Source organism: Phyllobacterium brassicacearum, from assembly GCF_003010955.1.
Lineage (GTDB): Bacteria > Pseudomonadota > Alphaproteobacteria > Rhizobiales > Rhizobiaceae > Phyllobacterium > Phyllobacterium brassicacearum.
The window spans coordinates 1-45,398 of record NZ_PGGO01000031.1 but is presented as its reverse complement, the minus strand read 5'-3'; the positions used below and the strand labels follow the sequence as shown (position 1 = coordinate 45,398).

The window sequence follows — 45,398 nt, the reverse complement described above, 5'->3', positions numbered from 1 at the left end:
CTTTGACGTATCCATACCAATTCGGATAATCTGGTCCACGGACGGTCTCCTTCGATTGAGCTTTCAACGAACTCATTCTGGCACATTTGATGCCGTTGGGAGCCGTCCACCCCAACACGGGAAGGACAGGGATAGGATACGTCAGGTTTTGGGGACGTGGATAAGTGCGCAGCGATTTTTTATTGATCCTGCGTCCAATCGCGAGGCAGCCAATGAGCTTAGAGAAATCCGATCCAACGACCGGCGACTACAGCACTGCCCCAGAGGATTGCTGAAAGGAAGGCGGACAACCGCACAGTTACGTGCACCTCACCGCCCGACAGGGCTCGCCGCCAATGGCGATTGCATTGGAGGATCAGAGCGTTGGCAACGGCTAATCCAACCAAAGTGATCTTAACGAGAAACGCCGTGTTCTGGACGTAGGCCAGCGGCCGCACGGTGAAAAGCACGAAACCGGTCAGGATCGCGCAGACAACACCCACAGCAGCGACACGCGATAGAGGCGGCCCAAGTGCGCCGATGGGATATTGCCGGAGCAGACCGAGAACTCTGAGGTCCAGTGTCACGATCGCGCCAAGGATGAGGCCGATGGAAAGGATATGCGCCGCGTTGACGAGGAGATAAGCAACCTCAAACCGCCTGAGCGCAACCGCGCCCGGCCATTCAGAAAGCGCCTGCAAGAGCTCCGCCAACGGGCCGATCAATTCGTCTTTATGCGCTCAGGATAAATGTCGTAGGTCTTTCCGCTGACTGTAATCCGCACGGCCTTCATTCGCTTTTCCTTCGGATCAGTGGAACGGTTCCCCAAAGCGACAACCTCATCGCCAATCTTTGCCGAACCTTCGACGAAGCCAGCGCGTCTGGTCTGATTGAGATTGGCAAGTTCTATATGCCACATACCGTCATTGGCCGTCTCGACATCCAGAGTGGGGTGTGGCGGACCGATAAAGATATCGCGGATCACACCCTTCAACTCTATCTGATCGGCCTCGGCCCAGGACCAGCCGTGATGCGCCGCAGCTCCCGAAGCAATCAGCAGGATCAAAAGGGTAGAGCTCAGGAATCGCTTGAACAAAATTATCGTCATGCTCGCCTCCCTGTGGCTATACATCCCAAGCAGCGTAGAAACGTCACGCTTCCCCGTCAATTGCCGGCCAGTCAAACAATCTTGATCTGCGGCGGCCAGTCGCGAGGTTCATTTCGTGCAAAATCGCGCGATCGTGTCACGCATTGCCGCGTTGGCCAAACAAATGGCAGGTTTACCGGCTCCGATGCTTTGCTTATAGGATCACGCCAGCAGAACAATATTGGGTGTCCAATGTCTATTTTTAACAGTTTCGGTCTATAACGGCCAAAAAGTGAGGCTGCTGCATGTCTGAAACCAGACCGTCATTCACAACCCGAAAATTCCTGTTGAGGACGGCTCTGCCTGTTCTGGCGACAGTCATTGCAATTTGCATCGCAGTATCGGCCCTGGTCGTCTGGTCCAGCCGCGAAACTGACAAGATCGCCGTCGCGCGCCAGGAAAGCCTGCTCGCACTGGTGGTATCCCAGGCGCAATTGCTGATCGCCCACGACCAGGAAAGTTCGACGGTTTGGGACGATGCAGTCCTGCACGTCAAGTTGACCGACAATGAAGAGTGGCTGAATAGCAATCTCGGCAGCTGGATGAGCACCTATTTCGGTCACGACGCTGCCTACGTGCTCAATACGAATGATGATCCCATTTTTGCTTTTGCCGATGGCAAAATTGCAGATAAGTCTGCTTACGATGCGGTGCGGCCGACCGTAGAACCCCTCGCCGCCAAGCTTCGGGAAATGCTGCGCAATCCCGACCCGAACGGGTATGGCGAGCGTGTTTTGAGTCCAGGAGCATCAGAGGTGCTGACGCTCGGCGGGCGTCCAGCCATCGTCAGTGTCAAGCCGATCGTCTCAGACACGGGCAATATAGAACAGACGGCAGACGAAACTTATCTGCATGTCGCTATTCGCTATCTGGACAAGAGTTTCATAACAGATCTCCAGCGGGATTATCTGTTCACTGGCCTGCGATACTCCCTCGAGAACGAATTGGGCATAGACGAGCACAGCTATCCCCTGCAGTCCTCGTTGGGTCAGACAATCGGATACTATATCTGGCAACCCTATCACCCCGGCTCTACGGTGATATCGCAGATTGCCCCGGCTTTTGCCGCCATAGTGCTACTGATGACGGCAATAGTGGCTGCACTCCTCGTGGTGCTGCGCCTCAGATCGCAGAAGCTACAGGCCAGTGAAGAACACATGAACTTTCTTGCCTTGCACGATTCCCTGACCGGACTTCCAAATCGCGCTCACTTCAATGACCGGTTGGACAAGGCGCTATCGAACGTCAAAGTGGCCTCCCTGGCAGTCCTTTATCTGGACCTCGACCGGTTCAAGCAGGTCAACGACACGCTGGGTCATCCGGTCGGCGACGAGCTTATTCGGCAATTCACCGCGCGGCTCAAAGGCGTTGTTGAGAATACGGGCGTCATTGCACGGCTCGGCGGGGACGAATTCACTGTCATTGTGCCGAACGCCGCTCGACTCTCGGCAATTGAAACTCTCTGCGAGAATATCATCACCGCCATTCGTCATCCCTTCGATATTGATGGCAATCACATCTTCATCGGCGTGAGCATTGGCGTTGCGGTGGCACCCGCAGATGGCACTGAGCGTACAGAGCTGGTGAGAAAGGCCGATATCGCGCTTTACCATGCAAAAACCGCCGGGCGGGGTCAATTTGCGGTCTTCGGCAAAGAAATGGACACCATGCTGCAGCAGCGTCGCACCCTCGAGCGCGAACTGCGTGAGGCGCTCTCATCGGATACGCAGATTCAGGTCTATTACCAGCCGCTCTATTCCGCACGCAATGCCAAGATCACCGGGGTCGAAGCCTTGCTGCGCTGGCGGCACCCGCAACATGGCTGGATTGCACCCGACGTGTTCATCCCGATTGCGGAAGATGCCGGAATGATCGAGGCCCTTGGCGAACGGGTCCTGCGTCAGGCTTGCTTGGACTCAATGTCATGGCCGATCGAGACCGTGGCCGTGAATGTGTCCGTCGTGGAATTGCGCAATCCGGCCTACGCTATGAAGGTCGCGAAAATTCTGCTTTCCATCGGCATGGATCCAACACGTCTAGAACTTGAAGTGACAGAAAGCGCCCTGACGGATAGTGCGGGGCATTGCGAGCACAATATCAAGGCGCTCCGCGCGCTTGGCATCACCATCGCACTTGACGACTTTGGCACCGGTTTCTCTTCGCTGGGCCGGCTTCAGCAACTTGCAGTCGATCGAATAAAGATTGATCGATGCTTTGTTCAGGGCTTCGGCCGTTCGACAAATGATGAAGCGATTGTCAGGGCGATCATTGACCTTGCGCATGCAAAGGGCCTGCGCACGACTGCCGAGGGTGTGGAGACAACCGAGCAGAGCGACTATTTGCGCGGTATCGGATGCGATGATCTGCAGGGCTTTCTTCTGTCCCGTCCGGCACCGGTCAAGGACATCGAGCGGCTTTTGCGAGGATCTGCTTCGCACAGTGCAATTTCTACGACTGGTTGATGACGCTCCTGTGCTTTTAAAAAGCGCGCAATGTTGTGTAATCTTGGCTCACTCGACATTCTCAACGCGAGCACGCCCATGGATCATCGGACCATCATCGCGTCACTGACGTCGGAAGAACGCGATCGCCTGACCGCCAAGTCGGATGTTGCAGGCCTTGCTCAGCTTGTCATGCATTGGGGCGCGATCGGTTTGCTCGGCTGGCTGATCGCTGCACGAGTACCGTTTTGGCCACTGCTCATGCTACCGCAAGGCATCTTGATCGTCTTCCTGTTCACACTGCTACATGAATCCGCTCATCGCACACCGTTCAGGACGCAGTGGCTGAATGATACTGTGGCACGCGTATGCAGCTTCGCAATCATGCTGCCGACGGACTGGTTTCGCTATTTCCATTTTGCCCATCACCGGTTCACACAAGATCCGGAAAATGACCCGGAATTGACCTTCCCCAAACCGGAAACGCTTCGTGAGTATATCGTACACCTGTCGGGAATCCCCGTTTGGTGGGGGCACATCAAGACCTTGGCCATAAACGCGTCGGGTCGTTGCAATGATGCTTTTGTACCGGCGAAAGGGCGCAGCAAAGTCCGCACCGAGGCTCGGGCAATGATCGCCGGCTACGCCGTCATGATCGCACTTTCCATCTATTTCCAGACTGCGGTTCTTGTGTATGCCTGGATTCTACCCGCGATACTGGGTCAGCCGTTCCTGCGCCTCTATCTCCTTGCCGAACATGGCCGCTGTCCATTTGTCGCCAACATGCTTGAGAACTCGAGGACGACCACCACGACCTGGCTCGTCCGCAAACTGGCGTGGAATATGCCGTACCATGCCGAACACCACGCCTATCCGGGCGTGCCCTTCTACCGCCTGCCCGAGTTCCATGCGCTGATCGAAGCACATCTCAAGGAAACCGAGACGGGGTACATACGCTTCCACGCCAAATACATTGAGCACATACGTTAGCCAGGCTAACTCCATTGGGTGATCGCCGGAACCGTCTACACAGAACCATTTCGAAGCTGACGCCGAACCAACGCTGCCTCGCGCAGCTGCGCGAAAATGATCCCGTGGATGATCAGGTAAAATGGTACGAGAATCGTCGGTATCATCGACCAGGGCAACCGTTGAACAGCGTACGACCCTACTCCGCCCTCGATAAGCTGCAGGACGAACCCGTTGAAGGAAACCGTTCCGAGGCCAACGGCCAGTACCAGATCGAGGAAACCAAAAGCATTCCATGCATGGATGGTGCTAGCACCCGCAGTTTGACGGGCGACCGCAACAGCCAAGGGCAGCGCGGCGAGACCCGTAATGACGTCTCCCCACCCCGCCGATATCGGAAATGGACCGTCAAGCCGTCCCGCCACTGCCAGGAACAGAAAGAACGCGCCAAAGACCCGGCCTATGTTGAGGCCGATCAGCAATTCCATAGGCACAGCGATCAACGCAGACCGCACTGCCGGTGACAGTCCCCACGCCACTGCCGTCGCAAGAACAGGCAGAACGACCATGATCCCGATAAGCGGTACTTGCAGACCGAGTGCGCCGCCAAATGCGCCGGCAGCAGCGAGAGATACCTGCGTCCCGATCCATAGACCCGCAACACCCGCGATCCGCAATTTGGCGGTCGGGGAAACGCGCAGGACATTAACGAAAGCGCTCAGATTGAAAACCGTGACTGCCGTAAGCAGCACGCCACCAACAAAATCCAGAACCATGTCGGCCTCCTATATATGTATCTACACTCATATGGGCGACTCGAGCTGGCCCGACAGGTGAATTCAGCTTGCCGATGCTTCCGCCTGAGCCGCCTTCCATGCGGGCAGCGCCGCTTCTGCGACGGCCCAGCCCTTTGGGGTCAGCGTGATCACTCTCTCGCGAGCGTCCTCACCCGGGTTGACGGCAACGAGTTGACGCGCACTGACCAGCGCGAGATTTCGAGTTAGCGTGGTACGTTCAACGCCCAAACGATCCGCCATTTCGCTCACCGTAGTTGGACCACCGAGGATCAACGCCGTCAGAAGTGAGTACTGATTTATCGTCAGTTCAAACGGGCGAAGTTTCTCGTCGAACAATCTCGTCAGACGCTGCGCGTGATTTCGGGCAGCAAGACAAAGACAATCGCGGCAATCCGCAAAATCAAGGGCGCTCGTCATTTGTTAAGTGTATCTACACATAACGTAAGAGTCAACAGGTATTCCGCAGCAATTTTTTATTGGGTGATCATCACCACCGCGACATCCGGTGTACAACACCACCCAGCTTGCTATAGATGTTTGCGACACTCCAACGACGCTTGGTCAAGACTATGGGTCCATCTCCAAAGAACGATCTGAAAACGGTTCTCCGCATTGATTTTCCGAACAGGGAAAGAATTGGTCGGGGGAAAATGCAGTTGCTGGAACATATCAAGTCGACGGGATCCATTTCTGCCGCAGGCCGTGCCATGGACATGTCGTATCGAAGAGCATGGCTGCTGGTCAGCGCGATGAACAGCATGTTTTTACATCCTGTCGTCGACTCCCAGCGCGGCGGCAAACAGGGCGGCGGCGCCGTCGTGACAGAATTCGGCGAAGAATTGCTCAGCCGCTTCCGGTCGATGGAGGCGAAACTCGAAAAAGCCGTAGCTTCGGACCTTGTCTGGCTGGAGTCAAACTGCAGCCAGACAAGCTCACCCAACTATCAGTGAGGCTCCAGCGCAACCGTCTTGATGATGGCAAAGACCGGCGTTCCTTGCGTGAGGCCAAGCCGCTCGCACGATAACTCAGTAATGCGTGCCAACACTGGCGTTCCTTGGCAATCAACACGAACATCGACTGTTCCGGCCTGATCGTGGCTGATCTCACTGACCGTGCCTTCCAGAATATTGAGTGCGCTCAGTTGTTCGGGCTGCACGGTCGAAAGCATCACGTCCTTGGCAAGAATATGGACGCGAACCGCTTTCCCTTCCGCGATTTCAGTCCCCGAAACATAAATTCGCAAGGTCTTGAAGCCGATAGTCAGAAGTCGATGTCTTGCGTCGTAATGCTCCACCCTGCCCTCCACCAGCGAACCCGCCTCCGTGCGATCGGCTGTGATTGAAACAGAAGGCTGGCTCAACACGGCCGATGCCGTACCCGCCATCGCCACCCTGCCCTCGCTTACGACGATAACGCGGTCGGCCAGTCGCGCGACTTCAGGCACCGAATGGCTGACATAGACGATCGGTATATTAACTTCGTCACGCAATGCTTCGAGATAGGGAAGGATTTCCATCTTCCGGGCGTCGTCAAGCGCCGCAAGCGGCTCATCCATGAGCAAGAGGCGTGGTGACGACAGCAAGGCCCGGCCGATGGCAACGCGCTGCTTTTCGCCACCCGACAGTTTCTCCGGACGCCGGTCCAATATCGATCCGATACCAAGCAGATCGACAATCCTTGAAAAATTGTCGGCGCGCTCGTCCCTGGGGGCAAACCAGCGGCCATAGTTCAGATTTTGTTGGACAGTCAGGTGCGGAAACAGCCGCCCCTCCTGAAATACTGTGGCAAACCGGCGCTTGTGCTTCGGAACGAAAATACCCTTCTGCGTGTCCACGAGCACATCGCCGTCAACCACAAGCTTTCCTTGGTCCGGGCGAGTGAGGCCCGAGATAATACGGATGATCGAGGTCTTGCCGGAGCCAGAACGCCCAAACAGTGCCGTGACGCCCCGGTCTGAAGTGAACGCAGCATCGAGAGCAAACTTGCCAAGCCTATGCTTTGCTTCAAAATGCAGGGTCATTCGATATCCACCCGGCGACCGACGACATAGGCCATGAATTCCGACGCCATCAACGCGATCATTGAGATGATGACAGAGATGATCGTCAGGCGAAACGCGCCCGCATCTCCACCCGGCACCTGCGTGAATGTGTAGATCGCGGCCGACAATGTCTGCGTCTCACCCGGAATATTGGAGACGAACGTGATCGTCGCACCAAACTCGCCCATGGCTTTGGCGAAGGAGAGGATCATGCCGGCGATGATCCCGGGCAGGATCAGCGGCAGCGTAACGGTCGTGAAAACCCAAAGGGGGCTTGCGCCCAAAGTCCCTGCCGCATCTTCAAGTTTGCGGTCGACCGCCTCAATTGAAAGCCGGATGCTGCGGACCATCAAGGGAAAGCCCATCACGCCGCAGGCAAGCGCTGCGCCAGTCCAGCGGAACGACAGGACAATGCCAAGATGTTCAGCGAGAAACGCACCGATTGGGCCGCGCCTGCCGAACAGGAGAAGCAGGATGAACCCCGTTACGACGGGCGGCAGGATCAGCGGCAGATGCACAAGGCCGTTGAGAATGGACTTGCCCCAGAACCTGCCCCGCGCCAGCAACCAGCCGACAGCGATGCCAAAAGGCAGGCTGACAAGCATCGCCACCGATGCAATGCGCAGAGTGAGATGGACCGCTGTCCATTCTTCATTGGTGAGTGAGAACCAGTTCAAGATGTCAGGCCCCCACCCTGATCAATGTGTAGTCACTTGGGCATAGTAAACCCTTGCTTTTCGAAGAATGGCACAGCCTTGTCTGATTTGATGTAATCAAACAGCGACACCGCATCGGCATTCTTGCTCTCGCTGAGGACTGCAATCGGGTAGATGATCGGCTTGTGGCTGTCTTCCGGAAACGTGCCGACGACCTTCACTTCTTTGTCAGCCGCGGCATCGGTCTGGTAGACGATGCCATAGGGCGCCTCGCCACGCGATACGAGCAGCAGCGCCGCGCGCACACTTTCGGCTCCGGCAACCTTGCTCTCAACCGATGACCACACGCCAAGCGACTCAAGAGCGGCCTTGCCGTATTTACCGGCTGGGACAGAGTCAACCGCCCCCATGGCAAGACGGCCGTCACCCAGGAGCTTGGCGAGGTCGAAACCCTTTATGATCTCGACCGGCTCGGCATTGTCTTTCGGAGCAACGAGAACGATGCGGTTGCCGAGGAGATTCGTGCGCGTATCCTTCTTGATCAGGTTCTTCTTTTCAACGTAGTCCATCCAGTCGAGGTCGGCCGAAATGAATATATCTGCAGGTGCACCGGACTCGATCTGCTTTGCCAGGGCCGAACTTGCGGCATAGGAGATCGTCGCGTCCTTACTGGTTTCTTGCCGCCAGGCAGCGGTGATGTCATCGAGCGCGTTCTTGAGGCTGGCCGCCGCGAAGACGGTTACCTTTTCCGCTGCCTGAGCTGGTGCTGCTACAGACGATATGCCGAGCCATGTTGCCGCAACCGCAGCAACAGCCATTTTGACCCACTGTCGACGTTGAATACCCATACTTATCCTCCAGTTCAGGCATCGAGATATCTGTCTGAATATATCGGCAGACGTCAGATAGCCAGTGATATATTTTTGAAAATATATTGCCAAACAAAGGATAATTGGCACGCCGCCTCAAGGTCGGGAACGAGCGTGGCCTGCGAGCGGCGGTGAAACATATCCGCTGGGATTCCTTGGGTGTTCAGGCAACAAGCGATGCCTTCACGACGGGCGGCGCACGACCACCGTTTACTGCGCCGCGGCAACTGGATGGAAAACAGGCCGGTTGAAAGAGCCCCAGTTATTTCGCCGAAGAATCAACGAACACACCGGCACGTTGCGCAGCCTTGACAAAGGCCTGTCTTGCCTTGGCAGCCGACATCCAACCCTCGAGCGCATCCTTACAAATGCGCACGGCGCGCTTGTATTCCAAACTGTCCTGCTGCGGCCATTGGTTTCGCAAACACTCCAATGCTTCCCACACGGAAGCAACGAACCGAAGCCCCATAGCACCAAGGCTAACCATCACCGGCGTTGCAAAAGTCTTGTCTTCCATCACATCCACCCCCTATGCCCAAGGTCCTGAATGCAATTTTTGGAGGCTTGCCAAAACTGTGCCGACTTCAGCAGTTGCCTGTCTTCCAGGCACAAGAATAGTCTCCCGCTCTGTGCAGGATGATGCTTTGGAACCTTATACGACGGAATGTTCTCGGTATGACTAGAATCTGAAACCATAGTTGAACTCCACATAAGTGAATTGCAAACTATGTTTCCACCCTACACCCCATTCGTTTTTATTTGCTTTTCAGGGCTGTTCAACGATCTCAGATTTGCGTTGTAACTGCAATACCCAATTCGACGGATATGGACAGCATCTTTGGACTCATGCCGACGCGAAGGTGCCGGCTTCGATGGAAACCGGCACCTTTCAAATGTCACAGGACGACCACCGTCGCCCCGACGCCAACGCGCTCGTAGAGCTCGATGACGTGATCGTTGGTCAGACGAATACACCCGTTGGAAACGGCACGCCCAATGGTCCATGGCTGGATCGTGCCATGGATCCGGTAGTACGTGTCGCGACCGCCCCGATAAAGATACAAGGCGCGTGCCCCGAGCGGATTGGCCGGGCCGCCATCGACGCCCACCGCATATTTCTCATACTTGGCAGGCTCGCGCTTGATCATGTCCTTGGTCGGAATCCACCGTGGCCAGGTCGCCTTCCGGCCAATGATTGCTTTGCCCGACCATTCGAGACCGGCACGGCCAACGCCGATGCCATAGCGGCAAGCGCTGGAACTGCTCTCGACGAGGTAAAGGAACTTGTTCTTCGGATCGACAACAACCGATCCGGCAGGCAAGTCCGTCTGATAAGGAACGCTTTGCGGCTGGTACATTGCATCCAACTGGAAAGATTTCTTCTTCGCCTGAGCCGAAGCTGTCCCGGGCACAAGCACTGTTGCCGCCAATCCAGCGGCAAACCAACGTCTGGTAATCATTTCATCCTCGTTTTCTGATGTCTGTTGAACTTGTGTCGCGAACGGACAGTCAGATGCGAGGCGGCTTCTGCAGGACACCAGGAAGCCAGGAACTGGCCTGCGGAGCTGATATGACCAATAACGGAGAGGCTGCCTGAACAATGCGGATTGGCCCGCCCACCGCCAGGCCGAACCAGTCACCATGGCAAATTTGCTTGCGTGAGGAACAGTCGAATCCACTACCGGTCGATAAAATGGGACCGCTGTCGTCGGCGGGCGCGTCTAAGCGTTGCTGCCACGCGGCAGCCGCGATGCCAACAGGCACACCGGACGCGGCGGCATGGACTATGCCGTGCAGGCCAAGGCTGGCCACCATGATCACGCTGAGCAGGAATTGTATCAACCGTTCGAACATGCCGCTGTCTTAGCGTCTCCGTGCCCTGAATGTGTAAACAAAGTTTTCAAAATTTCGTTATCGATCAAACGCTTGATGGGGTGTTATCAAGTGAGGAATATGATCCAATCCCGTGGGACGGCGAGCCGTCCCAGTTCCTGCTTTGAAATCCGGCAACGCTCCGTTCAGAGGATCGGCAAATGAAATCCCTGGCGCTTGGTATCGTAATAATAGCCGTTCTTGCAGTGCTCGTCATTGGCGGCGTCCGTTTCTATTCGCGCGAATCCGCAACAATCCCGATCGAACAGGGATATGGACCCGACCCGACACTGCCTCCGCCTAATCCCAAGCCGATCCCTACGGTCAATGTCGCCAAGGCGGATCCATGGCCTGGAGGTGCAACACCCACGGCGGCATTGGGGCTCAAAGTGAACGCCTTTGCCAAAGATCTCGATCATCCGCGCTGGTTGCATGTCTTGCCCAATGGCGACGTCCTGGTTGCTGAGACAAATAATCCAGTCGATGACAATCCCCGCTTCAGTCTTCGCGGCTGGATTGCCAGCCTTGTCATGAGGCGGGCAGGAGCAAAGGTGACGAGCGCCAACCGCATCACTCTGCTGCGCGACGCTGATCATGACGGCGTTGCCGAAATCCATGAACCCTTTCTGGAAGGGCTGAATTCGCCCTTCGGCATGGCCCTGTCCAATGGGAAACTTTATGTGGCCAATACGGACGCCATCGTTGCGTTTCCCTATGCCGACGGTGATATGAAGATCGCGGCCGCCCCCGAAAAGATCGTCGATTTACCAGGTTTTCCCATCAACCATCACTGGACGAAGGATGTGATCGCCAGCGCCGACGGACAGAAACTCTATGCGACCGCCGGGTCAAACAGCAACGTAGGCGAGAACGGTCTCGAGGCGGAAAGGAACCGGGCAGCAGTCCTTGAGATTGACCTTGCGACGCGAACTACCCGCGTCTTCGCCTCGGGTCTGCGCAATCCAAACGGGCTGTCGTGGAACCCCGAAAGCGGTGAACTGTGGGTGGCCGTCAATGAACGCGACGAAATCGGCAGCGATCTGGTGCCGGACTACATGACATCCGTCAAGGACGGTGGTTTTTATGGCTGGCCATACAGCTACTTCGGTCAAAATGTCGATGTGAGAGCCAAGCCGCCAAGACCCGATCTGGTTGAAAAGGCTATCAAACCCGACTATGCACTCGGCCCCCACACCGCCTCGCTTGGACTGACTTTCAACACGGGTTCGCTGTTTGGCCAGGAGTACAGGAACGGCGCCTTTATCGGCCAGCATGGCTCGTGGAACCGGAAGCCGCGCAGCGGCTACAAGGTAATCTTTGTGCCGTTCGAAAATGGCAAGCCGAACGGAGCACCTAAGGACATCCTCACTGGGTTTATCAGCGATGCGGACACGGCTCGCGGCCGTCCTGTGGGTGTTGCGATCGACAAGTCCGGGGCTCTGCTGGTCGCAGATGATGTCGGCAATACGATTTGGCGCGTCGTCCCGAATTGAGGCGGCGAACGGTCTGCCACGGGTTCACTGCGTGTTCACGACAGGGGTACTGTCCCCGTCCTTGGGCGCCGAGAATGGCATTGTGAACACCTGACCCGCGATACCCTCTGCCAGTCCGGACGAGAACGTCAACGGCATGCAGTTGCTCAACGCGTCGATCGCAGATGCAATGAACTCTTTGCGCGCCTTTTCGTCTCCCTCAACCGCGATGCTCGTTGGCCGCGGTGGCCCGATCAAACTTCCGTCGCGTTTGAAGCTGAAACTCAAGGTCACAGTGCCTTTCGATTCCGACGGTGCATTCCAGCATGACTCGATAACACGCCCGACATCATCCATTGTATTCAGCGCTTGAGCTTCGGATGGCGTTGCAAGACACGTGAGAACTACGCTCATGATAGCAAAAGACTTGAAATTCCTCATCTCAATACTCCTACTCCTGCCCTTGGATGCTACCATTTAGTTAAAGATTTAAGCATCTCCGGAGTTACAAGTGCTGTTTTCATCAGCACTCCGGCGAGCGAACTTGATTCAGCACCTATAGAGACAAGAATTCAATAGAAAATCACCGATCGATTACAACATCGACCCCGATCAGACCTTCGGCCGACCAACCTTCGACAGGAGGATTACCGGGAAAATGCCGATGATTACGATCGCAAGAGCGGCAATGGCGGCTTCCTCATAGGTGCCGCGCGCGGCCTCGCCATAGAGATGCGTGGCAAACGTCTCGAAATTGAGAGGACGCAGAAGCAGGGTCGCAGGCAGTTCCTTGACGCAATCCACGAAGACAAGCAGACCCGCCGCCGTCAGGGCAGCCTTTGACAGCGGTAGATGGACATATCTGAACGTGCCCTCGGTCGTCTGGCCAAGTGTGCGCGCCGCATGGTCGAAGGACTGCGGTATCCGCGCCAGCCCTGCTTCGGTTCCGCCTGCAGATATAGCCAGGAACCTGGCGGTATAGGCATAAAGAAGTGCCGCACCGGAACCCATGAACACCAATCCGGTCGACAGGCCGAGCCAGGCACCGGCTGCTTCATTGATAAGGCGGTCAAGCGTCGCCAGCACAATGAGAACGCCGATGGCAATAACCGTGCCGGGCGCAGCATAACCCATCGTAGAAAGCCTGTAGAACCAGGTTGACACCCGCCCTGGCCATAGGCGCACCGCGTAGGCGATGACAAGGCCAAACACCACGGTGATTGCTGTCGCCGCCGCTGCAAAGGTGATTGTGTTGACCGCCTCCGTCAGAAACCGGGACGACAAACCGGCAAACAAGAAGCGCGACCAAGCATGTGTGACAAGGTAGCTCGCGGGGGCAACAAATCCGATGATGACCGGAAGAAGGCCAAGGCCAAGCAGGAGCCAGCCTTTTGACGCGGCAACTTTATGGGGTTCGAAGTAACGGCTCCGTTGTGCACTGATCGAATAGCGCTGCTCCCGCCGTGCCCAACGCTCGAACGCAACCAGCGCCACCACGACGAAGAGCAATGACAGCGCGATTTGCGCTGCCCCGGGCAGATCCGACCGCGTTATCCAAGTCGTATAGATCGAGACGGTGAGCGTGCGCACCCCCAGGAATTCAGAGGCTCCGATGTCATTCAGAGTCTCCATGAGAGCGAGGCTTATTCCGACCGCGATCGCGGGGCGCGCAAGTGGCAACGCCACATGCCAGAATACGCGGCGCCGTGAAACGCCGAGGGTTCGTGACGCCTCGATCAAATTGGCCGTTTGAGTGAGGAACATCGCCCGGGTCGGAATATAAACATAAGGGTAGAGCACGAAGCCCAACAGGATGATGCAACCAGTTATGGAACGGATATCCGGCAGCCGGAATTCGCGAGGACTTGAATAGCCGAGCAGCCAGCGAATGGCGCCTTGCACAGGACCTATCGGATGCAGGATGTCGAGGTAGGCGTAGGCGATAATATATGTTGGCACGGCGAGCGGAAGCAGCAGCACCCATTCCAACACACTCCTTCCGGGGAAATCATAGGCGGTGACCAGCCAGGCAGTCGTCGTGCCAAGCACCGCCGCCAGCAGACCTACCCCGCAGAGAAGAATCACCGTGTCCTTCAGGGCCACTGGCAGTACAGTGCTGATCAAGTGAGACCACAACCCGGCAGAGCCCTGCAACGCCTGAATCAAGAGCGCCAGCACCGGCAACATCACCAATGCGGTTACCAGTCCGGCCGACACGAGCCAAGCCGTTCCACTACGACGGTATGTCCGGCTTCGCGCCTTAGTATCGGTCAAATTTGCAGCCATTCGCGGACTTTGGGGCGGCGCCAAAGCGCCGCCCGCTTGTCATCAATTGTCGAAACCGACCTTGTCGACCAACTCGCTCGCCAGTTTGCGATGTTTGACAATTTCGGTCAGTGGCGTCGGATCGACCTTGAGCTCACCGAATACGGCAATGATCGGATCTGTCGGTGCACCTGGCTTTACCGGATATTCGTAATTGGCTTTGGCGTAGATCCGCTGAGCCTCATCGGAGACGAGATACTCAAGAAGCCTGATTGCTTCTGCCTTGTTCGGTGCATGTTTGGCCACAGCAGCGCCGCTGATATTGACCTGCGTGCCGCCATCCTTGAACGTTGGCAGGATAACCTTGATGGCATCGCCCCAAGCCTTCTGTTCCTCGCCGCCCTTGCCCGACCGCATCAGGCCGACATAATAAGAATTGGCAATACCGATGTCGCAGATGCCGCCCATGATATCCTTGGCAACGTCACGATCGCCGCCCCCCGCCTTGCGTGCGAGATTGGCCTTCACGCCCTCCAGCCATGTTTCCGCATCCTCAACGCCATGATGCGCTATATAGTCGGCAAAAAGCGCGGAGTTATAGGGATGCTGGCCAGCGCGAATGCAGACCTTGCCCTTCCACTTCGGGTCCGAAAGATCTTCGTAATTGAACGACGTAAGGTCGAGATCCTTGTTGGCGTATAACACTCGCGCGCGCATCGACAGCGCGAACCAATTTCCCTGCGGGTCACGCAGCTGCGCCGGGATGGACTCGGACAGGATGGACGAAGTGACAGGCTGTGTGACGCCCTTTTCAACGAGATCAACGAGATTGCCGGCATCGACTGCCATGAGAACATCGGCCGGTGAGCTCTCACCTTCAGATGCGACACGTTCCGGAAGTCCGTCTTTCAGAAAGACCGTATTGACGGTAATGCCCGTGGAACTCTTGAACGCATCGAGAAGCGGCTGGATCAGCCCGGGCTCGCGCGTCGTATAAATATTGACTTCAGCTGCCGAAGCAGCGCCGCTGATCAGAGCGACCGATCCCGCAAACAATATGGATTTGGCGATGGCAAACCTGTTCATTGTACCCCCCTTAATTTCTAGACACATATCGCAGTGCTACACCATATTAGAGTAAAGCAATCAAGTTTAAGAACGATAGTCCCCAACTGATCATAAAGAGTTGATCGCGGACATAAATTTCCTGCAGATGAATTTATTTGGCTTTGAACGCTAGCACGCTTCCAGACGGTATGCTTAGCCGCACCGTAGCGGTAACAGCGGGAAGCCGCGCCATCGTTCGCACCAGCAGCGGCTCCGTCAAGCCTTCAACCTCTACGGTGAGTTGTTCGACTTCTCCGAGGAACAGGCGGCCTGTAATACGTCCCGGGATATTACCAGTGTCCTGTGCTACCGAGATGGCCTGTGGACGAATGTATGCTGTTGCTGCGCTGTCTTCTTCCAGAGCAGCTTCGCATCCAAATGTGCCAATGGCGGTTTCGACTCGACCATTCCTGAAAGTGCCGGGAACCTTGTTGAAGGCGCAAAAGAAATCCGCCGCATAGGGACAGTTTGGCCGGTCATGGAGATCGTAACCGGTGCCGGTTTGCACAACCTGCCCCTTCCGCATCAACACTATTCTGTCGCCGGCCGAAAGCGCCTCTTCAGGATCGTGGGTAACCATGATGACCGTCGTGCCAAGTGCTCGTAGCAGAGCAAGGGTCTCGTCACGCACTTTTTCCCTCAGACCGCGGTCGAGGCTCGAAAAGGGCTCGTCCATGAGCAGGATGCTGGGGTTCGGAGCCAGCGCACGGGCCAGCGCAACGCGCTGTTGTTCGCCGCCTGAAAGCATGTGCGGATAACGCTTCATGAGCGGGTAAAGGCCAACGCGGTCGATCATTTCCGCCGCCCGCTCACGGGCTTGCTTTTTCGGCATTCCCTTTAGGCCGAAGAGGACATTCTGTTCGGCAGTCAGATGTGGGAACAGCGCATAGTCCTGAAAGACAAAGCCGATGTTGCGGACTTCAGGCTCGACAAACCGCCTCGGTCCCGCGATTTCTTCATCCTTGAGCATGAGGACGCCGCTATCAGGCGTATCTACTCCCGCTATGATCCTCAGCAGGGAAGATTTGCCGCATCCCGATTGACCCACGAGGCAAATGATTTCGCCGGGAACGATCGCAAGCGACACGTCGCGGAGCGCATCGGTAATACCAAAGCGCCGACTGATGTTGTTAAGCTCCAGCACTGCATTCGCTGGTTTTGAAGCTACCGTTCCGTCCATTTCCATCGCTACCAGATTCGGAATTTTCCGTTTTCTTTTCTTGATCGCGCAAATCAGGTTTGATGTCAAAAAAAGACGGCGTCCCTACCGAATCGCAGGTCGGCCGAATCGAGTGCAAGGCCGGAGAATCGGCCGTTCATACCGCTGACAAATACGCAGGTCACATTGCGATTCGTACCGTTTCGTCCCTCCATTTTTGAACGCGCGCGCTATGCCATGGAGTTTGCATGTCCCTACCCTTGAAATCCTCGCTCGCCGCATATGCTGCCAGTAACAATTCCGCCGCCCCTCGCCACTTGGGAACGCGCTACGATGCCAATGGCACCTTCCTGAAGGAACCTGGCAATACGGTTGTATGCCACCTCGCGGGCGGGTCAGCTTCCCAACGCGCTGTCCTTGAGGTCCGCAGGCGCATGATGTCGATGCCTGACGCTAACAAATTGACCTTTACACCCATCTCCAGCCTCCACATGACCCTCTTCCAGGGCATAATCGAATATCGGCGAGCGCTTCCTTACTGGCCAGAAGACGTAGCGCTGGGGACCAGTATCGATGACATGACACAGCTTTATCTGAAGCGCCTAGGCGGCTTCGAAGATCGCGGATCGTTCAAGATAAAGGTGATCGACATTACGCCGGTTGGGTTGACTGTCGCAGGCGCAACCGACGAAGATGCGGCCACCATCAAGACTTGGCGTGACGCTTTGTCCGTTCCATTTGGCTACCGTCACCCGGATCACGACACATATGTCTTTCACATTACCTTCGCCTATATCGTCGACTGGCTGGCAGACGAGAGGCTCCCTGCGTGGCAGGAACTGTTTGACAGTAGTCTGACTTTCCTCGAACGCGATGCTCCAGTCATCGACATAAATCCACCTGCCTTCTGCCGGTTCGACGATATGAACCACTTTGAAGAACTCCTGGTCCTTGGTGCCGCCGATCAGGAAGCGGCAGCATAAGCGATTTGTTGCGTCATCACCTCCCAGTGTTTGGCGATCCCAAACGCTGGATAGGATCAAATTTGATATCGTGTTAGACGGTCGTCCGGCGAATGTCATTGCAGCTGGAAAGACCATGTCCCGTTTTCTGCCCGATAATTTCACGATGATGCTGGTCGCAGCAGTCATCCTCGCATCATTCTTTCCGGTCAGCGGCGTGGCAGCGGACTACTTTGGCCTGGCAACGAAAGTCGCAATCGGCCTGCTTTTCTTCCTGCACGGCGCGCGTCTATCGCGCGACGTGGTCATTGCCGGATTTCTCCACTGGAAACTGCATCTGACCATTTTGGCTGCAACCTTCGTGCTTTTTCCGCTTATTGGACTTTGTGCCGGGGTTCTGGTGCCAAGCATTCTACCGCCGGCTCTCTATGCCGGTATCCTCTTCCTTTGCGTGCTGCCATCGACGGTGCAGTCGTCCATCGCCTTCACCTCGATTGCCGGCGGCAATGTCCCTGCAGCTATATGCTCTGCGTCGGCATCCAACATTTTCGGCATGTTTTTGACACCACTGCTCGCTGGAGTACTCTTGTCCGCCAGCGGGCACGCCGAGTTCTCGCTCGACGCGCTCCAGTCAATCCTGCTGCAGTTGCTGGCTCCATTTATTCTGGGGCAGGTACTGCAACCTTGGATCGGCAATTTCATGCGAGCCAAGAAGAAGCTGCTGATGCCCGTAGACCGCGGTTCCATCCTGATGGTCGTCTATCTGGCCTTCAGCGACTCTGTGACCGAGGGATTATGGCAGACGATCTCGATCCGCGACCTCGCTGTCGTGATCATCGTGAACATGCTCATTCTCGCCATCGTCCTCGCCGTCACCATGTATGGCAGCCGGTGGGCCGGGTTCTCCAAACAGGACGAGATCGCCATCACTTTTTGCGGATCCAAGAAGAGCCTGGCCAGCGGTATACCGATTGCGACAGTGATCTTCACCGGTCAGAGCATCGGCAGTATCGTATTGCCGCTCATGCTGTTTCATCAGATCCAGCTCATGGTTTGCGCGGTCATCGCCCAAAAGTACACTGACGCAGCGAAGAAGGCGCAAACCGAACATGTCGAGCCCGCAGCGCAAGCCTAGGCGAGCGGGACAATTCTGCTATTTCGGTTGCCGCGCCGCAATCGCCTCCATAAGTTTGGCAGCAAGCACATCGTACTTCTCGTCATAGTGATGGTCGCCCGGCAGTTCGATTTTCTGTATTCCGGCGAGCGATGGCGCCGTGCAGGCGGTATCGTCCTCTTCGGAACCATAAACGCACAGAACCCTGTCCAACGGCAGTTTTGCCACGGCCGGTGCGACTTCGTTGTCACCGCCGAGGCCGAGCCATGCACCAACAGATACCTGAAACGGAGTGGTTTCTTCCGTACCGATCAAACCCACCAGGCTGATCCGGTCTTGCAGTTGCTTCGAAAGATATGGCCACGAGAACGGTATGGTATTCGCACCGAATGAATAGCCGAGCAGGACGACCGGAAGCTTACCGGTCGGGTCAGCCTTCGCTACGATCCTTGTGATGTCCTTGGCGATGTCTTCCGGCTTCCGCAGCGCCCAGAAATAACGCAGTGAATCCACCCCGACCACGTGCATGCTCTCTTTCGCGATGATGTCGCCAACCGACTTGTCGATATCACGCCAGCCGCCATCTCCGGAAAAGAATACGGCCAAATATTTCGCAGATCCGTTGCCGGCAGGAATATCGGTGATCGGCAGCGATTCCGCCGAGGCGTCCTCCCTGGCGATTTCAACCGCGGCATCTGCTGCAATTTCCAAACGCTCGGCCTTTGTCGGTCCTATCTTTTCCTGCGCCAGAAAAAATCCGGAAGTCGGCGGGCCTTTGGGATCGGTATCCGGTTTCTTCCTGACGATTGTCGCAGGATTGGGCAGGTCCGCGTCGTAGGAATAGCTGAACCCCTCGCCCGCCACCGGCTCGTAATCGGCGCCTTCACAGGAGGGCAATTTGGTCTTCAGGGCAACTGACGGATCGACTATGACCGCGCCTGCAAGTGTCGCTGCAGGAGCATCGGCAACCGAAGCATAGGACATGACACCGCCCTCGCCGATGCCGATGACCACTGGATGCATATAGGCATCAACGGAAATCATCCGCTGGGCCTCCTTGGCCACGCCCTCGAGATCGGAAACGAAATAAGTGCATTCCCCCGTGTCCTGATCGAGTTCCTTTCGCCACTTCTCAAGATCGACCGTCAGCACCAGAAAATTGCGGTCAAGCAGCAGCTTCGTCATTGCGTCGTCATCAGCGGCGAGCCCGCCCTTCTGCGATACCAGGATGGCAATACCTACCGGCTTACCATTCGGCTGCAGCAGCGGCACATCGTTCAGCCGCTCCGATGAAACGAGGAGCTCCTTGCCCGTAGACCCGAAACCAAATCGCGGAAGATAGTGGAGAGCGGCAGAGAGAACGATGCTGACAATAACAAGCGCAAGAATGACAAGAGGATAGGGCCTGCGTAGAAACTTCATCGTTTGAGAACCTCGAAGGGGCTGCCGCTGACCAGATTCGTTGCGTCAATGAGCGAACGAGGCGTTGCGAGGCCCGGGGGGCAAATCAGATAATAGGGTGTCCATTTCGGGCCGAACTTATCCTTGAAAGCGCGCAGCCCGTCAAATCGGTAAAAATCGGCACCGCGCCGATAGATAAACGAACCGATCCGGTTCCATCGCGACGCCAGATGGCTGTCAGAAAGCCCCGAAAGCGGCGCTGCGCCGAGGTTGAACCAGCGATATCCTTCGGTCTTTGCTGCCATCAGGAGATTGGCGAAAAGGCCGTCCATGATGACACTTGAGGCATCGGGCAGGTGCCGCATCAGGTCGACGGCGATTTCCTGGTTGTCCGCACCGCGCCATACATTGGCGAACGCAACAATAGCTCCCTCCTTGCGCAGGACAGCGATGTCGAAATTCGCGAGGTAGGCATTCTCGAACGAGCCGAGTGAAAAACGCTTCTCGGAGCCCGATTTCATTTCAAGCCAGGCATCGGAAACCCGGCGGAGCTCATCCATAATCTCATGCGTCGTGTCTTTCGATATGATCCCGAACGTAATCCCCTCTTTCTCAAGCCGCCGGGCGGCATAGCGGAGAGGTTGGCGTTTTGAACCCTCCAGAGAAAAGTCGGTAAGGTCCACCCGGGCGACCTCGCCAAGTTTCAGCGCTGTCAGCCCCATATCCAGGAACAGTGGCAGCCTCTCCGGGCCGACGCCGTAAAATACTGTCCTTGTCCCTGTCCGATCAGCCAGTCCGCGGAACGCCCATGCAAGATCCGTGACCGTTTCGTCGCTGCCAACAGGTTCACCAAGTGAAACCAGGCTGCCGCCCGAACGGGCATACATCACGAAGCCCCGCCCGTTCGGGTCCATGAGAAAGCGTTTATCACCCAATAGCGCAAGGGCATCAGAGGCTCTCGGTGACGCTGCAACAAGATCGGGCACCTGCTCCGGTATGGGTTGGGCCCGCAACTTACCTCGACCAACCCCGTTGATGACTGTGTTGATCGTCAAAGCCGCCAGAAGCGTCAGAACCATCACTGATGCGCGAAGGAATCTGGATGCCTGAGCGTCCCAGGCGAACTGCCACCAGAGTTCGTTTGCATATTCGACATGACGATAGGCAAAGAAGCCAAGCCACAAAACTGCGAACGCCGTCGTACCGATACTTGCCAGCCAGCCCCAGGTCAGCGTGAAACGCTCATCCAATGGCTTGCGGTAGAACGAATCGCGGAAAAGCAACAGCGTGCAGGCCATCAAGGTCAGCATCAGAGCCTCTTCCCATGCGAGGCCCTTCGCCAGCGCAAAGATCGCCCCGAGGCTGAAGAGCACCAGCGCAACCAGCCATGCACGCCAGAGGCGCCGCGCAAGCCCTCTCGCGACGATCAGCAGCGCCACACCCACGAAACTTGCGCCAAGATGCGACATTTCCAGAAATGGCATCGGCACAACGTTGGCGAGCACCTCAAGGCGGTGGTGCAGATCCGGGATGACTGACGAGATCAAGAGGACGATGCCGCCAAGGAATGCGATGCCCGCCGATAGCGGCGGAATCAGTGGCTCGAATATACGGACCGCCCGAATTGTCGGACCGGCGAGAATATGACGCTTGCGCAGGACCTCCGATGCGACGAAACCGGCAATCGCCACAAGGAATGGGATGAGCGTGTAGATGACGCGATAGGCGACAAGTGCTGCGATCGCACCCGGATTCTGTCCGAGGCCGAGCCCCGCAACGATCGTCGCTTCGAACGCCCCGATGCCGCCTGGCGCATGGCTGATGATGCCAAGAGCCACCGCCACAACATAGACCAGCGCAAACGCTGGTATGCTGCTCACTGATCCTTCAGGAAGCAGGACATAAAGCGTCGCCGCTGCGGCAGCCACGTCAACGAGCCCGGCCAGGATCTGCATCAGGGCGCCTTGCGACGAAGGCAGGCGAACGGAAATGCGTCCGATCTGGAGGGTGCGCTCGCGGCGCGAAAGCCAGTAAAGCAGGATCGCCACGGTCACCAGGATCGACGCACCGATCACCTGGTCCACCAGTGGTCCAAACGAAACAACCCACGGAATCCTGGTCGGGTCGATCACAAGCGCAACCGCAACCAGGATGGTAAAGGCAAACCAGATTGCGAGCCAGGATGTGCCGATGATGCGGCCAATATCGGCAATATCGATGCCTTCGGCGGCGTAAATCCTGTATCGAAGTGCACCGCCGGTCAGCAGCGAAAACCCCAGCGCATTGGAAATTGCGTATCCGGCGCCGCCTGCCATTGCGGAAATGTGGTGCGGCACCCGACCCGGTGCGATCGTTTCAACTGCAACGACATCATACAGGGCAACAGCCGCGAAACTCACTATCGTGAAGAACAACGCTGTCAGGAGCACGCCATTGGGGATGGCATGCAAGGAGCGTTTGACATCGTGCAGTGAAATCTGGCTCGACAAATGGCTTAGCACGAAGAGACTGATCACCGCCACGGCAATCCCAAGAAATGCGAACAATGCCGATTTGGTTCTCTTGCCCCACCAGGGCAGTTTCGACTGCGCGCAGGCTTCAAGCCTCTGCATCTTCTTTTCGTGATCAGGAATAGACGTCATCGGCGAAGTTCCGAAGTCAGAAACGGATTCAGTAATGGCCAATTTCACCAGGAATTTGGAGAGGCGTCATTAGCGCTGCAATAATGGCGGGATTGCGCCCAGATTAGAGGCAAAGGTTAAACTTATTAAGGTCAGAGTGGAGCGGAATATATCCGCGCTGTTGTTACAATCAGATGATACGTGGAAACTTAGATTTAAACTGGATCGAGCATCAATTGGCGATGACTTCCAGGCGCTCTGACGCGGCCAACCGCCGTCGATGGCGGGGTCAGCCCCATACCTTCGGTAATGGCAGTCGCGACGGAATTACTGTTTTGGATCAGGAAGGAATAGCGCAGATTGGAAAGCCTGATGCGCTCAGCAACGTCGACGGCAGCGCGCCAGCGCGCTGCGATGGACGAATAGCTCCCTTCTATGAGCAGTACCGTGCGCGAAGTCGGGCGCACGTAGAATTCCGGATAATGGACGAGATCGCGTTTGGCATAGTCTGTGACGACAGCCGTCAGCGGCCCGCGAATCGCACAATAGTTGAAACTGCCGTCAGAATTGGCCGCACCGCCGTTGATCTCGTAAAGCGGCCTCCCCTTGTCATCGGTCCAGATAACAAAGTTATGGCTGGCAATCCCGGCGAAACGCGGGATCGGATAAGAGCCAAACAGAATGCGGTGGTTCATGGAGCAGCAGCTTTTGTGACAGAAAATGACGATTGAATGAATCTCAATAGACTATTTATTTTCAAAGACAACACCGCAGTTCTTCACAGAATTGCGAGCGAATTTTACTTAGCCAGCGCACCATGCTGCAATTAAAATGCAATGACGCAACTTCCAACCGGATTAGTTCGTTTTGTGCTCAATTCACCACCTTTTTGTAGGCGGAAGTCGGCGTGATTTGGGCACCCACTCATAAATTTTTATTTTTCATGTGTCCGCAGTTTGCGTGGGGCAAGTTTTCGCTTCGCTGGCAAAGTGTCAAACGACACGCACCCGAATCTCGCCGATTCCTTCGACACCGCCATGCATTTCATCACCGCGCACAACAGGCCCGACACCGGCAGGCGTGCCGGTAAAAATCAGATCCCCCACCTGCAGCGTGAACAATGTGGAGAGATAGGCGATCGTCTCGGGTACGTTCCAAATGAGTTGATCGAGATCGCCGCGTTGGCGTTCGGTGCCATTCACATTCAACCAGACAGCGCCAGATGCTGGATGACCGATGCGCGAGGCTGGCACAACGGCCGAACATGGCGCTGATGCTTCGAACGCCTTGCCCACTTCCCACGGTCGCCCGAGTTTTTTCGCTTGGCCCTGTAGATCCCGGCGGGTCATATCGAGACCGACGGCATATCCGAACACGTGTTCAAGTGCGCTTTCCGAAGCAATGCCGGCGCCCCCTTTGCCCAGGGCGACAACCATCTCCATTTCGAAATGCACATCTCTGGTCGCCGGTGGATAAGGGAAATCCCGCCCATCGGTCACAAGGCAATCCGGGTTCTTCTGGAAAAAGAAGGGTGGTTCGCGGTTCGGGTCGTGCCCCATCTCGATGGCGTGATCGGCATAGTTGCGGCCAACGCAATAGATGCGATGAACAGGGAACAGCTTGTCGGAGCCAACGACCGGAAGGGTCGGTTGCGGGATCGGGTCAAAAATGAATTGATCTTTCTGCATATCCACGCCTTCATCTCAGATTGTGGGCCAATTCCGGAATACACCTTCTCAGGCAACGCCGCGCGTATTACACCGTATAGAGATCAGTCGTTCATCCGATGCAACCCGGCATATGCAGCGGCATAATGCCCTGTGTAAGGAATCCCGCCTCTCTCATGTACCTCAGAGTTGAACTACAAAACCCGCCTATCGCAGAAAACGACGATAACGCGATCCTGGAACAGGTTCAGCGGGCAAGCTTTCGCTACTTCTGGGACGGCGCACATCCGCAAAGCGGTCTCGCACGCGACAGGTCCGGCCGCTCCGTGGACCCGAAGAATGACCTTGTCACGATCGGCGGATCAGGGTTTGGCTTCATGGCTCTCCTTGTCGCGATCGAACGTGGCTGGATTGCGCGTTGTGACGCCAAGGCTCGCATCGAAAAAATGCTGTCGGCGCTCGAGGCCGCCAAGAGCCACAACGGCGTTTTTCCGCATTTCATCAACGGTGCTGACGGCTCGACGGTACCCTTCACGAAGCTCGACGACGGTGGCGACCTCGTTGAAACATCCCTGTTGTTCCAAGGATTAATCTGCGTCCGGCAATATTTTGCCTTACCCGACGAGGCAATGATCCGCGATCGTATCAATCGGCTGTGGCACAACGTCCAATGGAACTCGCACATCAAGAACAACGAAAAGGTGCTTTACTGGCATCACAGCCCCAAATTCGGCTGGGCGCGGAACGTACCAATACGCGGCTGGAATGAGGCGCTCATAGCTTACATCCTTGCGGCTGCATCGCCCGACTTCGGCATCGAGAGCGATGTCTATCACGAAGGCTTTGCGGCAAACGGCGCCTTCCGCAATGGCCGCGACTATTATGGTGTAAGGCTGCCACTGGGCCCGGACCATGGCGGGCCCCTGTTCTTTGCACACTACTCGTTCTGCGGGCTTGATCCACGCGGGCTTGAAGACCGCTATGCCGATTACTGGGAGCAAAATTGCAACCACGCCCGCATCAATTATTTACACAGCTTGCATAACCCGCATGGCCACCTTGGATACGGACGTGATTGCTGGGGGCTGACATCAAGTCACGGTCCCAAAGGCTACGCTGTAAGCTCACCCGGTTTGGACTGCGGATTAATTGCGCCGACAGCCGCGCTAAGCAGCCTGCCCTACCTTCCGGAGGAGTCCATGCGGGCCTTGCGCCACTTCATGGCGCTTCCTCGCGGAAAGGTTACAGGACGTTTTGGCTTTGTTGACGCCTTCTCGCCTTCCAGTAACTGGTTTGCGCGAACCCATCTTGCCATCAACCAGGGTCCAATTATCGCGATGATTGAGAACCACCGCAGTGGTCTATTATGGAAACTGTTCATGAGCGCACCCGAAATACAGGCGTCGCTGAGGAAACTTGGCTTTACCAGCCCTTGGTTGACGGGGAAGACGGAACCAAACAGCCCATGAGGCATTGCCTCCCTTGGAGCAATTGATCATCTTCCGTCTAGAGCAAGACTTGCTCCCGTCCAGCGCCATTTCCGCCAATCAAGGATCTGACATGAAAGTCCATGCCGTTTTCAACCGCGATGGCGGCACATTTCGTACCATGGACATGAAGCTGTTTGCCGAGGTGGCACGAGCCACCTTTGAGAAGCACGGACATTCGTTCGAAAGCGAGATCGTTGCGGGCAAGGACATCATGAAAGCCCTGAAGAATGTGGCTATGGAGGCCGGCGAACACGTCCTCATGGCCGGCGGCGGCGACGGTACGATATCAGCTGCGGCCGACATCGCCTGGAAGACTGGCGTACCTCTTGCCGTGCTTCCTGCCGGGACGATGAACCTCTTTGCTCGAGCATTGAAGATACCGCTGGAATTGAACGCCGCATTGGAGAGTCTGGCCACGGGAACAATACAGGCCGTCGATATCTCCACGGCCAATGAAGAGAGCTTTGTTCATCAGTTTTCAATCGGCTTTCAGCCACAAATGATCAAACTGCGCAACACATTGGAGTTTCGCTCGCGCTGGGGCAAGCGGCTCGCAAGTTTACGGGCTTTCACAAGAGCCATGGGCAACCCGCCGCGTTTCGGTGTGTGTCTGGTGATTGACGGCGTTCAGACGGAGCGAACCGTGTCCGCGATCTCGATCGCCAACAATCCCTACGGCCAGGGTATGCTGCCCGTGCCCGACTTTGCCGATCGTGGTGAGCTCGGTGTCTATATCGCTGGTCGCCTGACCCCGGTTGCTTTGATGAAACTGGCCTTCACCGTCCTGACGGGATCCTGGCGCAACAATCCCGACGTCGATGAAATTCCCGCAAAAGAGGTGGAGCTGCATTTCCCCCATCTGCGGCGCGGAGCCAAGGCCACCATCGACGGTGAGCTGATCCCCCTGCAAAAAGACGTAAAAATCGCCATTCATGCGGGCGAACTCAAGGTCCTCGTACCGGCCGCACTGCAAGACAAATAAAAACGGTGAGGTTTTGGCCACGCCGTTGGAGTTAACTCTGCGTCTGCGTCAGCTCTGGCTGTTGGTCTTCTTGGCTGGCGCCGGAGCGGGTTTGGCAGCCTTCTTAGCTGCGGCGGCTTCAGCGGCTGCCTGGTCCGCACTCTTCGGCATTGTATCGACGACGGAACGCACCTTACCCTTGTCGGTTACCGTGCACATGGCGTCGCGAAGATCGGCCTTCAGGCGCACCTGGTTCACACCGCCACCAATGGCTTCTGCTTCAACGGCCTTGATATTGCTTTCGGAAAGGAAATATTTGGCGGCAGCTGCCGAAACGCATGGCTCTGCGAGCACAGAATTGACCGGCGGACGGATAGGAGCAAACGTCGGAAGCGTCGGGACCATGCTGGGTTCGCCCGTCGTGGAACATGCGGCCAGGGGAATGAGAACTGCCAAGGAGGCAACTCGGCTCAAAATTTGGGTAGGCAGGCGCATGGCTTTCTCCGCAAAGACTTATCGCAGGATTGGATATGGCCGGAAACTATTCGCTTTTGGCTAATTGTCTAGTGGCACAACGGCCACAATGGGACTTTATTGCAACAACCCGTTTGAACGCTTCACGGCGCGACCGATAGCATCCAGTTCAGGGTGGTGCGCCAGTCGGTCATGCGGATTGGCGTACCGTGATTGCCGTTCTCGAAACGATGAAAGCGCACCGGATATCCTTTCGCCGATCCCCGGATCTCCCGGTAGAATGCTTCCTGCTTGTCCACGCCAAAGACCGGATCGCGACTGCCATGGCCGAAGAAGACCGGTATGCGGCGTTTGAAAGACGGCGATCCAATGAAATGATCGTCCCATAGCGAACCGAGAATGATCAGACCAGAAATGTTCTTGGCCGCCCGAGTATCTTGCGCAAGCCGCCAGCACAAAGAGCCCCCCATCGACCCGCAAGCGACGAAAACCCTGGCCTGGGGCGATTGCGATTTGAAATGGCTGATCAAGCCTGCAACTTCCGCCTCCCCCTTTTCACCGAAATTGGTGAAATCTGGGCTCAAATAGAGCCCGTCATTGCGAACCATCAGGTTCTTGAGGCGATTGAAATTGCCGCCGAAAGTGAAATCATTCATTCCCTGTTGGCGATTGCCGCCCTGCCCGTGAAGATAGATGGTAATGACCGAAGCACCGCCATCGAGCTTACCCGTTGCCATGACTTTCACAGGTCCGTAGTCTGTGGTGACAATAAGGTCCTGTTGAGAACGTTTCGGCTGAAGTGAAACATAATTCTGTTTCACCCGGCGTTCAGGCACCTGATCGCGGCCATTGATGTCCCGCATCTCGTTATAGTCCACGACAACATAGTCGCCACCATCGCCGGTTTTCAGAACTCCCGTATAGCCGAACAGATCGTCCTTGTAGGGTTCAAGCTGCAAAGCCGAGGCAGCGCTCACGAGGCAAACAAGAGCAAGCGCGCCTAGAAAGAATGTCCTGATCAAATGCAATTCCTTACCGGATTGTCTCGGTGATTGTTCCGCCCGCGCGATTCAACATGTCAGGCGTATCCACATCAATAGCCGCGGCTTCGCCAAGTTCAACATCGATCACCGGGATATCGCCGCGTTCGATCAAATGCCGCGCTCCGACATCGCCGGCAAGCGTAAATACCTCGTCGAACAGGAGGCGCGGCAACAGCACCGGATTGCCGCGCTTGCCCTTATACGTGGCCCTGACCACCGACTGCCCTCCAGCATCTTGAAACTGCCTGATCATGGATTTGAGGTCTACTGCGGTGAGCGCGGGCATATCAGCCAGCAGCATCATGACGCCATCAGCCGACGGTGGCACATTCCTGATTGCGGTTTGCAGCGATGAGGCAAGTCCACTGGCAAAATCCTTGTTGAGTGCGATGACGACACTGAGGCCGTCGAGTGCGGCACTGCACTGTTCCGCCATATGGCCAAGCACGGCGATTACGGGATCGCCGCCCGCCGCGATCGCAATCATCGCCGAACGCCGGATCAGGGGAACATCGTCGAACGTTGCGAGCAACTTGTTCGGTCCGTTCATGCGCGTCGACTGGCCCGCCGCAAGCACTGCAATCGCGACATCAGATCTGGTGACCGGTTGACGCGGATCGCGCGGTTGCGGACGCGTCGGAATCTCCATCAGCAACCCGCCCACGCCCAGGCCGACAATGTCGGCCTTGGTAACCGGCACCTCCGCCATCAGCCGTTCGAGAATCCAATCGAAGCCATTTTCCTTGGGACTGCGCGCGCATCCGGGCGCGCCGATCACCGGCTTTCCATCGAGTTCACCCAGAACGAGCAAGTTTCCCGGGTCGACCGGCATGCCAACATGATGAACGGTGCCACCCGCTTCCCGGATCGCAGCAGGCACAATATCGTCTTGGTCGACAACAGCGGACGCTCCGAAGACGATGACGATATCGTTTGACTTTTGCTGTTCGCGGATCGCGGCCGCAAGGGCATCGCCTTGATGTGCCGGGCGCAACTCAGACGTCAAGACCCCATGGTTCGCCGCAATCCGCGCCTCGGTCACACGTCTTGTCTTGTCGAGCACGGTCGGCTTCACAGAAGGCAACGTCGTCTGGATCAAGCCAATGCGCGAACCGGCAAAGCTGTGTACTCCGAATGCTTGGCGACCGCGGGCGAGTTCACATATCTTGTCGAGTATGGCAGTCGGGACGGCAAATGGGATGATCTTGATGGTCGCCGCCATCTGCTCCTGTTCGACCCGTTCATAGGTCTTCAACGTGGCAATGGTCACTGACGGATCGACTGAGTTGATGGTGTTGATGAGATCGGCATCCACCGTGAAGAGACCCGAAGCCTCCGCATAACAATTGACCCGGCCAGTCGAAGCAGGCCCGGCACGTACACCGAACCATTGCAGCGCTTCGGCGATTTTAAGAGCGGCGGTGTTTTCTTCGATATCAGCTTCCTGCAAGCGGGCAGCGATAACTTTGCTCACCCCCGCTTCGCGAAGCTGCCGGATATCGCTTTCCGTGAGCACATGGCCCTTCTTCAGCTTCAAATCGCCCGCATGCGTCGAATGGGCGAGAATTGCGCCAAGCGCATCCGCAAGAGGGGTTTCGCCGAAAATCATGCTGTCTTTTCCAATTGCAATGCAGTCCGCAGGCCCCGCGCGCGGAACGCCTTGATGACTTCACCCATAATCGCAACAGCAATCTCGGCGGGGCTCGCCGCTCCAATATCAAGGCCGATTGGCGAATGGATGGAGCCTATCTGCTCGTCACTCAGACCCAGCGACTTCAACCGGTCGACGCGTTTTGCGTGTGTCTTGCGGCTTCCCAACGCGCCAACGTAGAAGCATCCTGCGTTCACGGCGCGCTCCAGCGGCAGGTCATCGATCTTCGGATCATGTGTCACGGCGGCAACCGCAGTGTAAGGATCGAGCGGACGTGTTTGGAGAATGTCCTGCGGCCACTCGGCAAAGAGGCTGACGTCAGGAAAGCGCTCCGGTGTCGCAAACGCCGTCCGCGGGTCTATGATTTCCATGTCGTAACCAGCGATTTTCGCCATCGAAGCCAATGCCTGGCTGATATGCACCGCGCCGATCACCACAAGGCGCGGCGGCGGCAGGTGAACGTTGAGAAAAAAGGAGCGGCCATCGATCTCTGCGACCGTCGATCCGCCGGACAAGAAAGCCTGGTTGATCGCAATCCCGAGCGGCCCGGCAACCGGATCGCCTTCCTTGATCACCCTGTCACGCCCGTCACCAAGATCAGTCAGCAACAACGCGGCGCGCCGGGCACGCCGTTCTTGATTGAGTTTCTTGAGGCAATAAGGATCCACGCTCAGCCCAACCGTTCCACATAAACTTTGATCCGGCCGCCACAGGACAGTCCGACCTGCCAGGCCGTTTCATCCGCGATGCCGAATTCCAGCATGCGCGGTTGACCTTGCTTGATCACATCCATGGCCTCGGCAATCACCGCACCTTCGACACAGCCGCCGGAGACCGATCCTTCGAAGTTGCCGGCCTCGTCGATTACCAGATGGCTTCCGGCCGGACGCGGGGCCGAACCCCAGGTTTCCACGACGGTAGCAATCGCCACATCGCGACCCTCGGCCATCCAGCCTTCGGCGATCATCAGCGGGTCGAGCTTTTCAGGGGTAGTTTGCAGTGTCATCGCTGTACCTCCGGGCTTAGGTCGTAAACTCGCTACAGGGTCGAAATGGTATGAGGCTTTTCGTTCGGATACGAGGAGCAGAGGCGATGGAAATGTTTATCCATTTTCAAGCCTTTGCGACACAGTGGCCGGGCGAAAAGACCATATCCTGCGGACGCCGAACCGGCTGCAAGCTGCAGTGTCGAGCTGCTCGGCCGGGGGATAAGACCCCGCCCTTCGCATCTCTCCTCGCATCTTTTTGCCGTTTCAGGCGCCATTTCGATCCTATAGCGAGTTCGCGACCTAATATGGGTGCGCCCCACGCTCGTGAAAAGGGGCTCGCTGCAACCAGCGTATTGGATCGTCGTTGTTGTCGCTTGGACGGCTAAGCGCCCGGCACAGATCGTCCAGCGCATCAAGATTGTGCACAGCCCGGAAATCGTCGACATAGGGCAGCATAGCTCGTACCCCGCGTGCACGCGGCTCAAAGCCTTCAAACCGCAGAAGGGGATTGAGCCAGATCAACCGCCGGCAGGACTTGGACAATCGCTCCATTTCCGCTTCAAGACGACTGGTATCGTCGCGTTCCAATCCATCCGTAATCAACAGCACCACTGCGCCCTGGCCGAGCACCCGCCGCGACCAATGCCGGTTGAATTCTCGCAGCGTCTCGCCGATGCGGGTGCCGCCCGACCAATCCTGCACGATGCTCGCACAATGGGCGATCGCATCGTCTGGGTCGCGAGAGCGCAAAGGTCGCGTGATGTTGCTGAGCCGCGTGCCAAAGACGAAACACTGGACACGCCGCCGCTTGGCCATCATGGCATGCATGAAGTGCAGGAAAATCCGGGTATACTGGCTCATGGAGCCGGAAATATCCGCAAGGACGACCAGCGGCGGATGCACTTCACGGCGCGAGCGGAACTTCGGCAGGATGAGGTCGCCGCCTGTCCGCAGGCTCGCACGCATCATTGCTCGCGGATCGATGCGTGCTCCCTTTGGATCGCTGCGGAAGCGCCTCGTCTCGACCTTGTCGGCCGGGAGCCTCAATTCATCCATGGCCCGGCGCGCCTGGCTGAGTTCGTCAGCTGACATCTGGGCGAAGTCTTTGGTGCGGAGTACTTCCCTCTCAGAAAAGGTGAAACGCGCATCGAGATCGATTTCCGGCGGGCGTTCACCTGGTTCATTGCGCGAACTGGCCTTGAACAAAGCTTCAGCCACGCGGGCCTCGGCAGCTCTCGATTTCGGCCTCTGGCTGGCCGTTGCCACAGGCGAGAACATGGCAAGCATCTTCTCGATCAGTTCGCGGGAGCGCCAATAAAGCCGGAATGCCTCGTCGAATGTTGCGTGGTCTTCGTGCCGCGTGACGAGGACGCTGTGCAACGACCAGTAGAAATCGTCGCGCGAGCCGATACCCCCTGCCAGGACGGCCTCGATCGCATCCCTGACCGAGGCCGGGCCAACCCGTAATCCGGCTTTGCGCAGAGTCCTGGCAAAATAGACGATATTGTCGGCAAGGCGACTGTCCGAGCGCGCTACCTTTGGCGATGAAGTGAATGTTTCCATGTCACGCCGCGTTCAGCTCCGCCTTGACCTCATCAAGGATACGCCGTCCCTCGCCACCGGCGATCCTGGCGATATCGTCCTGGTATTTAAGCAGCACACCGATCGTGTCGGAGACCGTTTCCGGATCGAGCGCCAGCTTGTCCATCTCGGTCAAAGCTCCAGCCCAGTCGATGGTTTCGGCAACGCCCGGCAACTTGAACAGGTCGATATCACGCAGTTTCTGTACATAGCGGACAATTTCGTCGGAAAGCCGTTCATTGGCAGCGGGCACCTTGCGCCTAACGATCTCGAGTTCCCGCTCGGCAGAGGGATAGTCGACCCAATGATAGAGGCATCGGCGTTTCAGCGCGTCGTGAATTTCGCGCGTGCGATTGGTCGTGATGATGACAAGCGGCGGCTCCGCAGCACGAATGGTGCCAAGTTCGGGAACAGTAACCTGAAAATCCGACAACACTTCGAGCAAGAAGGCCTCGAAGGCTTCATCGGTGCGATCCAATTCGTCGATCAGGAAGACGGGCGCCTTGCCCGGCTCACCGGAAAGCGCTTGGAGGACAGGCCTGCGGATCAGGAATTTCTCGGAGAAAACGTTGCGTTCAATCGCACGCTTGTCGACCTTGCCGCTGGCTTCATCCAGGCGGATCTCGATCATCTGCGCCGCATAGTTCCACTCATAGACAGCCGACGAGACGTCCAGCCCTTCATAGCACTGCAGGCGGATCAACGGCCGGTCCAGCGTTGTGGCAAGCACCTTGGCAATCTCGGTCTTGCCGACACCCGCCTCACCTTCGAGAAAGAGCGGACGTTTCATGCGCAGGCTCAGGAAAAGCACCGTAGCCAGCGCACGATCAGCCACATAGCCGCCGCCTTCAAGCAGCGCCAGCGTATCCTCAATCGACTGCGGCAATGAAGGAACGGTTTTAGCGGCCATACTGCCTCCGGTGCTAATCCCCTGAGCCGTGATAGGAGCGGTTGAGATAAATCAATGACCGGCGGCGCTTGCCCATATTGAGTGCCGTCACCTTGCCATAGATCACATAGTGCGTGGCAACTTCATGCGTCGCAATGATGCGGCAATCGAAACTCGCCAGCGCGTCCATCAGCACGGGAGCACCGGTTTGCAGCGTTTGCCAACGCCCCATCGCAAACCGGTCTTGCTGAGAGAGCTCGCCCTTGCCGGAAAACGCCTCCGAAAGGGCCTGCTGGCCAATCGACAGCGTGTTAAGTGCAAAAACCTGATTCTCGATGAAGAGATGATTGAATTCGTGGCTGCGGTTGAGGCAGACGAGCATCGTCGCCGGGTTATCGGAAACCGAGCATACTGCCGAAATCGTCACGCCGCGGCGGCCCGCGGGACCGTCCGTGGTGATGATATGGACCGCCTCGGCAAAATGACTCATGGCATTGCGAAACGCGAGCGGCTCTATTTTCTGATCGTTGGCAATAAGCACAATTCTGTTTCCGTTAAACAAAGCATCACTATCTCAACGCACGCCGTAACCATAGGGCCAGATTATTTTTTTCCGATATGTTTCCTTTTATATAGGGTTGCATTGCACAGAATGAAGGAAACGGTTACCGAAAACGTGTAAGCGCTTACCATTCAAGAGGAAACGGCATTTTCGCAATGAATCCCATGATACGCACCGCAACGTTTGGCCTCTGCCTGTTGTTCTGCAGTGTCGCATATGCGGAAGACAAGATTGGCGTTATTGCGCCGCTTTCCGGCTCCTTTGCGCGCCTCGGTACTCAATTGCTCGACGGTGCGACCATTGCTGTCGCGACAAACAAGAATGGTCAGACCATCTCGATCGTATCAGCCGACGACAAGTGTGACGCCGCCGGCGGCGCGGCGGCCGCAACGCAGATGGTGCAGGCCAATGTCATGATCGTCGTGGGCTTTCTCTGTACGGAATCGCTTGAGGCCGCCCTCCCCATTCTTAGCCAGAAGGGCATTCCCGTCATCACCCCCGCCATCCGGTCGCGAACCCTGACGGAACTGCGTACCGAGCAGCCTTATCCGGTTTTCAGGATTGCGCCGTCAGATCGCAACGAAGCAGAGGAAACGGGTGATATACTTGCTGAACGCTGGCGTTCCGTGCCCTTCGCCATCATCGATGATGGCACAATCTTCGGCCGCGAGCTTGCGTCTGGCGTACGGGCCCGTCTCGAGGAAAAAGGCTTGAAACCAGTATTTGCCGACACGTATCGGCCCGGCCTGGACAACCAGAACGCGCTTGTCGGTCGCCTGAAACGCGCTGACGCCACCCAGGTGTTTGTCGGCGGCGAGCGCGACGACGTTGCCGCCATTGGACGAAGCGCGGTGGCGCTTGGCTATCCGCTTGTCATCGCCAGCGGCGAAGCACTGAATGCCACCGGGAATGGGCTTGCCATCGGAACACTGATGATTGCGCCGCGCGAACCACAACTGCTTGAAAGCGCGCGCAATGCCAAGAACGCCATCGAGCTCGCGGGTAAAGTGCCAGAAGGCTATACTCTCCCGGCCTATGCGGCCGTAGAAGTAGCGATTCAGGTCCTAACCATGGCCCAGTCGCAGGCGGGATCGTTATCGGAACTGCTCCGCAAGAATGTCTTCGATACGGCACTCGGATCGATACAGTTCAATACCACTGGCGAACGTGTCGCCGACACATATCGTCTGCAGAAATATGATGGCAGCCAGTTCGTGCTGGAGATCAATTGATGACAATCAAGTCCGGCCCACGCAACCTCATCACCGACGTCGACGGCCTGAGCGTCGGTAATGCTTCGGACAACAAAGTCAAATCCGGCACCACGGTCATTCTGTGCGATAGTCCCGCAACCGCCGCGGTCAAGGTGCTCGGCGGTGCACCTGGCACGCGCGAGACCGATCTGCTGCAGCCACACAACACCGTCGAGGCGATCAACGCGCTGGTATTGTCCGGTGGATCGGCGTTCGGGCTCGACGCCGCTTCAGGCGCTCAGGCCGCCTTGCGTGAAATGGGCATTGGCTTTGAGGTCGGCACACACCGTATTCCCATCGTTCCCGCCGCCATTCTCTTCGACATGCTCAATGGCGGCGACAAGGAATGGGGCCGGTATCCGCCCTATCGCGAGCTTGGTTATGACGCCGTGCAGGTCGCATCGCGTGACTTCAAAATCGGGACCGTTGGCGCGGGCACCGGCGCGACGGCCGCCGGATTGAAAGGCGGCCTCGGCTCAGCCTCATCATTCCTCGAAAGTGGCACGACCATCGGCGCTCTTGTCGCTGTCAATGCGCTCGGCTCCGTAACAGTCGGAAAAAGCAAACATTTCTGGGCAGCGCCGTTTGAAATCGGCGATGAGTTCGGCGGACTTGGCCTGCCCCATCCGCTGCCTGCCGATGCTGTCGAAGTGCGGACCAAATTCAACGATGCGGCTCGTGAAGGGAACACCACGATCGGCGTTATCGCCACCGACCTGATACTGACCAAGGCCCAGGCAAAACGCCTCGCCATTGCCGCCCATGATGGTTTTACGCGCGCGATTTGGCCCTCCCACACCCCTTTCGATGGCGATCTTGTGTTTGCACTGGCAACGGGAGCCAGCGGCCGGACACCGGAAGTTGCTGAATTCATTGATCTTTGTGCGATTGCCGCATCGACGATGTCGCGTGCTGTTGCGCGCGGTGTCCACGCTGCTGTGCCAGCGGACAATGATCCATATCCGGTCTGGCGGTCGCGGCTCTGACGCTTTCGATTGTACGATAATGCCGCCCGTGTTAACCGGCGCACAAAATTCTTACCGGAGATCCTTCTATGAGCCGTCCGCTCGTCATCGCCCCGTCCATTCTCGCTTCGGACTTTTCCAAGCTTGGCTCGGAAGTCACCACTGTTTTGCAGGCAGGCGCAGACTGGATCCATATCGACGTTATGGACGGGCACTTCGTTCCGAACATCACATTCGGCCCCGATGTGGTTAAGTCGATCCGTCCTCTGACAGACGCGATCTTCGACACCCACCTCATGATTTCGCCTTGCGATCCTTACCTTGAAGCCTTTGCCAAGGCCGGTTCGGACATCATCACCATCCATGCGGAAGCGGGACCACATCTCCATCGCTCGCTGCAGGCCATTCGCGCCCTCGGCAAGAAGGCCGGCGTCGCGCTCAATCCGGCGACGCCAGAATCGGCCATCGAATACGTGCTTAACGACGTTGATCTAATTCTCGTCATGACCGTCAATCCCGGCTTTGGTGGACAAAAATTCATCGCCGAGACGCAGGAAAAGATACGTAAAATCAAGGCGATGATTGGCGATCGACCGATCGACCTCGAAGTCGATGGCGGTGTCACCGCCGAAACCGCTCCTCTGGCCACTGCCGCTGGCGCCAATGCACTCGTCGCCGGTTCCGCCGTCTACAGGGGTGGGACCGAGGCAGCTTACCGGGCAAACATAGACCTGATCCGTAATGCGTGCTTAAAAGGATAACGATGATTTTTCGCCACCACCGCCTCGCTTTGCTCGCCCTGATCATGGGTTCTTGGCCGTTGGTTGCGCAGGCAGGTGACGCCGCGAAGCTTGATATCATTGGCTTTTCCAAGGATGGCGGGGTGTTTGCGTTCGAGGAATATGGCGTACAGGATGGATCCGGTTTTCCCTATGCCAACCGGTTCTACATCGACACCACGACTGACAAGTTCCTGCCCAAAACGCCCGTTCGGGTAAGGCTGGACGATGAAAACGCGTCACTGGAAAGCGCACGCGAAAAGGCGGGGCGGGATGCGCAGGGTGTGACCTCCCTGATGGACGAGGATTTGCAGGCGAACGCCGGTATGACCGTCGCCGCGAACCCGGTGACCGAGCTATCGGCCGACCCGTTCAAGGTCAGGGTCAATCCGCGACCGGTCTTTCCTGCTATCGACCCGGCGCTGACAGTTGCACTGGAAGAGATCGCTGTTCCCGCTAGTGATGTTTGCCAAAACATTGGTGAAATCAAGGGCTTCCGCCTGACGCTTCTTGAGGACAAGCCGGATGCGAAACCGGAGTTGCTGCATGAGGATGCCGCCACTCCCGCAAGCCGTGGCTGCCCGCAAGGCTACAGTATCGGTGCCGTCCAGACCTATTACCCGGAGAGCGGCGAGCCGGTGATCGCCGTGATGATTGCGGTCCGCGGAATGGGATTCGAAGGCCCGGACCATCGCTGGCTGGCTGTGACGAAGCGCCGATAACACCGCATCGGCGCGAAGCGCTCAAAAGCAGCGTTGAGTGATTGGCTCCGGTCTGCTAGACCCCCCTCAAGCCCACAATACACCGCCGACAGGAAAACATATGATCCCGCGCTATTCGCGGCCTGAAATGGTCGCAATCTGGTCCCCGGAAACGAAATTCCGCATCTGGTTCGAAATCGAAGCACATGCCTGCGACGCGCTGGCCGAGCTCGGCGTCATTCCGAAGGAAGCGGCGAAAACGATCTGGGAAAAGGGCGGCGCGGCCACATTCGACATCGATCGCATCGACGAGATCGAGCGTGAAACCAAGCACGATGTCATTGCTTTTCTTACACATTTGGCGGAAATCGTCGGACCCGACGCGCGTTTCGTGCATCAGGGCATGACCTCGTCCGACGTGCTCGACACCTGCTTCAACGTACAGCTCATGCGCGCTAGCGACATTCTCCTCGCCGATCTGGACAAGCTTCTGGCCGCACTCAAGAAACGTGCTTTCGAGCACAAGGACACTGTCACCATCGGCCGCAGTCATGGCATCCATGCCGAGCCGACGACGTTCGGCGTCAAGCTGGCACAGGCTTATGCCGAGTTCGAGCGCTGTCGCACCAGGCTCGTTGCAGCGCGCGCGGAAATTGCAACCTGCGCCATCTCCGGGGCCGTCGGCACCTTCGCCAACATCGATCCCCGCGTGGAAGAACATGTCGCCAAGGCATTGGGAATGCAGGCAGAACCTGTTTCGACACAGGTGATTCCGCGTGACCGTCACGCCATGTACTTTGCAACCCTCGGTGTTATCGCTTCGTCGATCGAGCGGCTCTCCGTGGAGATCCGACACCTGCAGCGGACCGAAGTTCTGGAAGCCGAGGAGTATTTTTCGCCAGGCCAGAAGGGCTCGTCGGCCATGCCGCACAAGCGCAATCCGGTGCTGACGGAGAACATGACCGGCCTCGCCCGCATGGTCCGCGCCTTCGCCCTGCCGGCGATGGAAAATGTTGCGCTGTGGCATGAACGCGATATTTCACACTCTTCGGTTGAACGCATGATCGGCCCCGACGCAACGATCACCCTCGACTTCGCCCTTGCCCGCATGGTGGGCGTTATCGAAAAGCTGTTGGTCTATCCGGATAACATGTTGAAAAACATGAACAAGTTCCGCGGGCTGATCCATTCGCAACGCGTACTTCTGGCGTTGACTCAGGCCGGCGTTTCCCGCGAGGATTCCTATCGTCTCGTGCAGCGCAACGCCATGAAGGTCTGGGAACACGGCAAGGATTTCCAGGAAGAACTGCTTGCCGACTCCGATGTTCGGGCCGCGCTATCCGAAGAGACAATCCGCGAAAAGTTCGACCTCGGCTATCACACCAAGCACGTCGATACGATCTTCAAGCGCGTGTTTGGCGCAACTGGCAACAACTGAATTAAAGCCGCTGGTTGAGAAAACGGTGCCGTTTCTGCGGGTTCGAGTACGGGAATTGCCGATTCTTGTACGAGAATCGTCTGGGTTTGGACAAGTCGCGCATCGGAATAGCGGTTTTTTTCCAAATCGGGCTAAAACCGCCAGTGAAAAGCCGAAAATCCGGAAAATTAATTGAACGAGCGTTTAGTTAATTTTCCGGTGCCTCTTTTGGGTTGCGGCTGGCGGGTTTGCCGTAATGGTGGTTTCGGAACCAATCCGTCATCCCTCACCTGCACATCCGACTTCTCCGTCTTCCACAGTCTTGACTCAACAGCTCCGTCATCCTCGGGCCTGTCCCGCGAGGACCGATTCACACGCTCAACTCCCTCAGTGAGGTGGGTCCTCGGGTCAAGCCCGAGGATGATGGCGAGAGAGGCGCTCGATGATCCTTGGAGAAGCAGCAGGCCACGAAAGACTGTGTAAGCCGCAACTAACCCTTTGCCGGTACGATCCTGATTACATTGCCCCAGGGGTCGACGAGCTCGCGTTCGCCCTTGGCGTCGGCTGAACTGAATTCCGCCCAGGCGAGACCGGACCGGTCGTTGTCGCGGCGGCCGGCGCCACGGCTCTGCCAGGAATTGGCTGCGACATGATGATGATAGCCGCCGGTCGACATGAACACGGCGCTGCCGCCATACCCTGCAACTGTCTGCAAGCCGAGCTCGTTCTGCCACCAGCTTTCAGCTTCCTTTGCATTGCCGACGCGCAGGTGCAGGTGACCGACCATGGTGCCATCCGGCGCGGCGGTCCAGGGAACATCGCCGCCGGGTTCGCCGAGGAGATTGCCGACATCCAGCGCCTCGGTTGCCATCTGCACCAAAGCGCCATTCCACTTCCAGCTCTCGTGCGGACGGTCGGCATAGATCTCGATGCCGTTGCCTTCCGGATCGGTCAGATAGATTGCCTCGCTGACGAGATGATCGGATGCGCCGGTGATCGCCGTCCGCCGGTCGATTGCCCGCCGCGCCCAGCGGGCGAGGTCTGCCCGAGCCGGCAGGAGGAAGGCGGTGTGATAAAGGCCGGCGCTGTGGGGATCATCGGCGCGGATGGCTGATGCCTGCTCGATTTCGAGCAGCGGCGTTGCACCTGCACCAAGAATGACCGACTGGCCCTTACGCGAAATCTCGCGCAGTCCGACGACATCCTGATAATACTTCGACAGCGTATCGGCATCCTTGGCCTTGATGCCTACCTTCGACACATGGGTCGGTGCCGTCGCCGCAAGGGAAATCTTGTCCATTTTTGTCTCCGCGCGGGCATTTCCCGCCATTGCGGCAAGGGCGGCAGCACCTCCAACCACTTCCCGGCGTGTGAGCTTCATGCGTATCCCCTTCGCAACATATCAGTTTCGTTACTCACAAGGTCGGCTTTATCCACGCCGGAAACAAGCCCGCTCAGAGCGAACAGCTTGTTCACAAATGGTGAACTAATTGGAGAACATTGTTTACGTTCTGGTGGCGGTGTCGTTCATCCTCATGGTGAGGGAGGTAGAGACACTTACTCGACCGGATACGGCCCCTCGGAAAAGCTTTCGTCATGATAGCCTCTTGATCCGATCAGGCGGGCCAAGGGACTGCGCATATCCTCGCCAGCTTTCAGTCGTTCGATGAGATAACTGAAATCATATTTTGGCTCCCATCCAAGCTCGGTTCGCGCCCGCTCATTGATATAGACGCGATCGATGCTCGGGAGCATTGTCCAGCCGCGCCGCGCAAATTCGGCTGCGTATTCGGGAACCCGGCGCCCCACCGCCCGTGGGGCATCCTCGTGCAGATCCCGCAGATCGTCCCGTGTAAATGGCGTGGTCGCGCTGATGATATAGCGGCGGAAGCCGAGTTCGGGAGCCTTTTCGGCAGCCAGAAGATGGGCGCTGACGATGTCTTCTATATCCGCCCGCCGGTACAGAAATTCGTTCAACTTGATGTTTTGGTCGGCAAACTGGTTGCGGACGTTCGCGTTGTCATCCTCTTCGGGAAAAAACCGCGAGGTCCGCAATACCATCGTGGCCAGTCCCTGGTTCCTGTGGAACAGTTGGCAAAGGTCCTCCGCCGCGGCTTTGGTGACGCCATAGATATTCTTCGGGACCGGCGTGACATCCTCGGTGATCCACGCCGCGGGAGCGTCATCCGGAGGCACAAGCGCATCGCCAAAGACGCTCGTCGTGCTGGTATAAATGAAGGATTGGACCTCCCCCGCCGCAGCGGTTTCCAGGAGGTTGAGGGTGCCGGTGATGTTGGTATCGATGAACTCCTGCCGCGCATGCGTGGCGACGTGCGGTTTGTGCAGTGTCGCCGCATGGAAGACCGTCGTCACGCCCTCCATGCTCTTTCTGACATGGGCGCGATCCGCAACCGAGCCGGCATGAGTGGTGAACGGGCCCTCGATGATATCAAGCCCGGCAACCTTGCGCCCCCGCTCCTGCAGGGAGCGGACCAGCGCCTCACCAAGATGTCCGGAACTGCCTGTGACCAGAATCGTCATGCGTGTCTCCAAAATTGGAATCGAGAAGATGCTAGCATTGGGAGCATAGGAGAGTGAAGGCGTTTGCGTCTCGATGTGATACCTAGTCCCCCATAAGGGAGGTAGAGCCGCTGCGTCGGCGAGGGTCAGGACTCGCCAATCAGAGCCGGAAGATGGCGGTGCCGCTGTGCATATGCTTGAGACGAAAAGGTGCGAGCGCAGCGGTCATACCGGGTGTGCATGCGACGCCAGCCACACTGGATGATAGCGCCGGCCCAAATCATTTACGTAACAAACTCCGGACTGTGCGGAGGATGGATGCATGCTCGCCTTGAGCATGTTGAGCCGCCGCCGACACATTCCCCGCAAGGCCGGAAAGGTGCCGGGTAAGTTTGTCTTGGATTTCGGGATGATCTCTGAACAGTCGCACCAAGGTCGGTCCGTCAATCTCATACGCTTCGAGCACGGTCAAAGCTTCGTATTTGGTGGCTTGGGGGACGATCCCATCAACCTGACCGAATATGGCACCCGGTGCGAACCGTAGAACTTCCGCGCCATCGCAGAGTGCCGATGCAGCTCCCGAGCGGACAATCATCAGGCTCGATGCACTATCCGCCCCATCGAAAAAGATATCTCCGGGCCGGTACTGCCGCAATCTCGCCGACACTTCCAGTTTATGCAGTTCGTCCTGTTTAAGATCCGCAAAGATCGGGTTGGACTGCAACAATTCCTGCAACGTGTCCGGTAAGGAATGATCAGTTTGAAGGTTTTCAACAAGGACGGAAGACGACGCCGGCAGGGCGAGAGAAATGCCCGTCGCGATACATTGGCGGTAGACCAAGTCGATAAGCTCGTTTCTGGCAGGAATTCTATCGGCAGGATGCCTGACGCGGAATTGCAGTTCGATGTCCATAGCAAAGGCGTCGACGCCATTCAGCGCGACAACGGGAGCAGGATCGTGAACGATGTTGTTTGCCCCAATCATGGCTTGCCGCATCATCTCGGCGACATAAGACGGGGCGCGCGTCGGTTTCACGCGCAGCGGCAGGACCATCAGATGCGTCTCGTCAGGACGGCTGATATTCGTCAGTCCGATCTTCGCCAGAAAGCTGTTCGGCAAAACCACGATGTTGTTGGCCGGCGTCAGGATATGGGTTGAACGCCAAGTGCTCTCCACCACCCGTCCTTCAGTGCCGTCGGTCAGGATGATCCAGTCACCGATTCCATACGGGCGTCCCAATGTGAGCGCCAATCCGGAAAAGAGATCGTTCAGGGTGCTCTGCAAGGCGAGACCGAGTATGATCGCGATGACGCCGGAGGTTGCGAGGAGTGTTCCAATTGCAAAGTCAAACACGAAGGCGAGGACCGAGAGCGTAACCGCAAGGTAGACTACGGCGATGATCAGGTCCTGTAACACGCGGGCTTCGCGCGGTCTGCCGTCAAGGACAATATAGATGCGGACAAAACCGATCGTGGCCCAGGCCAGATGTACCCACCACAGCGTCTTGGCTGCAATGAGCATCGCGCCGCCTTCTCTCATTGGCTCGAACTTGAGAGGAGAGATACCGCTTCCGAACAATATTGCCGTCATGGCGGAAAAGAACGCAATCTGGACCAGAAGGCGGGCGGTCGGACGACTGCGCCCTTGCAAATGCCAAACGACGATGCCTGCAACACCCAGTGCGACAATCTGGAAAAGTGGTGAGACAAGCAGATCGAGCATGGTCGGTGGCTCCTCAAAGCAAGCTAACGAGGCCGGGGTTCTGATTTTTGGCCCGGCCAATGCTCCTTACCTTACTTCATCGGAAGGACAATCTCCTTTTCGTCGGTATCGACGACGAAGACGGCAAGCAGTTTTGCCGGAGCGGTTCACTGTCGTTCGCGCTTACGGCATATCTGTGACGGCGAAGGTGCGGAGACCCAGGGTCAGGACCCTAGCATACACCCGCTCATAGAGTTCGTCAGGCATGCCGCCATCAATACCCATATTGCGAACCTTTCCCGTTTTTCCTAAATACGGGCGCATGAAAGTCAAAGATGCAGATATCCTCATTGTTCCAGGTTACACCAATTCCGGCCCCGATCATTGGCAGACGCGCTGGGAGTCAAAGCTCTCCACCGCCCGAAGGGTCGAGCAGGCGGAGTGGACTAAACCTGTGCGCGAAGACTGGGTGGCCGAGGTGGTCAAAGCGATCAACGCTGCGAAGCGCCCGGTGGTCGTCGTCGCCCATTCGCTCGGCGTGCCGACCTTCATCCACGCCATTCCCGAGATCGGCGGCAAGGTCAAAGGCGCATTTCTGGTGACACCACCGGATGTATCGAATCCAAAGATCCGGCCAAAACACCTGATGACATTCGGCCCCTACCCGCGCGAGCCGTTCACCTTTCCCTCTATCGTCGTCGCCAGCCGCAATGATCATTATTGCAGCTATGAGGTCGCGGATGATCTCGCCGCCGCCTGGGGATCAATGATCGTCGATGCCGGCGAATCCGGCCATCTCAACTCGGAAAGTGGACATGGTCCCTGGCCGGAAGGCTCAATGGTTTTTGCGCAGTTCCTGTCGCGGCTGTAGAGACGAAGAGACTATCGCCGCCGCTACGCCTTCACCGCGTCCAGCAAGGACTGGACGCCGAGTGTAAGGTACGCCGTATCCACGGAAAGCGGGATATAGCTGTAGCCGAGCCCGGCGAAGCGTTTCGCCAGCGCGGGGGTTGCGCCATAGATGCCGCAGAGCTTGCCTGCAGCCCTGGCCTTGGCTGCAATCGCCGACAGCGGTTCGATGATGGCTTCGGAGCCCGCATCGACCTCCTGCCCATTGCTCCAGGCGATGGAGAAATCGGACGGGCCGACAAACACGCCGTCAATGCCGTCAACCGCCAATATATCGTCGAGCGCCTCGTAGGCGGCGCGTGTTTCGATCATGGCGAAGGCAAGCGTCGCCTCATTGACCTCGCGCAGGTAGCCGCCCGACCCGCCCGCGCCATAGCTGCCCGGGCGGCCGCGCAATTGTCCCCATGAGCGCTCGCCGAGCGGCGGATATTTCATCGCCCTGGCAAAGAGTCTGGCATCGCCGGCATTGTTGATCATCGGCGCAATAACCCCGTCCGCACCGAAATCCAGGGCACGGCTCGCCATGTCAAAGCGCCCGACAGGAACGCGCACCAGCGCATGTTTCTGGGCAGAACGCAGGATGCCAATAAGCGTCACGATACTCTCCGTATCGTGCGCACCATGCTGCATGTCGAGAAGGACAGCATCGAGCGGCGTGCGGGCGAGCGCTTCCATGACCAGTGGATCGGTCAGGCTCGACCAGCCCGAGTAGATGATTTCCCCAGCCCTGAGGCGCGATGCAAGCGTCATGATGCTTTCCCGTGTGGTGATTTGGACCACTATGGGAAACAGAAACCGGAGGGGTCAAGGGGCGTGACACACCCGAAACAAAAAAGCCCGGCGCGGCTGAACTGACCCCGTAAAGTTGGACGGTTAATTGGCTAGGATAATAGGGACTGAGTTCTGTACTGCACAGGGCTCAGTCCCATTAGTTTCAGCTTAATGCGCTGATGATTGTAGTAGTGGATGTAGTC

General features: G+C 57.1%; 46 protein-coding genes and 1 pseudogene. 15 read left to right on the top strand and 32 right to left on the bottom strand.

Annotated elements, in window-relative coordinates; genetic code table 11:
• Window positions 1-218: 218 nt before the first annotated feature.
• Both CU102_RS25950 and CU102_RS25945 read right to left on the bottom strand, forming a co-directional pair.
• Window positions 219-692 carry a DUF2214 domain-containing protein gene (locus CU102_RS25950; RefSeq protein ID WP_166648569.1) on the bottom strand — a complete coding sequence of 158 codons (474 nt, stop codon included), beginning with the start codon at window positions 690-692 and terminating at the stop codon, window positions 219-221.
• A gap of 8 nt (window positions 693-700) precedes the next feature.
• Window positions 701-1,087 (bottom strand): DUF6152 family protein, encoded by a 387-nt coding sequence (locus tag CU102_RS25945; protein ID WP_106713963.1) that lies wholly within the window; start codon window positions 1,085-1,087, stop codon window positions 701-703.
• A 284-nt stretch (window positions 1,088-1,371) separates the two neighbouring features.
• Here CU102_RS25945 and CU102_RS25940 point away from each other — a divergent pair, with 284 nt between their 5' ends.
• Together CU102_RS25940 and CU102_RS25935 are read left to right on the top strand one after the other, a co-directional pair.
• Window positions 1,372-3,588 carry a bifunctional diguanylate cyclase/phosphodiesterase gene (locus CU102_RS25940; RefSeq protein ID WP_106713954.1) on the top strand — a complete coding sequence of 739 codons (2,217 nt, stop codon included), beginning with the start codon at window positions 1,372-1,374 and terminating at the stop codon, window positions 3,586-3,588.
• A 78-nt stretch (window positions 3,589-3,666) separates the two neighbouring features.
• Window positions 3,667-4,557, top strand: a complete 891-nt coding sequence (locus tag CU102_RS25935) for a fatty acid desaturase family protein (protein ID WP_106713962.1) — start codon at window positions 3,667-3,669, stop codon at window positions 4,555-4,557.
• A 35-nt stretch (window positions 4,558-4,592) separates the two neighbouring features.
• Here the strand turns inward: CU102_RS25935 and CU102_RS25930 are convergent, their stop codons facing one another.
• Together CU102_RS25930 and CU102_RS25925 are read right to left on the bottom strand one after the other, a co-directional pair.
• Window positions 4,593-5,312 (bottom strand): hypothetical protein, encoded by a 720-nt coding sequence (locus CU102_RS25930; RefSeq protein ID WP_106713953.1) that lies wholly within the window; start codon window positions 5,310-5,312, stop codon window positions 4,593-4,595.
• Window positions 5,313-5,375: 63 nt separating this feature from the next.
• Window positions 5,376-5,750 (bottom strand): MarR family winged helix-turn-helix transcriptional regulator, encoded by a 375-nt coding sequence (locus CU102_RS25925; RefSeq protein WP_106713952.1) that lies wholly within the window; start codon window positions 5,748-5,750, stop codon window positions 5,376-5,378.
• A 152-nt stretch (window positions 5,751-5,902) separates the two neighbouring features.
• Here CU102_RS25925 and CU102_RS25920 point away from each other — a divergent pair, with 152 nt between their 5' ends.
• Complete coding sequence (locus tag CU102_RS25920; RefSeq protein WP_106713951.1) at window positions 5,903-6,283, top strand: winged helix-turn-helix domain-containing protein; 381 nt, start codon at window positions 5,903-5,905, stop codon at window positions 6,281-6,283.
• On the opposite strand, the gene modC is transcribed toward CU102_RS25920, so the two are convergent.
• Genes modC through modA form a run of 3 tightly spaced genes read right to left on the bottom strand, consistent with a single transcriptional unit; the run spans window position 6,277 to window position 8,878 of the window.
• A complete protein-coding gene (gene modC, locus CU102_RS25915) occupies window positions 6,277-7,353 on the bottom strand; it encodes a molybdenum ABC transporter ATP-binding protein (RefSeq protein WP_106713950.1) in 1,077 nt (358 codons plus the stop codon). The two genes, CU102_RS25920 and modC, sit on opposite strands and share 7 nt — an antisense overlap.
• Window positions 7,350-8,051 (bottom strand): molybdate ABC transporter permease subunit, encoded by a 702-nt coding sequence (modB, locus tag CU102_RS25910; RefSeq protein WP_106713949.1) that lies wholly within the window; start codon window positions 8,049-8,051, stop codon window positions 7,350-7,352. Before modB ends, modC begins: the two co-directional genes overlap by 4 nt.
• A gap of 32 nt (window positions 8,052-8,083) precedes the next feature.
• Window positions 8,084-8,878: a molybdate ABC transporter substrate-binding protein gene (modA, locus tag CU102_RS25905; protein ID WP_425351606.1), complete on the bottom strand. Its 795-nt coding sequence runs from the start codon at window positions 8,876-8,878 to the stop codon at window positions 8,084-8,086.
• Window positions 8,879-8,982: 104 nt separating this feature from the next.
• Between modA and CU102_RS30140 the strand changes: the two genes are divergently transcribed.
• The gene (locus CU102_RS30140) at window positions 8,983-9,150 is read left to right on the top strand and encodes a hypothetical protein (RefSeq protein WP_166648570.1); all 168 of its coding nucleotides are present in this window, start codon (window positions 8,983-8,985) and stop codon (window positions 9,148-9,150) included.
• An 11-nt stretch (window positions 9,151-9,161) separates the two neighbouring features.
• On the opposite strand, the gene CU102_RS25900 is transcribed toward CU102_RS30140, so the two are convergent.
• The 3 genes from CU102_RS25900 to CU102_RS25890 form a co-directional block, all read right to left on the bottom strand.
• A complete protein-coding gene (locus CU102_RS25900) occupies window positions 9,162-9,416 on the bottom strand; it encodes a DUF982 domain-containing protein (protein WP_106713948.1) in 255 nt (84 codons plus the stop codon).
• 379 nt (window positions 9,417-9,795) lie between these two features.
• The gene (locus CU102_RS25895; RefSeq protein ID WP_106713947.1) at window positions 9,796-10,359 is read right to left on the bottom strand and encodes a L,D-transpeptidase; all 564 of its coding nucleotides are present in this window, start codon (window positions 10,357-10,359) and stop codon (window positions 9,796-9,798) included.
• A gap of 49 nt (window positions 10,360-10,408) precedes the next feature.
• Window positions 10,409-10,753: a hypothetical protein gene (locus CU102_RS25890; RefSeq protein WP_106713946.1), complete on the bottom strand. Its 345-nt coding sequence runs from the start codon at window positions 10,751-10,753 to the stop codon at window positions 10,409-10,411.
• A 179-nt stretch (window positions 10,754-10,932) separates the two neighbouring features.
• Between CU102_RS25890 and CU102_RS25885 the strand changes: the two genes are divergently transcribed.
• Window positions 10,933-12,264 (top strand): PQQ-dependent sugar dehydrogenase, encoded by a 1,332-nt coding sequence (locus CU102_RS25885; RefSeq protein ID WP_106713945.1) that lies wholly within the window; start codon window positions 10,933-10,935, stop codon window positions 12,262-12,264.
• A gap of 24 nt (window positions 12,265-12,288) precedes the next feature.
• On the opposite strand, the gene CU102_RS25880 is transcribed toward CU102_RS25885, so the two are convergent.
• From CU102_RS25880 to CU102_RS25865, 4 genes are all read right to left on the bottom strand, one after another.
• Complete coding sequence (locus CU102_RS25880; RefSeq protein WP_245425564.1) at window positions 12,289-12,684, bottom strand: hypothetical protein; 396 nt, start codon at window positions 12,682-12,684, stop codon at window positions 12,289-12,291.
• A gap of 171 nt (window positions 12,685-12,855) precedes the next feature.
• A complete protein-coding gene (locus CU102_RS25875; protein WP_208113891.1) occupies window positions 12,856-14,529 on the bottom strand; it encodes an ABC transporter permease in 1,674 nt (557 codons plus the stop codon).
• 42 nt (window positions 14,530-14,571) lie between these two features.
• Window positions 14,572-15,594: a Fe(3+) ABC transporter substrate-binding protein gene (locus CU102_RS25870; RefSeq protein ID WP_106713943.1), complete on the bottom strand. Its 1,023-nt coding sequence runs from the start codon at window positions 15,592-15,594 to the stop codon at window positions 14,572-14,574.
• Between the two features lie 133 nt (window positions 15,595-15,727).
• Complete coding sequence (locus tag CU102_RS25865; protein ID WP_106713959.1) at window positions 15,728-16,795, bottom strand: ABC transporter ATP-binding protein; 1,068 nt, start codon at window positions 16,793-16,795, stop codon at window positions 15,728-15,730.
• 227 nt (window positions 16,796-17,022) lie between these two features.
• Here CU102_RS25865 and CU102_RS25860 point away from each other — a divergent pair, with 227 nt between their 5' ends.
• Window positions 17,023-17,757 carry a DUF1868 domain-containing protein gene (locus CU102_RS25860; protein ID WP_106713942.1) on the top strand — a complete coding sequence of 245 codons (735 nt, stop codon included), beginning with the start codon at window positions 17,023-17,025 and terminating at the stop codon, window positions 17,755-17,757.
• Window positions 17,758-17,872: 115 nt separating this feature from the next.
• Window positions 17,873-18,871 carry a bile acid:sodium symporter family protein gene (locus tag CU102_RS25855; RefSeq protein WP_106713941.1) on the top strand — a complete coding sequence of 333 codons (999 nt, stop codon included), beginning with the start codon at window positions 17,873-17,875 and terminating at the stop codon, window positions 18,869-18,871.
• A gap of 18 nt (window positions 18,872-18,889) precedes the next feature.
• On the opposite strand, the gene CU102_RS25850 is transcribed toward CU102_RS25855, so the two are convergent.
• From CU102_RS25850 to CU102_RS25835, 4 genes are all read right to left on the bottom strand, one after another.
• Complete coding sequence (locus CU102_RS25850; protein WP_208113892.1) at window positions 18,890-20,272, bottom strand: virulence factor family protein; 1,383 nt, start codon at window positions 20,270-20,272, stop codon at window positions 18,890-18,892.
• Window positions 20,269-22,893: a bifunctional lysylphosphatidylglycerol flippase/synthetase MprF gene (gene mprF, locus CU102_RS25845; RefSeq protein ID WP_106713957.1), complete on the bottom strand. Its 2,625-nt coding sequence runs from the start codon at window positions 22,891-22,893 to the stop codon at window positions 20,269-20,271. The genes CU102_RS25850 and mprF overlap by 4 nt, the downstream gene beginning before the upstream one ends.
• A gap of 194 nt (window positions 22,894-23,087) precedes the next feature.
• Window positions 23,088-23,567, bottom strand: coding sequence for a hypothetical protein (locus CU102_RS25840; protein ID WP_106713940.1), 480 nt, complete (start codon window positions 23,565-23,567; stop codon window positions 23,088-23,090).
• 297 nt (window positions 23,568-23,864) lie between these two features.
• The gene (locus tag CU102_RS25835; protein ID WP_106713939.1) at window positions 23,865-24,560 is read right to left on the bottom strand and encodes a fumarylacetoacetate hydrolase family protein; all 696 of its coding nucleotides are present in this window, start codon (window positions 24,558-24,560) and stop codon (window positions 23,865-23,867) included.
• 155 nt (window positions 24,561-24,715) lie between these two features.
• Here CU102_RS25835 and CU102_RS25830 point away from each other — a divergent pair, with 155 nt between their 5' ends.
• Complete coding sequence (locus CU102_RS25830; RefSeq protein ID WP_106713938.1) at window positions 24,716-26,008, top strand: glucoamylase family protein; 1,293 nt, start codon at window positions 24,716-24,718, stop codon at window positions 26,006-26,008.
• 91 nt (window positions 26,009-26,099) lie between these two features.
• Window positions 26,100-27,011, top strand: a complete 912-nt coding sequence (locus CU102_RS25825) for a diacylglycerol/lipid kinase family protein (RefSeq protein WP_106713937.1) — start codon at window positions 26,100-26,102, stop codon at window positions 27,009-27,011.
• 48 nt (window positions 27,012-27,059) lie between these two features.
• On the opposite strand, the gene CU102_RS25820 is transcribed toward CU102_RS25825, so the two are convergent.
• From CU102_RS25820 to CU102_RS25780, 8 genes are all read right to left on the bottom strand, one after another.
• Window positions 27,060-27,485: a hypothetical protein gene (locus CU102_RS25820; RefSeq protein ID WP_106713936.1), complete on the bottom strand. Its 426-nt coding sequence runs from the start codon at window positions 27,483-27,485 to the stop codon at window positions 27,060-27,062.
• Window positions 27,486-27,607: 122 nt separating this feature from the next.
• On the bottom strand, window positions 27,608-28,486 hold the full coding sequence (locus CU102_RS25815) for an alpha/beta hydrolase (protein ID WP_245425563.1): 879 nt from the start codon (window positions 28,484-28,486) through the stop codon (window positions 27,608-27,610).
• 10 nt (window positions 28,487-28,496) lie between these two features.
• A complete protein-coding gene (locus CU102_RS25810; protein WP_106713934.1) occupies window positions 28,497-30,116 on the bottom strand; it encodes an NTP transferase domain-containing protein in 1,620 nt (539 codons plus the stop codon).
• The gene (locus CU102_RS25805; RefSeq protein ID WP_106713933.1) at window positions 30,113-30,826 is read right to left on the bottom strand and encodes an XdhC family protein; all 714 of its coding nucleotides are present in this window, start codon (window positions 30,824-30,826) and stop codon (window positions 30,113-30,115) included. Before CU102_RS25805 ends, CU102_RS25810 begins: the two co-directional genes overlap by 4 nt.
• A 2-nt stretch (window positions 30,827-30,828) precedes the next feature.
• Window positions 30,829-31,164, bottom strand: a complete 336-nt coding sequence (locus CU102_RS25800) for an XdhC family protein (protein ID WP_106713932.1) — start codon at window positions 31,162-31,164, stop codon at window positions 30,829-30,831.
• A gap of 282 nt (window positions 31,165-31,446) precedes the next feature.
• Entirely contained in the window at window positions 31,447-32,709 is a 1,263-nt protein-coding gene (locus CU102_RS25790; RefSeq protein WP_106713931.1) for a vWA domain-containing protein, read from the bottom strand.
• 1 nt (window position 32,710) lies between these two features.
• Entirely contained in the window at window positions 32,711-33,637 is a 927-nt protein-coding gene (locus CU102_RS25785; RefSeq protein ID WP_106713930.1) for an AAA family ATPase, read from the bottom strand.
• A gap of 13 nt (window positions 33,638-33,650) precedes the next feature.
• Window positions 33,651-34,157, bottom strand: coding sequence for a flavin reductase (locus tag CU102_RS25780; RefSeq protein ID WP_106713929.1), 507 nt, complete (start codon window positions 34,155-34,157; stop codon window positions 33,651-33,653).
• 176 nt (window positions 34,158-34,333) lie between these two features.
• Here CU102_RS25780 and CU102_RS25775 point away from each other — a divergent pair, with 176 nt between their 5' ends.
• From CU102_RS25775 to purB, 5 genes are all read left to right on the top strand, one after another.
• Complete coding sequence (locus tag CU102_RS25775) at window positions 34,334-35,410, top strand: branched-chain amino acid ABC transporter substrate-binding protein (RefSeq protein ID WP_245425562.1); 1,077 nt, start codon at window positions 34,334-34,336, stop codon at window positions 35,408-35,410.
• Window positions 35,410-36,417, top strand: a complete 1,008-nt coding sequence (locus CU102_RS25770; protein WP_106713928.1) for a P1 family peptidase — start codon at window positions 35,410-35,412, stop codon at window positions 36,415-36,417. The genes CU102_RS25775 and CU102_RS25770 overlap by 1 nt, the downstream gene beginning before the upstream one ends.
• A gap of 68 nt (window positions 36,418-36,485) precedes the next feature.
• A complete protein-coding gene (rpe, locus tag CU102_RS25765) occupies window positions 36,486-37,157 on the top strand; it encodes a ribulose-phosphate 3-epimerase (RefSeq protein WP_106713927.1) in 672 nt (223 codons plus the stop codon).
• A gap of 2 nt (window positions 37,158-37,159) precedes the next feature.
• Complete coding sequence (locus CU102_RS25760) at window positions 37,160-37,897, top strand: DUF2259 domain-containing protein (RefSeq protein ID WP_106713926.1); 738 nt, start codon at window positions 37,160-37,162, stop codon at window positions 37,895-37,897.
• A gap of 100 nt (window positions 37,898-37,997) precedes the next feature.
• On the top strand, window positions 37,998-39,314 hold the full coding sequence (purB, locus tag CU102_RS25755; protein ID WP_106713925.1) for an adenylosuccinate lyase: 1,317 nt from the start codon (window positions 37,998-38,000) through the stop codon (window positions 39,312-39,314).
• Between the two features lie 469 nt (window positions 39,315-39,783).
• Here the strand turns inward: purB and CU102_RS25750 are convergent, their stop codons facing one another.
• From CU102_RS25750 to CU102_RS30660, 4 genes and pseudogenes are all read right to left on the bottom strand, one after another.
• Window positions 39,784-40,674 (bottom strand): VOC family protein, encoded by an 891-nt coding sequence (locus CU102_RS25750; RefSeq protein ID WP_106713924.1) that lies wholly within the window; start codon window positions 40,672-40,674, stop codon window positions 39,784-39,786.
• A gap of 176 nt (window positions 40,675-40,850) precedes the next feature.
• A complete protein-coding gene (locus CU102_RS25745; protein WP_106713923.1) occupies window positions 40,851-41,834 on the bottom strand; it encodes an NAD-dependent epimerase/dehydratase family protein in 984 nt (327 codons plus the stop codon).
• Between the two features lie 259 nt (window positions 41,835-42,093).
• Window positions 42,094-43,536: a mechanosensitive ion channel domain-containing protein gene (locus CU102_RS25740; protein ID WP_106713922.1), complete on the bottom strand. Its 1,443-nt coding sequence runs from the start codon at window positions 43,534-43,536 to the stop codon at window positions 42,094-42,096.
• Window positions 43,537-43,607: 71 nt separating this feature from the next.
• Window positions 43,608-43,711 (bottom strand): annotated as a pseudogene (locus CU102_RS30660) (cupin domain-containing protein); the annotation flags it as partial.
• Between the two features lie 126 nt (window positions 43,712-43,837).
• On the opposite strand from CU102_RS30660, the gene CU102_RS25730 reads away from it, so the two are divergent.
• On the top strand, window positions 43,838-44,386 hold the full coding sequence (locus CU102_RS25730; RefSeq protein WP_106713921.1) for an RBBP9/YdeN family alpha/beta hydrolase: 549 nt from the start codon (window positions 43,838-43,840) through the stop codon (window positions 44,384-44,386).
• A gap of 23 nt (window positions 44,387-44,409) precedes the next feature.
• Here the strand turns inward: CU102_RS25730 and CU102_RS25725 are convergent, their stop codons facing one another.
• Together CU102_RS25725 and CU102_RS25720 are read right to left on the bottom strand one after the other, a co-directional pair.
• Window positions 44,410-45,174: an HpcH/HpaI aldolase family protein gene (locus CU102_RS25725; protein WP_106713920.1), complete on the bottom strand. Its 765-nt coding sequence runs from the start codon at window positions 45,172-45,174 to the stop codon at window positions 44,410-44,412.
• A gap of 131 nt (window positions 45,175-45,305) precedes the next feature.
• Window positions 45,306-45,398, bottom strand: a 93-nt coding sequence (locus CU102_RS25720) for an IS3 family transposase (RefSeq protein WP_146146475.1), incomplete at its 5' end; no start/stop codon positions are given.

What these genes read in the sequence shown, in the direction of transcription:
- CU102_RS25750 (WP_106713924.1), bottom strand. Translation starts at nt 40,674, where the DNA reads ATGAAGCTCACACGCCGGGAAGTGGTTGGAGGTGCTGCCGCCCTTGCC.
- CU102_RS25865 (WP_106713959.1), bottom strand. Translation starts at nt 16,795, where the DNA reads ATGGACGGAACGGTAGCTTCAAAACCAGCGAATGCAGTGCTGGAGCTT.
- modA (WP_425351606.1), bottom strand. Translation starts at nt 8,878, where the DNA reads ATGGGTATTCAACGTCGACAGTGGGTCAAAATGGCTGTTGCTGCGGTT.
- CU102_RS25785 (WP_106713930.1), bottom strand. Translation starts at nt 33,637, where the DNA reads ATGGCCGCTAAAACCGTTCCTTCATTGCCGCAGTCGATTGAGGATACG.
- mprF (WP_106713957.1), bottom strand. Translation starts at nt 22,893, where the DNA reads ATGACGTCTATTCCTGATCACGAAAAGAAGATGCAGAGGCTTGAAGCC.
- CU102_RS25840 (WP_106713940.1), bottom strand. Translation starts at nt 23,567, where the DNA reads ATGAACCACCGCATTCTGTTTGGCTCTTATCCGATCCCGCGTTTCGCC.
- CU102_RS25895 (WP_106713947.1), bottom strand. Translation starts at nt 10,359, where the DNA reads ATGATTACCAGACGTTGGTTTGCCGCTGGATTGGCGGCAACAGTGCTT.
- CU102_RS25800 (WP_106713932.1), bottom strand. Translation starts at nt 31,164, where the DNA reads ATGACACTGCAAACTACCCCTGAAAAGCTCGACCCGCTGATGATCGCC.
- CU102_RS25940 (WP_106713954.1), top strand. Translation starts at nt 1,372, where the DNA reads ATGTCTGAAACCAGACCGTCATTCACAACCCGAAAATTCCTGTTGAGG.
- CU102_RS25875 (WP_208113891.1), bottom strand. Translation starts at nt 14,529, where the DNA reads ATGGCTGCAAATTTGACCGATACTAAGGCGCGAAGCCGGACATACCGT.
- CU102_RS25835 (WP_106713939.1), bottom strand. Translation starts at nt 24,560, where the DNA reads ATGCAGAAAGATCAATTCATTTTTGACCCGATCCCGCAACCGACCCTT.
- CU102_RS25930 (WP_106713953.1), bottom strand. Translation starts at nt 5,312, where the DNA reads ATGGTTCTGGATTTTGTTGGTGGCGTGCTGCTTACGGCAGTCACGGTT.
- CU102_RS25820 (WP_106713936.1), bottom strand. Translation starts at nt 27,485, where the DNA reads ATGCGCCTGCCTACCCAAATTTTGAGCCGAGTTGCCTCCTTGGCAGTT.
- CU102_RS25860 (WP_106713942.1), top strand. Translation starts at nt 17,023, where the DNA reads ATGTCCCTACCCTTGAAATCCTCGCTCGCCGCATATGCTGCCAGTAAC.
- CU102_RS25775 (WP_245425562.1), top strand. Translation starts at nt 34,334, where the DNA reads ATGAATCCCATGATACGCACCGCAACGTTTGGCCTCTGCCTGTTGTTC.
- CU102_RS25935 (WP_106713962.1), top strand. Translation starts at nt 3,667, where the DNA reads ATGGATCATCGGACCATCATCGCGTCACTGACGTCGGAAGAACGCGAT.
- CU102_RS25740 (WP_106713922.1), bottom strand. Translation starts at nt 43,536, where the DNA reads ATGCTCGATCTGCTTGTCTCACCACTTTTCCAGATTGTCGCACTGGGT.
- modC (WP_106713950.1), bottom strand. Translation starts at nt 7,353, where the DNA reads ATGACCCTGCATTTTGAAGCAAAGCATAGGCTTGGCAAGTTTGCTCTC.
- CU102_RS25925 (WP_106713952.1), bottom strand. Translation starts at nt 5,750, where the DNA reads ATGACGAGCGCCCTTGATTTTGCGGATTGCCGCGATTGTCTTTGTCTT.
- CU102_RS25850 (WP_208113892.1), bottom strand. Translation starts at nt 20,272, where the DNA reads ATGAAGTTTCTACGCAGGCCCTATCCTCTTGTCATTCTTGCGCTTGTT.
- CU102_RS25900 (WP_106713948.1), bottom strand. Translation starts at nt 9,416, where the DNA reads ATGGAAGACAAGACTTTTGCAACGCCGGTGATGGTTAGCCTTGGTGCT.
- CU102_RS25745 (WP_106713923.1), bottom strand. Translation starts at nt 41,834, where the DNA reads ATGACGATTCTGGTCACAGGCAGTTCCGGACATCTTGGTGAGGCGCTG.
- CU102_RS25885 (WP_106713945.1), top strand. Translation starts at nt 10,933, where the DNA reads ATGAAATCCCTGGCGCTTGGTATCGTAATAATAGCCGTTCTTGCAGTG.
- CU102_RS25855 (WP_106713941.1), top strand. Translation starts at nt 17,873, where the DNA reads ATGTCCCGTTTTCTGCCCGATAATTTCACGATGATGCTGGTCGCAGCA.
- rpe (WP_106713927.1), top strand. Translation starts at nt 36,486, where the DNA reads ATGAGCCGTCCGCTCGTCATCGCCCCGTCCATTCTCGCTTCGGACTTT.
- CU102_RS25810 (WP_106713934.1), bottom strand. Translation starts at nt 30,116, where the DNA reads ATGATTTTCGGCGAAACCCCTCTTGCGGATGCGCTTGGCGCAATTCTC.
- CU102_RS25880 (WP_245425564.1), bottom strand. Translation starts at nt 12,684, where the DNA reads ATGAGGAATTTCAAGTCTTTTGCTATCATGAGCGTAGTTCTCACGTGT.
- CU102_RS25770 (WP_106713928.1), top strand. Translation starts at nt 35,410, where the DNA reads ATGACAATCAAGTCCGGCCCACGCAACCTCATCACCGACGTCGACGGC.
- CU102_RS25725 (WP_106713920.1), bottom strand. Translation starts at nt 45,174, where the DNA reads ATGACGCTTGCATCGCGCCTCAGGGCTGGGGAAATCATCTACTCGGGC.
- CU102_RS25730 (WP_106713921.1), top strand. Translation starts at nt 43,838, where the DNA reads ATGAAAGTCAAAGATGCAGATATCCTCATTGTTCCAGGTTACACCAAT.
- CU102_RS25830 (WP_106713938.1), top strand. Translation starts at nt 24,716, where the DNA reads ATGTACCTCAGAGTTGAACTACAAAACCCGCCTATCGCAGAAAACGAC.
- CU102_RS25825 (WP_106713937.1), top strand. Translation starts at nt 26,100, where the DNA reads ATGAAAGTCCATGCCGTTTTCAACCGCGATGGCGGCACATTTCGTACC.
- purB (WP_106713925.1), top strand. Translation starts at nt 37,998, where the DNA reads ATGATCCCGCGCTATTCGCGGCCTGAAATGGTCGCAATCTGGTCCCCG.
- CU102_RS25870 (WP_106713943.1), bottom strand. Translation starts at nt 15,594, where the DNA reads ATGAACAGGTTTGCCATCGCCAAATCCATATTGTTTGCGGGATCGGTC.
- CU102_RS25890 (WP_106713946.1), bottom strand. Translation starts at nt 10,753, where the DNA reads ATGTTCGAACGGTTGATACAATTCCTGCTCAGCGTGATCATGGTGGCC.
- CU102_RS25760 (WP_106713926.1), top strand. Translation starts at nt 37,160, where the DNA reads ATGATTTTTCGCCACCACCGCCTCGCTTTGCTCGCCCTGATCATGGGT.
- CU102_RS25945 (WP_106713963.1), bottom strand. Translation starts at nt 1,087, where the DNA reads ATGACGATAATTTTGTTCAAGCGATTCCTGAGCTCTACCCTTTTGATC.
- CU102_RS25920 (WP_106713951.1), top strand. Translation starts at nt 5,903, where the DNA reads ATGGGTCCATCTCCAAAGAACGATCTGAAAACGGTTCTCCGCATTGAT.
- CU102_RS25790 (WP_106713931.1), bottom strand. Translation starts at nt 32,709, where the DNA reads ATGGAAACATTCACTTCATCGCCAAAGGTAGCGCGCTCGGACAGTCGC.